This window comes from Bradyrhizobium sp. CCBAU 53421 (genome assembly GCF_015291625.1).
Taxonomy (GTDB): Bacteria; Pseudomonadota; Alphaproteobacteria; order Rhizobiales; family Xanthobacteraceae; genus Bradyrhizobium.
On sequence record NZ_CP030047.1, the window covers coordinates 8529686 to 8586869 of the forward strand.

A 57184-nucleotide genomic window follows, 5' to 3' on the forward strand; every position below is an offset into this window, starting at 1 on the left:
TATGGCCCAGCACGAGAATCGATCCGATGCCATAGCGGCCAACGGTGAAGGCCATCGCGCCGAACGCACCGACCGGCGCAAGACGCATGATCATCCCCACGATCTTGAACAGGATGTCGTTCGCCGATTGAGCTAGCAGAACAAACGGCCTGGCGCGTTCGCCGACCAGCACTGCGGCGCAGCCGAACAGTACGCCAAAGAAGACGATCTGGAGCAGGTCGCCCTTTGCGAACGCCGCGATCGCGTTATCGGGCACGATGCCAGACAGGAAATCGAAGAAGTACGATCCAACCGGCGCTGCCTTGTATTTCGAGATGTCGATAGCCTGGCTGCCGACCGCGGCCCTGTCGAAGCCAGCGCCCGGCTTCAACACATTCATGACGATCAGGCCCACGATCAGGGCGATCGTAGAGGCGACCTCGAAATAGATCAGCGCCTGCCCCCCGACGCGGCCCAAGCGGCGCAGGTCGCGGACCTCGGCGATGCCGATGACGATCGTCAGGAAGGCGATCGGCGGGATGACCATCTTGATGAGCTTGATGAAGATATCACTCAACATCTGCATCGAGGCGCCGATGCCCGGCCAAAGCGCGCCCACCGTTGCGCCCAGCAGGAGCGCCAGCACAACCTGCGCCGTGAGATTATTCGAGAATTTGCGGAGCAACATCGACATCGGAAGAACCTCCCACAACGTTCGCTTTATCCAGAGAAACTGGAATTCCGGCTATGCCGTCAAACTGGAATTCCAGATCGATTGTAGTTTGAACCTATGTTGCGGATTCCCTTGCCTTTCTTGCTTTCTCGGCCGTTGGCTGCGACGCTGTCCGCTCCGCCAGATATTTTTCCGCCTCAAGCGCAGCCATACAGCCCATCCCAGCGGCGACCACAGCCTGCTTGTAGCGGTCGTCGCTCACGTCACCGGCCGACCAAACATTCTTTCGCGAGGTCGCCGTCGACCACGGCGCGATCTTGATGTAACCGGCATCCGTCATGTCGAGCTGGCCTCGGAAGAGCGCGGTGGCCGGGTCGTGGCCGATCGCGACGAATGCGCCTCCGACGGAGACGGACGTCTCCACTCCCGTGGTCCGGTCCAGCAACCGTAGTCCCGTGAGACGACGCGAAGGCTCGCCCTCGCCGAGAAACGCCATGACCTCAGTGTTCCAGAGAACTTCGATTTTCGGATGGGCAAAGAAGCGATCCTGCAGGATCTGCTCTGCGCGGAGCTTGTCCCGCCTATGTATCAGCGTGACCTTGGACGCATGGTTCGTGAGGTAAAGAGCTTCCTCGACCGCGGTGTTGCCGCCGCCGATGACGACGACCTCCTTCCCGCGGTAAAAGAAGCCATCGCAAACCGCGCAAGCCGAGATGCCGTATCCCGAATAATCTGCCTCGCCGGGACTGCCGAGCCATTTCGCCTGTGCACCGGTGGCGATGATCAGCGCGTCTCCCAGGTAGGTGTCGCCGGAGTCGCCTTGGGCAACGATGGGATCCTGCGAGAGATCGACCGACATGATCGTGTCGAAGACGATGCTCGTGCCGACGTGCTCGGCCTGCTGCCGCATCTGCTCCATCAGCTCAGGGCCTTGGACCGCCTGAGCAAACCCAGGGAAGTTTTCGACGTCGGTGGTGGTTGTGAGCTGACCACCAGGCTGGATTCCCGTGACCAGAGTCGGCTTCAAATTGGCCCGCGCTGCGTAGATTGCCGCGCTGTAGCCGGCCGGGCCTGCACCAATGATGAGTACCCGCGTCTTAGTTTCAACCACGCCGTCCACCCTCCAAAACTGGAATTCCAGTTAAGGGCATATCGGCCAATTATGTCAACTGGAATTCCAGTTTGGCGGGAAGCTATTTCTTTCGGATGGTTCTCTTCGGCCGTCGGCCCGCGGTGGCTTCAGTCGGTTCGCTGCCGACTATCTGCAAAGCAAGCCCCTGGACGATCTTCAGATGCGAGACGAGTTCTACGTTTGCCTCTTCGATGCGGCCCGTGACGGTCAGGTCCACGATCCGTCGATGCTGTTCGACTGCCCGACTCATCCTTTCGAGATCGGCCGGAAGCCGGTAGCGGATCGCGTTGAGTTTGTGAGTGATGACCCGATAGGCGTTACTCAAGAGTGGGTTTTCCGCGGCGTGAACCAGCGCCTGATGAAATTCGGAATCCATCCGTTCGGCGGTCTCGACGTCCTGTGCTTCGACTGCGAGCGCGCCGGCGGCGATCTGCTTGGACACGGCGGCCGCCAGCTTTTCGGGGTGGTCCGCCAGAAGACGAAGAGCGCCCAGTTCCAAGACGGTACGCATCTCGCACAACATCCGCACCGACGCTTCGTCCAGGACCATGACGAAGGTGCCGCTCTGAGGACGGATCACGACGAGCCCGTCCCGGGCGAGACTGGCGAGAGCCTCGCGCACGGGCGTTCTGCTGATCCCTATAGAAGCAGCGAGCGCGCGATCCGACAATTTCTCGCCGAATTCGAAATCGCCTCGAATGATGCCATCGCGGATCGTTTTCTCGGCTTGGGCGGCAAGGTCTACGTATTGATCCATGCAACTGGAATACCAGAATCCTTGATCGCGGGCAATAAAATGAGCGAGTGGCGCGGCTCGTTGCGGCAAGCCGCCGGGCTCGAAGTGGGATCTGCTCGACGGTTGCGTTTGCTAACCTGTCTCGGCTGCGAGTAGGCCGCCGCGCTAGCGCTCGACTGTGCGACGGCGACACTATCGCGAGGTGGAGGGCGGCCCCCTCGTCGGTGGCACCCAAAAGCCAAACGGTTCGCTTCTAGCCTCTTAGCGCGGCCCGGAGTGCGCTTCGACAAAGGCGCGAAGGTGTGCGTCGTGTATATCGAGTACATCGAACAGCCCCAAGGCCTGCAAAGCAGGAAGCGCCTCGATCACATCGCGCTCTGCCGTTTGCCGATCCTCAACGCTGGTTTCGGGCGCAGCCAGCATCCGGGCATTGGCGAGAAACGCACCCACAGAACCTTTGCGAACGTCAACTCCATTGATCACAGCCTGGTTGACGTCGTCCGGCATCATTTCTTTTGCACGCATCGTATTTCTCCTTCGATCACAACCCGAGAATAGCATGCGACGCTGGCGTTGCTGCGCGATCTAGGCCATATAATACGCAGTTGAGGCCATGTCGAAGCCACTGATCGAACCTAGCCGCGCCGATACGGACGCGGGCTCTCCGCTGATCGCCGTCTTGGCAAACGGTGGCGAACCGAGGGTTACTCCTGCGCATCGACATGCGCGCGGCCAACTTCTCGGGGCAACGCATGGGCTCGTGACCGTCGGCATGGACTCGGGCCATTGGGTTGTACCGGCGATTCATTGCGTATGGATACCGCCGCATCATTCTCATGCGCTGTGCTCCCATGGACCTTTCGTCGGGTGGAGCGTCTATGTCGCTGAGGACTGCTGCGTGGACTTACCGGCGGTACCCAGAACGATGCAAATGTCGAGCTTGCTGCGCGAATGCGTGGCACGCGCGGCAACCTGGTCAGATAGCGACCAAGGCTTGGCCAGAACTCATCTCACCGAGGTAATCCGTGACGAAATCCGATCGCTGCCGCGCGAGCAATTCGGTTTGCCCATGCCAACCGATCCACGACTGCTTCGGGTTGCGCGCGCGCTTGCAGACGATCCTGCCGATAAGCGACGCCTAGACGACTGGGCCATCCTCGCCGGAAGCCCGGTGCGGACGCTGACGCGACGATTTCCAATCGAAACCGGGTTCAGCTTCACCGAGTGGCGACAGCGCGTACGTCTGATGCGAGCGCTGGAAATGCTCGCCGACGAAATTCCGGTGACCACCATCGCCCTCGATCTCGGCTATGAAACGGTAAGTGCATTCATCGCGTTGTTCCGGCGCACATTCGGGACAACGCCGGCGCGCTATTTTCCCCGCGCCCCAGCCCGGCAGCGGTGACGCCTCCGCACGCCCGTCGTCGCTTGCCAAACCATTTCCAGCGGGCGGAAGCGCCAAGCCATTGTCTTGCGGATAATCGAGTTGGCCTTGCTCTGGGTCGAAGCCATTTGATACGCCTTTTGAAGACCAGTAGGGGCGCTGCGTCTATCCTTTTGAAGGTGATCTGCGGAGTTGTCGGTCACCAGCCATTTGGGTGCATGCTTCGCAGAGGCGACGATCAACATCCACCGCTTGGCCCCAGCGGCTGCTGTGTGCGTCCAGCTCATGGACCGCGCGATCTTCACGTGTGCGCCCTATGCCTCAGTAGCGACCTGATCGTCTGCCAAGGCGTCTTTCAATTGCGCGAACGCCTGTTCGACCTCGGTGAGTTGGCTGGCGAATGTGGCAGCCGGATCGATCTGGCCCGCATTGGCTACGATGAGTTCGTGGGGTAGCATGAGCGCCGGCCGAATGGCGACTGGCTTCATTTTGACGTATTGGCAGACCTGCACGAGTTGTTCGGCGCATTTGCCACCGCCGTGGCCACCGTAGCAGACGATCATCGCCGGCTTTCCGGCCCACTCCTCATAGAGGTGGTCGATCGCATTCTTGAGCGGCGCTGGATAGCCGCCATTATATTGGGGCGTCACGAACACAAAGGCTGGCGCGGCGGCGACCTTGTGGCTCCATGCACGTGTACGCTCGTGCTCATACTGACCCGTGTTCGGCATTGCGGATTCGTCGTCCATCGGCAGCGGCCAGTCCGACAGGTCGACCACTTCGAATGATAAGGACGTCGCGTCCCGCCCGAGCGTGGCGATCCAAGCCGCAACCTGCGGCGCAATGCGTCGAGGCCTTACGCTTCCCGCGATGACGAGAACGGGTGATTGCAAGATACATCTCCTTTTGTTTCTAAGCCCGGTTTATCGAGCCGAACGCGCGCTACGCCTTTACGAGCATCGTCAGCATCCCAGTTTGCCACAGCCGGCTGGACCGCTTCCCGGATACCGGGCGCGAGCTAAGGTCGGTCGGCCGATCGACTTGGCTTCTGGAACGGTGCTTCATGGCATAGCCTAATCCGCCACGACGTAAGTCAGCTGGGGTCGACGTAAACCGGGCTGACAGCTCCGCAGTTTCTCGACCTTTGCGAAGTTGCGCTAGGTCGGACCTTGCCCGCACAATCACCTTGACGCTTGATCTACTATGATTCCGCCACGATTAACGGTGTTACCACACGTCTAAAAGCCCGCGGCCTGATCACGAGTCACAAAGATCCGCTGGATCCGCGACAACGGGAAATCGACCTGACCGAGAAAGGTCGGCGAATAGCCGATGACGCGATCGGGACCGTCGAAGAGGCTTCCAGTGAGACCTATTCCCGTTAGGCCAGCAAGAGTTCCGAATGCTTGCGCGGAGATACTGAAGAAGGTCATCCGCCGGTGAGAGACAAGAGAGGCTTGACGGTACGATAAGCTATCGTATGCGCCATCCGCTTAAGAAAAAGGGCTCGGCGATAGTCCGCCGAGCCAGGGGAGGAGCGGAAGACAACGTCTACGGCCGACAGGCATCGATCGGATCAGAGCTCAGCAACTAGCCCGCCGGACTCGTTTCCCCCAAAATTGGGCCGAACAACTCCCAGCGTTCGCCATTGAATCGCATCATCTGCAACTGTTTGTGGAGGCGGTAGTCGGTCGGCGAAGTGTTAATCTTGATCCCGGGCAGCGCGAGGTCGCCCGTGAAATCCTTGAGCGAGGTCGCTTGCTTCATGACGTTCTCGCGGGTTAGGTCGTCACCGCACTGTTCGAGCACCTGGGTCAGAAGCTGCGCGACGCCGTAGGCATATGTATTGAAGTTCGAGCTCAAGTCTCCGTCCGGATAATACTTCTCCATGAAGACGAAGTAGCGCTTTACACCCGGATCGTCCTTCCATTGCGCATCGAGCGGCTCCTTACCGTAATTGGCGCTGATGATGCCCTTGGCGTTTTCAAGCCCAGCCGGTTTCAGGACGCTGCCGACCGAGGTAGCCTTCGAACTGACGATCTGCAGCGGATGCCAGCCCAGTTCTGCGATCTTCTTGATCGCCTGCGCGGCCTGCTTCGGCGTTGTCGCACTGAAGAACAAATCGGCGCCAGCGTCCTTGATCTTGAGGATCTGCGAGTCGACCGTGGGATCAGAAACCTCATAGGACGCATCGCTCACGATCATCTTCGCAGCGTTGTCGCCAAGGCCAGCCTTGACGCCGTTCAGATAATCCTTGCCGAAGTCGTCGTTCTGATAGAGCACGCCGATCTTGGCACTCGGATACTCCTTCAGGATGTACTGGCCATAGATGCGCCCTTCGACGAAGTTGTTTAGATCGTAGGCCATGGTCCAGGGAAAGCTCTTCGGATCGGAGAACCTCGAGGCGCTGGCAGCCGCGAACAGCTGCGGCACTTTCCTGGAATTGAGGTATTTTTGCACGGCTGCGTTCGAAGGCGTGCCGAGGATCTGGAAGGTCAGTAGCACCTCATCACTCTCGACGAGCTTGCGTATCTGCTCCACAGCTTTTGGCGGAGAGTAGGCGTCGTCATACTGAATCAGATTGATCTTGCGTCCATTGATGCCACCCTGGTCGTTGATCATCTTGAAATAGGCGGCCTCGGTCTTGCCGATCGACGAATAGGCCGACGCTGGTCCGGAAAACGGCATGGTCTGTCCGACCTTGATTTCGGTGTCGCCGGCACCGGGGTCGTATTTTTTCTGTGCATTGGCCGCAGAGATTGATAGCGCCATGGTCAGCGCCGTTGCCATGGTCAGCTGCACTTTATTCCTCATTCGCAGTTTCCTTTCCTCAGCTTGTTTGTTTCAACGGGATGTGAAGCAGAGCTTCCGTGCGGCGGGCGCTTCTCTCAAGCCGCGCGGTCGACGTTTGGGCGAGGCGCTTAAACGCGAATTTACGGTATGACGGCTACGCGAGCCTTCCGAACTCGCTACGGTGGAAGATGAGGGGCTGCCTGCGGCTATGAACGACGACGGCATGAAGTTTCAGCAGCACGATGATGTGGTCGCCCGCCTCAAATTCGTCGCGGACGCTGCAGTCATATTGGGCGATCCCCTCGGCGAGCATCACCGCACCGCTGTCGGTGATCTCGAAGGCGACGCCGGTGAACCGTTCCGGGGCCGGACCGGCGAGCTGGCGGCACAACGCGCCGTGGTCTTCAGCGAGCACGGTGACGCCGAGGTGTTCGGCTCGGCGCAGGTCGGGCCACGTGGTCGAGCCTTTCGCGACAGAGAATGACACCAGCGGGGGGTCGAGAGAGACCGAGGTAAATGAGGAGGCCGCGAGACCCATCAGCTTCCCGTCAACTTGCGCCGCTACGGCGACCACGCCCGTCGGAAACGCGCCGAAGGCGTCGCGCAGCATCCTGCTGTCCATCTGCTCGCTCATGTATGGCATGCGGCTCGCGCTCCGTGTGCGGTGGCGTACTCGACGACGAGATCGGTCACGGCGTCCAACGCCGCGTGACCGATCACTTTCGAACTCCCGGCGGGATCGCCGAGGACACCGTTGGGCGAGACCGCGTCGACGTCCTCGACGAATGCCCGACGCAGGAATTCTTCGTCTACCGTGCCTAGATATCCGGCGGCGGCCCGGTCGCGCCGAACCTTCTCGGGGTGCAGGACGAGCATCACCGAGGTCTCCGCTACGTCTGCGTGACCACCTACGTGACTACCCAGGCCAGCGACTGACTGCGCGGACTTCCGCCATGCGTCGAGGATCGCGGCACTGTCTCTATAGACGATGACCCGAAGCGCCGGAGCGAGCGCTGCGGCCAGCCGCGGTTCGAAGTCGCGCATGATCGGGTAATTGCCGATGTGCCCGGAGAAGAGGACGACGCGGGTGAACCCGTGCGCAGCCAGGCTGCTGCAATAGTCCAGGCAGATCGCTTCCAGCGTAGAAGGACGCACCGAAAGCGAGCCGCAGAAGCCGAGGTGGTGGGGCGAGTATCCAACCCTGACCGTTGGCAGGACCAGTGCAGCACCTAGCCTGCGGGCGATGCGGAGCGCGAGCGCGTCGGCGTGATCGCTGTCCATTGACAGCGGAAGATGAGGTCCGTGCTGCTCTATCGCGCCCAGCGGAAGGATCGCTGTGCGGGCGCCGGCCGCGATCGCCTCGGCGATCTCGGAGCTGGTCAGATGTTCGATCCGCAGCTCACGCGGTTGCTCGGAACGCATCACTTCTCGCTCCTTCAACCCTGGAGCCGCGCTTGGTCAGCGAACTCGTTGTGCTCCGCTGAGTCGTACATCTCGTCTACGAGTGCGCTGAACGAGGTGAGCACCGCAGCCCGACGAATCGTGCCCTTGGCAGTGAGCTCTCCCGCTCCAGGCGAGAGCGCACGTGGCGCGATACGGAAGTCCTTGAGCTGAAGGGGACGCGCAAGCTCGGCGTTGATATCCTCAATCTGTTTTCGCAAGCCCTCGTGCAAGGCGTCCCTGTCGAGCTTGCTGCCGTTCTGAGTCGGCCAGATGAGGACCGTGAGGTATTTGCGGCCGTCGCCGACGACCACGGCCTCCTCAACGAGAGAGCTGGCCTTGAGGCGCACCTCGGTAGGCTGCGGATTGATGGTCTTGCCACCGCTGGTGACGATGATGTCCTTGGCCCGTCCGATAAGCTTCACCTCGCCGGAGGCGTCGATCTCGACGAGGTCGCCGGTGCGGTACCACTCGCCATCCATCACGTCCGCGGTCGCCTCCGCGTTGTTCCAGTAGCCGCGGAACAGCAGAGGCCCCTTCACCAGCAGCTCGCTCTCGCTACTGACCTTGATCCCAAATCGCGGGTCGGGCATGGCCTTGCCGACGGTCCCAGGGGGCGGAAAGGCGCCATCCCACTGCGCGAGGACCCAGCCGCAGGTCTCGGTGGTGCCGTACATCTCGCGCAAGTCCACGCCCCACAGCTGCCACAAGGCATGCACCTCAGGCGTCATCGCTCCCGACGCGGTCCATGCGATGTTGACCCGGTCCACGCCTAACTTTGCGCGTAGGGGCAGGAATACCTGTTCCTGGGCTTGATCGTAGCGTGCTTGTAGCTCGGCAGGCACGCATTCGCCGCGTCGGCGCGCGGCGGCGACCTCGCGGGCCACCGCCATCGCGTCCTCGTAAGATTTCTGGAAAGATGCCGGCGCCCCCTTGATCGCGGCCAGCGCCACGCTGAGCAGCTTCTCATGCAGCCGCGGCGGCCAGACGATCCCGGTAGGACGTACGCCGCGCAGGGCCTCCGAGAGCTGGTCCAGGCGGCAGAAGGTCACCACCGCCCGGGTCATGATCGGCACGTAGACGCCGGACATTGCCGGAGAGACATGGGAGAGGCCCAGGAAGCTGAGCGAGTCTCGGCGGGTTGTGGTCAGCTCCGGGTTGAGTACGGCGGAGCCAAGGACGGAGTACTGCAGGGTGCGGTGGGTATGGATGACGCCTTTGGGAGTTCCGGTGGAGCCGGACGTGTAGAACAAGGCCGCCGGCTGGTCGATGTGCCCTCCAACGAGGCGCTCGTCGAAAAGCGCCGGGTTGGCCGCATCGTGGGCTCGACCGGTCTCGCGCAGTGCGGCCCATGTCTTGCCGACAATCGTTCCTGGAAGTCCCGACGGTGAACCATCGAAGCTGATCACGGCTCGCAGGGCGCGAAGCTCCATAGCAACTGAGGCGACCTTTGCCACGTCATTGTCGTCGCCAACAACCATGGCAACGGCTTCGCTGTGTCCAACGAGTTGCTTCACTTCAGCAGCGGAACTCATGGGGTAGACACCGACCGGAATCGCTCCGGCCGACAGAATGCCAAGCGCTGCCATCACCCACTCGCCCCGGCCCGACGCCATGATGGCGACTCTGTCGCCGGGCGCGACACCGAGGGCTGCCAGTCCGAGCGCAACCTCTCGTACGGTCGATGCGTACTGCGCCCACGTGGTCGGGATCGCGCACGTCCCGTCCCACTGGCAAAACGCGACCTCATCGGGTTCAACCTCGGCTCGTTCCTGCACCATCTGGGCGAAGGTTCGCTCGACGGCCTGGAAGTTGGCGACGCCGATGTCGGTGACGCCGCTCAGGACTGGCACCTGCCGTACGCGGGCATTGGCTGCGGGGACGGGATTTGAGGCCATGGTCATCGCTCCGATTTGTGCAGGCCTACCGGCCTGAGTGTGGGGTGGAGTTTGGGGCTGGCGGCCTCTCGTTCGAAGGCTGCGACGACGCCCGCGCCTGTCTCCATCCTTGACGGAGGCCTCGGGCCACAGGGTCGTTGAACCAGGAGGCGGCCTTGGCGAGCGTCAGTTCGGCTCGGCGTTGATCGGCGGCGTCGTCGTAATCGTTCACGGCCTGCTTGAGCGCCGCATAAAGCACGGGCGCCCGGCGGCCGGCTTCTCGAGCCCGGTCAAGCGCCTCCGCCATCAGTCGACCAGGCTCGACAATCGCGTCGACAAGGCCCCACCGTTCCGCCTGCTCGGCGCCAACGAGCTCGCCGTTCAGCAGCAAGTCACGTGCAGGCCGTGTTCCGATCAGGCGGATGAGGCGCTGGATTCCCTTATCCGCGGGCAGAAGGCCGTGCCTGATTTCGGGGAATCCGAACCGGGCGTGAGGCACCGCGAGCACCACATCCGCGAATAGCGCGTACTCTACGCCGCCGCCGACACAGTCGCCATTGACGGCGGCAATGACCGGAGCCGGATATCGCTCCATCGCGACAAGAAGGTTATGGAAACCCCGCATGCGGGCTTCGACCGGGTCGGCGACGGCTCCGTCAGCTTCCTTGATGTCACCGCCGGCGCAGAAGAACCGCCCCCCGGCACCGGTGATCACGATCGGCATTGGATCGCTCTGGCCACGATCTCGGAACAGCGCCGTCATGGCGAGCAACAGCGCACGGTTCAAGGCGTTCGCCGGCGGCCGGTCGAGCGTCGCGACCACGACGCCGTCATGGTCGGCGGTCCGCAGCCCGGCAGCCGCATCACTCTCGTGCCGCGCGGATAGAGCCGTCATCGGATGTCTCTCGTGTCTGATTGCTGCGGTGGGTGGCGAAGCCGCCCTCGGTCTTCGTCGAGGAGAGCGAGGCGATTGCTTCGCGCGGAACGCCTGTCAAGCCTCGATGTAGCGGGCCATCATCATGCATCGAAGTCTGGCAGCGACGTCGCGCCGGGCTCACGCCGGCTTCTTGGCTTCCGCGAACTTTCAATTACCCACATTTGACGTCGGATTTGGGCGAGGCGCCGCGGGCGAAAGCTTGAATCGGTAGAATCTGTTGTGATTCGTTGTTGAGCACCTGATTCGGAAGCGCGGGGTGCTCGATGGGCTTGGTGAAGGAACGCGCGGGGGCGCGTGCTCAGCGATTGACGACCGGTATCGAGACGTGGGTTGATCGGGAAGTTGCGGGATGCGAGTTTAAGGATGAGCGGCTTGGTCGCCGGTTCTGCAAATTGCTCGCACAAATCGGGAGCGACATGGGTCAAAGCATCCCGCTGGTTTGTCAGGATTGGGCCAACACGAAGGCCGCCTATCGCTTCTTCTCCAACGAACGGGTCGACGAGGCGGATATTCTTTGCGGTCATTTCGAGGCGACGCGCGGGCGCGTAGCGGCGACGGAGGGACCGATCCTCGTCCTCCATGACACGACGGAATTCAGCTTCAAGCGCGAGAAGCCGGATCTGATCGGCTTTACGGGCAAGACGGCAGGACGCACGCAGTGCGGCATCCTGATGCATTCGAGTCTCGCCGTGACGACCGAGGGGCTTCCGCTCGGACTGTCGGCAATCAAGTTCTGGACCCGCAAGAAGTTCAAGGGGACGACGGCGCTGAAGCGAAAGATCAATCCGACACGGGTGCCGATCGAGCAGAAGGAGAGCATCCGCTGGCTCGAGAATTTACGGCAATCGACCGACCTTCTCGCTGCCCCTGGACGATGCGTTCATATTGGTGATCGCGAGAGCGACATCTATGAGCTGTTTTGCCTCGCCGAGGAGGCTGGAACGCATTTTTTGGTGCGAACCTGTGTTGATCGGCTTGCCGGGGACGGCAATCATACAATTGCCGACGAAATGGACGAGGTTACGATCAAGGGTCTACATCGGATCAAGGTCAAGGACGACAAAGGCGATCCCGACGACGCCGTTCTTGAGATCAGGTACCGCAAGATACGAGTCCTGCCGCCGATTGGCAAACAGACGAAATATCCCGCACTCACTCTGACCGTGATCCATGCTCAAGAGCGGGGAAGGCCGAAACGGCGAAAGAAAATCGAGTGGAAGCTCCTCACCGATCTCCCGGTCCAATCGCGCAAGGACGCCATCAATAAGATCGAATGGTACGCCTTGAGGTGGAAGATCGAAGTCTTCCATAAGATCCTCAAATCGGGCTGCAAAGCAGAGGACTCAAAATTGCGAACGGCTGAGCGTCTGGTCAATCTGATCGCGGTCTTCTGCATTGTGAGTTGGCGCGTCTTCTGGATGACGATGCTCAATCGCTCCTCGCCGAATGCCGTACCGCAAATGGCTCTGACAGATCCCGAAATCAGGGTTCTTGATCATTTGGTGAAAGACAGGCGTGGTGATTGCTCTCGACGAAGCACGCTCTCGCACTATGTCGTCAAGATCGCGCGGCTCGGAGGATACTTGGCCCGAGCCAACGATCCGCCTCCAGGAAACACCGTGATCTGGCGCGGACTATCGCGGCTGAACGACATCGAACTTGGAGCCGCAATCGAGGCAACAATTATGGGTAATTGAAAGTTCCGCGAAGCGCTTACGTTTCTCTCGAAAGGCAGCGACGGCTTCCTTGCGATCGGGACTCTTGAAGGTCAGCGCCTCAAGCGCCATCGCGGTATCCAGATTGAGATGCACCTGCTCCTTGATCAGCTTGTTGACGCTATATTTTGTCCAGACGATCGCGTTGCGGGGACCACTCGCGAGCAGCTCGGCGTAGCCGATCGCATGATCAAGAACAGTACCTTCCGGCACGACCTTGTTGATCATCCCTGCAGCCGCCGCGTCTTCCGCCGAAATGAAGTCACCGGTCATCAGGAAGTGTTTGGCCCGCGCCGGACCAAGAAGAAGCGGCCAAATTACAGCGCCCCCATCTCCGGCGACGACGCCGGCCGTAACATGCGTATCGGCGAAACGGGCGCTGGGCTGGGCAAAGATAACGTCGCAAAAAAGGGCAAGCGTGGCACCCAACCCGACCGCCACGCCGTTCACGGCAGCGATGACGGGGGACTCTACTTCGAGGATGTTCCTGATGAGATGTCGCCCCGAGCGCGTGGGCGATATCGGATGCCCGCCGGTATCAAGCGCGTTCTGATCGCCCCCTGAGCAGAAGCCCCGACCAGCGCCGGTGAGCACAATGGCCTTCACCGCGGGGTCGTTATCGAGGTCTACGAACACCTCCTCCAATGCGGTATGCATAGGCCAATTGATGGCATTGAGGATTTCAGGCCGGTTCATGGTTATGACGGCCACACCGCTCGGACGTATCTCTACGAGCAAGCCTTCATATTTTTTGTCTTTCATCTTCAGTCTCCAGTTCTTCAAATAGGCGTCAGGCCGAAGCAGCAGGATTACGGACTGCGCCATCGACGGTCCCGGCGGCCGCCTTGGCGTTCTCGAAGGCCTCGCGCTCGGCATAATGGGCGGGGCGGGCGGCGCGGATGTCTGCAAGGATCGCGTTGGACGTGCGTACGACCGACCGGAGGTTTTTGAACCTCGGGATGACGTACTTGCCGAACAGTTCGATCGACTTCATCAGTTCCTTGTGCGGCATGCCATCGATGCGCAGCGCGAGCGCGTCGATGCCCATGTCGACGAACCGCTGGACTTGCTTGGTGCAGGTCTCGACGTCGCCGACGATGAAGCTGCCCGACTCGTCGAACAAATAGCGCTCGTTCTTGAAGTCGATGTTCTTGATCTTACCGAGCGATCCGTAGTCGGCGGACAGCTTCGACAGCCGCTCATAAGCGTCGATGGACAAGGCGACGCTATGGGCCAGCGTGGCCGCCCACCGCTCTGCCTCCTCATTTGTATCGGCGCAATGCATTCCGCCGGATATCACTGCCACCTTCTGCGCCTGCACGGGGTATACGTGCTCAGCGCTCGCCAACTCCTTGTCATAGAGCTCGGCCGACCTCTGCACCGAGGCGAATCCGCTATAGCCGCCGCCCATCATGGCGCCGATGCCCATGTGCGCCGCGGCGGTGATCGATTGCGGGCTCGAGGTCGCCATCATGATCGGCGGATAGGGCAGCGTCACGTGCTTGGGCGTCAGGCTTCGCGGCGGAATCTTGTAATGCTCGCCGACGAAGGAGAAGATGTCGTTCGATAAGGCCCGGCGGATGACCTCAATGCCCTCCATCTGCTGCGCCTTGGTCTCCTCGGGGTCGACCTCGAAGGCGCGCAGCGCGAGGGTGGTGTTGCCGCGGCCGACGGCAAGCCCGACGCGGCCGTTCGACAGGATATCCTCGGTCGCCAGCCGCTCCGCGACGCGCAGCGCGTGGTTGATCTTCTTGGGAAGCGGCGTGATCAGGTGGATGAACTGGATCCGACTGGTTAGCGCCATCATGTACGGGTAGATCACCTCGGGAGCGGAGGTCGAGGCCGTGCCGATCGCGAAATGCTGTTCGGAGCACCCGAACGCATCGAATCCGACTTTCTCCGCCAGAATCACTTCGTCGATGAGCTCGCGATAGCGGTGCGCGTGGGTGTGTCCCGGCTGGGTCTCCCCTTCGCTGAAGAAGATGAACCGCATGCGTTGTGCCTCCTTCGCACCTCAATGTTAATCTCCACTAACTTTAAGACCGACAGTCGCGTCCTGTCAACAACCTTCCGGCGCCGACCATCTAGAACCGTTCTTTGCGATATTGGCTTTATTACTGATATATCGTCTAATAAGCGCGCGATGGGAAATATTCAGAGCCCCTCGCCGAGCATCTGACGGCGGTCAAAAAAGTGAATCTATATTTACCTGAGGATGAAATGAGACGTTCACACGATCCGTTCATTGAGTTGGAACAGATGATGCCGGCGCGCGGGGAGACACGGTGCTTCGCGCCCGGCACGTGGTACGGTGCGCCTCAATGAATATTCAGCCATTACCGATCAAGCGGGCATACAGCAGCGGGCGGCGCGAGCAGTTGATCGCAGTCGCTGCAGAGCTCTTCCTGCAGCACTCATACGACGCGGTCACAGTTGAAATGATCGCTGCGCGCGCCGGCATCACTGGTCCTGGATTGTATCGCCACTTCCAGAACAAGCAGGCAGTCCTGATCGCGGTTCTGGAGGAACCGACGCAGATCGTGCACGAGGTTGCGAAAAGGATCGCGGAGACGACGAAAGACCCAAAGGCCGCCATGATAGCGATGGTCGAGTCGCACATCCGGTTGATCCTTAAAGGACCACCAAGCACGCTGATCTTCACCAAGAACGAGCACGCTCTTCCTGAGCACGACCACAGACGGATCCGGCGCGAGATGGCGTTGTACGCCGAAGAGTGGATTTCCGTGATGATCCCGCTGCGGCCCGACCTGTCCGAACCCGAGGCACGACTGCTGACCCAGGCCGTGTTCTCCATGCTCAACACGGCTGCGACGCTTAGGAAGGGCCTCGACGAGGAGTCGATCTTCTCCACTATGCGGCAGGCCGCGCTGCACGCGCTGCTCGGCCGTGGCGACCTCTGATCTACACCTGTCCTGCCGGCGCAAACCCTACCGATCAGACGGTCCTCGCGGCCGCAGAATCCCACGCATTAGCCATGGCTGCACATGAGAGATCGGACTGTGAGGCGCGTCCCGCACAGGCCAGGCTTTGCCTAATTTCCTTCGGCGCTAGCTACGGAGGCGTGTGGTGCTTGATGTTAGCAGGCTTTCCCTTAGGTCCGGAGGGCCAGGCATCCTCAAGCGCAGCACCGCGACGACGCTGCGGTGAGTCGCCTACAAGGCTTCTGCGCATACCGGTCTAGGGGAAAGCATATGCATCGGGTCTTCCAACAATTCATTGATGCAATAGTCAGTGCTGAAGATGCCGAAGGCTTCTCCAACGCGCTGGCGGAAACAGCATCGGCTTTGGACCTATCGTGTTTCGCTTATCTCGCTCTCCAGAGCGAACAAGACAGGAAGCCCCGACTCATCTCAACATATCCAACGCGATGGACGACCCATTATCTAGATAAGAAATACCAAGTCATTGATCCCGTCATTCGAGAAGCCCTTCGGAGCCCGGAGCCCTTTCGATGGGGAATCGATTTTCGATCACAAACCAGTTCAAAAGAGCAGCGGCGACTATTCGATGAAGCCGCCCAATGCGGAATCCGGTTCGGCTTCACGGTGCCGATTCACGATGGGCATGGGCCAATCTCCGCATTAACTTTCGCTACTGACGAGAGCCGGCCACAATTCGAGAAATGCATTGCTTCGTACACGCGTGTCCTTCAACTCATGGCGATGTATTTTCATGCTCACGTTCGTCGCAAGCTCGAAAACGAACGTGGTCTCGACGGAATTCGGCTATCGCGCCGCGAAGTACAATGTTTGGAGTGGGCGGCTCGAGGAAAGAGCTCTTGGGAAATCGGCTGCATTCTCGGTATTTCGCGCAACACAGTTGCATATTACTTAGAGAATGCGAAGGAAAAGCTCGGCGTTCGCACAATCGCGCAGGCCGTAACACACTTGGCGGCTGCAAATAGAAAAAAGCAAAATTAGGGTGCCCTCCCCCTACAACTACAGGTGATGATTTGAGGCGATAATCGCGCTTCAACGAAGGCTATCAACACTTCTGGAGGGATTATGATCCAGTTGATCACACCACCTTCGTACGGAGAGCTTTCCGACACTCTCGTTGAGATGCATCGGTTGCGGCATCGTGTCTTCAAACTGCGCATGGCATGGGAAGTCGAGACCAGCGGCGACATGGAGATCGACGAATTCGACGCGCTGCATCCTGACTATCTAATCCAGGTAGGTGAAAACGGCCAAGTGCAAGGTTCCGTACGTCTGCTCCCCACGCTTGGCCCGACCATGCTTCGCGACACCTTTCCCGCGCTTCTCGAAGATCAACCCGCGCCGTCAACTCCGCTAGTATGGGAAAGCAGCAGGTTCGCTATCGACATTGCAGCCGACGCCCCCAAAGGAAATCACGGCATAACTCGCGCGGCATACGAGCTGTTTGCCGGAATGGTCGAGTTCGGGCTCTCACGACAACTCACTGATATCGTTACTGTCACAGATCTCCGAATGGAGCGAATCCTTCGACGGGTCGGTTGGCCGCTGCGACGCATTGGCAATCCGACCACAATCGGCAAAACCGTGGCCTTGGCGGGTTACCTTGCGATTTCGAGCGAAGTTCTCCGGAATCTTCGCAAGGCTGGGGGTCTTTCGACACCGACTCTCTGGACGCCAGTAATCTTTGCTGCCGCCTAGAACGATCCCTGCCAATGAACGAGATTAGAGGTCCTCGCCTGGATCGGGGGCTTCCTGTCTTGTGGTTTGTTACCGAGCTTCGAAAATGACAGAACCCGGGATCCGACACAATCGGCGGAACGCAGCGAACTCGATTGACCTGCAACAGCTTCGATTCGCCGTTGCAGCCAGCGACTACGGGAGCTTTCGACGAGCCGCTGATGTCCTTTCGATCAAGCACACTGTCCTGAGCCGATCCATCGGTCAGCTTGAATATCTGGTTGGGACTTCACTATTCGAGCGCTCCAGCGGAGGAATCAAGCCCACTATCGCTGGGCAAGCGGTTTTGCGAATTGCGCGGCTGATCCTGGAACAGGTCGACATACTCGTTGAAACCGGGAGGTCTGGTGGCCGCGGCGATACTGGCCATCTCGTTATTGGCTTTTACACGTCCGTGTCTACCGGCAATTTGCGGGCGACGATAGGTGAATTTAAGAAGCGGCTCCCGCAGATCGAATTGGCAACGATGGAACGCTCTCGCTTTCATCTGATGACCGCGCTGCGTAACGGGACCGTCGACGTCGTCGTTAGCCCTGGACGTCTGGCTTCAATGGACGTCAAATCACTACTGCTGTGGAGCGAGCGCATCTTGATCTCGTTGCCTCAGGATCACTGCCTAGCGGCGCGCGAGACCATCTATTGGGTAGATTTGCGTAACGAAAAGATACTTCTAAGCAAGATTGATCCGGGACGAGAGCTCGAGGATCTCCTGATTTCGAAGCTCGGCTCACCTGACGACCGGCCCGCAGTAGAGCGCCACGACGTAAGCCGCGGCATTATCAAAAATCTGACGAGTATGGGCATGGGGCTCAGTCTGGTGATGGAATCGGATATCGGCGCAAGTTTCGCTGGTCTTGTGTACCGGGAATTGCACGACGGGACAGGACCTAGCCGGGTAGACTTCTTTGCGCATTGGCGCGACGACAATGAAAATCCGGCTCTAAACCGTTTCCTCAATCTGTTGGCAGAGCGCTATCCCTCGCTTCCGCCGGCTCTCGAGGGGTGACCGGCTCGTCTCGCCTTTGCAAATCCGCGGTCCGTGGCCATAAAGCGCGCTAGCATCGGTGCGATCAATTTCGCCGGATCGATGCGCTGCCCACTTTCGCTTGCCAAGGCCTCTGCATAGGCGACGAGATCCCGATGCACTGATGCCGGAAGTTCGGCGGCGATCTTGACCGGCCTGTCGTCCGGCAGTGCTGCTATTTTGAGCTTGGGCATGCCGTTACCCTCCGTATGGCACAAGTATGAGGTCGCGATTGACGAGAACGCGAACTGGAAAGCCAGGTCGCACGGTTAGAGTGGGTTGGATGTTGAGACTGCGCCGAACCACCTGTTGTCCGGTTTGATTCAGCGAGTCGGAGGCGCCATGCCGCAATGCCTGGATGATGGCGCTGTCGTTGCTATTGGTGTCCGAGCCAGCCCCCAGTTCGGTCCCGATCGCCAGAAACGTCGATAGTGCCGCAGCCTTGAAGAGTTCGCCCCAGTGGTTGTCGACCTGGTCTTCGAGACCTGCATATCCCGCGGTGTCAGCGCCAGGCTGCCGCTCGAGAACGATTGAACGTCCATTCGGCATGATCAGCCGGGTCCAAACGAGCAGGACACGGGACTGGCCGAAAGTGACCTGGCTATCGTAGATACCGATCAGGCGCGTACCCTGAGGCACAAGCAGAAAGCGGCCGGTCGGTGTGTCGAAAACATTCTCGGTGACCTGCGCGGTAATTTGGCCTGGCAGGTCCGATCGGATCCCGGTGATCAGTGCTCCCGGAATCACCGTCCCGGCCTGAACGATGTATGGTGAAGCGGGTCTGGTGACACGGTCAGGGCTTACCGTGCGACGGTCCACGGAGGCGTTGACGAAGGCAAGCTTGCGGTCCTGGCCATTCTGCGCAGAGCCATCGTCGCCAGAGTTCGTTGCGTTCGGTAGCACAACGCGGTCGCTTCCAACCGCGGCAGCAGTGGGCGGACGCGCTCCTCCATTGGTCGGAGCGAACAAATGGCTGATGCGGGCTGCCTCGGTCTCTTGGTCTCGGCGCTGCTGTTCCGGATCACCGCCGATCGTCGGCGACTGGCCTTGGGCGGCAAGGATCGGTCGACCGAGGTCCCCAGGGAGTGGCGGACCGAGTTGTGGGATTGGCTGCCGCGAAACGCCAGCGTAATCCTTCGGCAGCGTCGTAATGCCGTCAGCAATATTGTGATGATCGGTACTGTAAAGCTCGTCGGCCGCCGAGTTTCGGGGACGATTGCTCTGCAGCGACCACAACACAGCTCCGCCGATGACGAGCAATGCAACGGCGCTCCCGCCGGCCAGGACTCTCCGGGACAATCGTGTCACACGCGGACTCTCTGCTCTCAAGCGGAAGCTTTCGGACTGCTCCCCTTGTGTCTCCGGCGGAATTATTTCTTCGTGATCGCTTCCATTCGGAGTGTTCATGACGACGGCCTCCCGTCGGTCCTGACAATCCTGACCTTCTGCTGGTGCTCGCCGCCGAGCCGGAGTTCGGCGGCTGCAAAGAGCCGATCCACGATCAGCACGTTGCCGTAGGCGCGGTAGTTGACGAGTTCCGTCTTGCCGTCCGGTCCAATGACAAAGAGCGGAGGCATCTCGCCCTGCACAATGCCGAGCGGGAATTCGACATAGACCTTACGGCCATCGTCATATGCGGCGAGCGGCCGCCACGCAGGACTGTCCCCTTCGATGGCGTAGCGGGAGATACGCTGCGCCGGATCCGGAAGAACGGGTTTCAGAGCGACTGAACGGGATCGTTCGCGCGCTGCTTCCGGATAGTACCAGGAAACGGACGGCATGTATGGCCGCTCGCGGGATCGGAGTTCGATAAGATAGGTGCGGCGGTCGGTATTGACGACGAGGTTAGTCTCAATCGATGCACGGGTCGGCTTGACAAGGATATGGACGCGGCGCGTGTCGCCGTTCCCGCTCTCGGTGTCGCCCACGACCCAACGCACTGTATCCCCGGCCGCGATGGGTCCTGATCCCGCCAACTGCTCACCTTCCTCGAGGGCGATATCCGTGATCTGCCCCGGTGCGGCATAAACCTGATAGAGAGCTCCAGGACTGTACGCGTAAATCTGCGCCGCGTTGAAATACCCGCGTTTGCGCGGTTCGACCCGGGCCGCGCTGTTTGCCGTCTCAACCCGGCTCACTGGCTCGGCGTCTTCCTTCCTTCCCGATTTGCCGCCGAGAACCGGCTTCCAGAGCGGCGGAACGTGAAGCGGTTGCGACCTGTCGTCCAACGCCGCTGGAGCCGCCGGTAGCGGCGGGACTTCAGCGTCATAGCTGATCTCCGGAGGAATATACGTTGAGCACCCACCGAGCGCCGACGAGCAAAGCAAGAGCGCTGACAGAAGTGCTCGCCTTGAGGTCACGAACCGGGACCAAGCCGAGTTGAGCCTGATCTGCGGGAAAGGACGATACGAATAAGCGTCATGCGTCGTGTTGGTCACTGGCTCAACTCCTTTGACCAGTTGATGGCGCGGACATAGACGCCAAGAGGATTCTTGCGCAGGCGTTCAGCATCGCGAGGTGTCTCGATCACGATCGAAAGAATTGCAGTCCAGCGCTCCGTCGAGTTCAGCGAGCCGTTGTCGTAGACGCGCTGGGTCCACGCGACGCGAAAGCTCTCAGACGACGCGCGAATGACGCTCGAGACGTCCACGGAGATTTGGGCCTTGCCCAACTTGGCAAAGGGGTCATTGTTGCGCGCATAGTCGTTGAGCGCAGCAGCACCACGATCGGTCGTAAAATCATAGGCCCGGAGCCAGTTTTGTCGTAGAACGATGCCGTCGGCCGGTAGGCCTCTGACATCCTCGATAAAGCGCGCTAGATGGTAGGCGATCTGCGCATCAGTGGGTTGATAGTCGATGTTGGCCGGCGCGACCCTTTGGGCCTGGCCGAGATGGTCCACTTCAACCACCCAGGGCGTGATCGAGCTTCGGCTCGATTGCCAAACGAGGCTACCTGCGAGACCGCCTGATAACATCAAGCAACCGAACGCCATCAAGCGCCAGTTCTTGGCCTGTACGCGGGCAGATCCAATGCGTTCGTCCCAAACCTGCGCTGCCTTTTGGTAAGGCGTGATCGGCTCGGGCATGCGCCCGTAGTGCACGGAAGGTCGTGTGAACATCGATAGTTGCCCCTGAGATCAAGTAATCGTTTTCGAGTTGTTCGGTGTCCGCGTTTCAGTCGGCCGCGCAGCGGCTGGCGAAGGCGCAGCGGCTAAGTATCAGCGCTCTCCTTCAGACAAATCGACGGAAGAGCCACCGCCACCGTGATCACCTGAGCGAACCGCGTGGCTGACTGCCGACGCACCGTGCCGAACAGTCTCGGCACGCTTCATGCGACGCGCCCAATCGGGCTGTCCTTCGGCCGAAGTGCTCGCGCCCTGCGCGCCGGCTTCCCTACCTCCGCCGAGCGCAGCCGCTGCACGACGCAACGGGTTCATCGCAGCGGAAGCGCCGGCCTCCGCGACACCGGCAAGGCCGCCGCTCCGGTAGGCCGCTGATGCTCCGCTCATCGCAGCGCCGCCACTACGCGCGGCGCCAGCGATTGCGCCGCCAGCGAGACCAGCACCGCCGGCAGCAAGACCCGCGCCCGCCGCAACAACGCCGCCGGCAGCAAGGCCTGTTCCAATTGCGGCGCCGCCGCCGAGTTGCGGTCCGCCTGACACAAGGCCGTTTGCGATACCCGGACCAAAGATGCCGAGCCCTAGTAAGGAGAGCGCCGCCAGCACCAGCGTCATCGCGTCTTCAATGGTCGGCTGATTGCCACCAAAGCCAGCGGTGAATTGCGAGAACATGGTCGAGCCAATGCCGACGATGACGGCCAGGACCAAGACCTTGATGCCGGATGATATGACGTTGCCCAGCACCCGCTCGGCCGCGAAAGCAGTCTTGCCGAACAAGCCGAAGGGAATGAGCACGAAGCCGGCAAGCGTTGTGAGCTTGAATTCGATCAGGGTGACAAAGAGTTGGATCGCCAGAATAAAGAAGGCAAGCAACACCACGACCCAGGCGAACAGGAGAACGACGAACTGGACGAAATTCTCGAAGAAGCTGATGTAGCCCATCAGGTTGGAGATCGAGTCGAGTAACGGTCGGCCGGCGTCAAGCCCGACTTGAGCGATCTTTCCAGGTCTCAGGAAATCGGATGCGGACAGGCTTGCGCCCGATGCCTTCAGTCCAAGACCGGCGAAGCTCTCGAAGATGATACGCGCCAGGCTGTTCCAGTTGCCGATGAGGTAGGCGAAGACCCCCACGAAGAGCGTCTTCTTGACGAGGCGCGCGATGATGTCCTCGTCAGTTCCCCAACTCCAGAACAACGCGGCGAGCGTGATGTCGATCGCCGCAAGGGTCGTTGCGAGATATCCGACATCGCTGCCAAGTAGCCCAAAACCGTTGTCGATATAACGCGTGAACGTTTCCAGAAACTGGTCAATGATCCCCGTACCAGTCATGGCTTGTTCGCCTCAGGTGTCTCCGGTAGCGGATATCCCTGCGGGATCCGGCTTTGATCCTTTTGGGCAGGTATCGAGTTGGTTGAGTCATCGCGGCTGGGAGTTACGACGCCGTCTTTCCCGCCAAGGAAGCGGCGCCGGTTTTCAGCCCAAATCTGCTGGCAACGGCGATAGCCTGCCGTCTCCTCCGGAGTGACGCCGCGGCAACGTACGAGGTCGGCGTTGGCTGCATCGGTCCTCTGCTCCGCCTTCGGCGCCGACCCAGATTCGACGCGGCCACGCAGCTGAATCGTGCAGGCCGCGACGGCCACTAGGCCGATTGTCGTAAGCAGCGACAGTGCCTTGAATGCCCTTACATCGGTCATCAGTGGAACATCTGCACATTGGAGGATTGATAGCCCTGTCCTGGCGTCAGGAAACGCCTGAGCTGCTCTCGCCCCTGATCCTGAGCCGAAGCGCGCTGAGCCGCTTCGAGGCTCTGCGCCCTGCCCTGCGCCGCCGCGGCCGCTGTGAGATCGGCAAGTTGTTGCGCTTGAAGCGCGAGGATCTGGTTGCCGGCCTGAGTTGCCTGCAAGGCGCCACTGGCACTCTGGCTCGAGGTTACGAGGGCAGACGTCTGGATGCGATTGTTGTCGAGGTTACCAACGATGCCGGCCTGGACACGAAGCGCGTCTTGCGTCGCTGCATAGGAATTCTGCCATCGCGATTGAGCGTTGGAGATCAGCAACTGGCTCGACTGGCTGCTGGTCGCTGGCGCATAGCTTGTCGAGAAGGCATGATCGATCTGCTGCACATCGTAGGCAATGCGCTGGGCCTGGGCCAGCAATTGCTGGGTGCGCTGGATCGATGATTCCAGTTGCTGCAGCGACGAATACGGCAGGCTTGCCAGATTCCTTGCCTGATTGATCAGCATCTGTGCCTCGTTCTGCAACGAGGTGATCTGATTATTAATCTGCTGGAGCTCCCGCGCGGCCGTCAGGACATTCTGGAAGTAGTTGGTGGGATCGAAGACGATCAGCGCCCGTGCGGGCACCGTGACGCCAAGCAACAGCGCGAAGGCGGCCGTGGTCGCCAATAGGCCAAGAGGTCTCACAGCGATTTCTCCAGATTGACGAGATTGGGGATCAGATCTATCGCCCAGGCGACGCCACGATGCTGGAGCCAGGCAGGCACGAAGCCGTCGGGTCCATGTTCGGCGATGAGTTGCGTGATGGCGGCCTGGTCTGTCTTGGAAGAGGCCGCGGTAAATGCGAGCGCAACCTCACCAAGGCCAAGTTCGAACATCCGATTGCCCCGGCGCGACTGGCAATAGTAGTCGCGCTTTGGCGTTGCCCGGCTCAGAAGCTCGATTTGACGGTCATTGAGGCCGAAGCGGCGGTAGATGGCAGTGATCTGCGGTTCGATCGCCCGTTCGTTCGGAAGCAACAAGCGAGTTGGGCAGCTTTCGATGATAGCCGGCGCAATCGCTGAGCCATCAATGTCCGAAAGCGACTGTGTGGCGAAGGTGACGGACGCGTTCTTCTTACGAAGCGTCTTCAGCCATTCCCGGAGCTGTCCGGCAAACTCATCGTCGTCGAGGGCAAGCCATCCCTCATCAACAATAAGGAGTGTCGGCCGGCCATCGAGACGATCACCAATACGATGGAAGAGGTACGCCAGCACGGCCGGCGCCGCACTCGTTCCGATCAAGCCTTCGGTCTCAAACGCCTGGACCGACGCCTCGCCGAGACGTTCGAATTCGGCATCAAGCAAGCGCCCGGACGGACCGCCGAGGCAATATGGTTGCAAGGCGCGTTTCAGAGAGTTCGATTGGAGCAGGACTGACAGGCCCGTGAGGGTGCGCTCCTCCCTCGGCGCCGAAGCGAGAGATGTCAGCGCCGACCACAGATGATCCTTGACCTCCGGGGTGATCTCGACCTTTTCCCGTGCCAGGATCGCGCCGATCCATTCCGTCGCCCATCCGCGCTCGGAAGGATCATCAATCCGGGCCAGCGGCTGCAGGGCGACGGGTTGTTCACCTCCGTCAGACAATGCGCCGCCGAGATCATGCCAATCACCGCCCATGGCGAGGGCGGCCGCCCGAATCGAACCACCGAAATCGAACGCAAAGACCTGAGAGTTCGGGTAACGCCTGAACTGTAGCGCCATCAGCGCGAGCAGCACTGACTTGCCAGCGCCTGTCGGCCCCACCACAAGGGTATGACCGACGTCGCCGACGTGGAGCGAGAATCGGAACGGCGTTGATCCCTCGGTCTTGCCGAACAAAAGCGGCGGACACTTGAAATGCAGATCCCTCGCTTCGCCCGCCCACACGGCCGACATCGGAATCATATGAGCGAGGTTGAGCGTTGAAACCGGCGGCTGCCGGACATTGGCGTAGACGTGTCCGGGCAGACTGCCGAGCCAGGCTTCGACGGCGTTCACCGTCTCGATCATGCAGGTGAAATCGCGACCCTGAATGACCTTCTCGACGAGACGGAGCTTTTCATCGGCCGCACTGCGATCGCGGTCCCACACCGTGATGGTCGCCGTGACAAAGGCTTGTCCGATCTGATCGGATCCCAGCTCCTGCAACGCCGCGTCGGCATCAAGCGCTTTGTTGTGTGCGTCGGTATCGAGTAGCGTCGACGCCTCGTTCGTCATGACCTCTTTGAGGATGGCGCCGATGGATTTTCGCTTGGCAAACCACTGCCGACGAATCTTGGTCAGCAGCTTGGTGGCGTCGGTCTTGTCGAGCATAATCGCTCGGGTCGACCAACGATAAGAGAATGGCAGGCGATTCAGATCATCCAAGATTCCCGGGGTCGTCCCGCCCGGAAATCCGACAATCGTCAGAACCCGCAGGTTGGCTGCCCCCAGCATCGGCTCAAGCCCGCCGGTCAGCGGCTGGTCCGCCAACAGCGCATCGATGTACATAGGAATTTCAGGCACCCGAACGCGATGACGCTTGGTCGAGATCGTCGAGTGCAGGTAGGTCAGCGTGTCCTGATCATCGAGCCAGGCACATTCGGGCATGAACCCTTCAACGAGTTGCAGCACGCGGGTGGTCTGATCGACAAACCCGCGCAGCACCTCGCGCGCGTCCGCTCCAACGGTCCGATCGCGTCCCTCGTAGAGCAGTCGCTCTGCCTGGGCAGCCCCCTCTTCCGGGGGCAAATAGAGGAAGGTCAGGAAATAGCTGGACTCATAATGGGCACCCGCCTCTTCGAATTGAGCTCTGCGCTCGGCGTCGACCAGTGCGGACGCGACATCCGGAAAGGTGTTCGGCGGGTAAGCTCCCGCAAAACGGCGTTGCGCTTCAACGAAGACCGCCCAACCAGATCCTAGACGCCGCAGGGCGTTGTTCAGGCGACCGGCGACACCGACAAGCTCGGCCGATACCGCGCTGTCGAGGTCAGGCCCCCGGAACTTTGCCGTCCGCTGGAACGAGCCGTCCTTGTTCAGGATGATTCCCTCGTCGACGAGGGCTGCCCAGGGCAGGAAGTCGGCAAGGCGCGCGCTGGAATGGCGATATTCGGCGAGATTCATCATGACCGAGGGCTCAGGTGTTGAGATGACTGGGAATGCGCAGATGTCGGCGCACCACATCGACGAAGGCAGGATCGCGCTTGGCGGCCCAGACGGCGGCCATGTGGCCGATGAACCAGAGGACGAGACCCGCGATCCAGAGCCGCAATCCCAGCCCAAGGGCTGCCGCAAGCGTGCCGTTGACAATCGCAACCGACCGGGGCGCGCCGCCCATGAGGATTGGTTCGGTGAGTGCGCGGTGAACGGGCACGACAAAACCTGTGACCGGTTCATCCATCAGATCACTACGCCGCCGCCGAACGAGAAGAACGACAGGAAGAAGCTCGAGGCGGCGAATGCGATCGACAGCCCGAACACGATCTGGATCAGCCTGCGGAAACCACCTGACGAGTCCCCGAACGCGAGCGTGAGCCCGGTCACGACGATGATGATGACGGCGATGATCTTGGCGACCGGCCCCTCGACCGACTGCAGAATCTGATTGAGTGGCTGCTCCCACGGCATGTTCGAGCCAGCTGCCCATGCCGGTGCTGACGTCAAAAGAACCAGCCCGGACGTAGCCAGTGAAGCGACATCTCGATCAAAACGAAATTGCTGCCTCATGTCAGTCTCCTGTTGATGAAAGGTCGTAGTCGCCGGCGACGCCAAGCCCCGTGACAAGGGCGAGTTCAGCGAGGCGGCGGTCAGCGCCGCGCCCCGCAAGCACAGCAACGAGGTTGATGGTCTCGGCGATCAGGGCACGCGGAACCGTGATGACGGCTTCCTGGATCAGTTGCTCGAGGCGCCGCAGCGCGCCGAGCGCAGTCCCAGCATGGATGGTACCGATGCCGCCGGGATGGCCGGTGCCCCAGGCCTTGAGGAGGTCGAGCGCTTCGGCACCTCGGACTTCGCCGATCGGGATGCGGTCAGGACGCAGTCGGAGGGACGAGCGGACGAGATCCGACAGCGTCGCCACACCGTCCTTGGTCCGCAACGCAACGAGATTGGGCGCCCTGCACTGTAGCTCGCGGGTGTCTTCGATCAGCACGACCCGATCGGAGGTCTTCGCCACCTCGGCCAGAAGCGCATTCGTCAACGTGGTCTTGCCCGTCGATGTCCCGCCAGCGACTAGGATGTTCTTCCGTGCAGCGACCGCGTTCTGCAGGGTCTCGGCCTGCTCCGAGGTCATGATGCGCCTGGCGACGTAGTCGTCGAGCGTAAACACGGCGACGGCGGGCTTGCGGATAGCAAAGGCCGGTGCTGCAACGACCGGAGGTAAGAGGCCTTCGAAGCGCTCGCCTGTCCCGGGCAGTTCGGCCGAAACCCGTGGCGCGCCGGCGTGCACCTCGGCTCCCACATGATGCGCAACCAGGCGAACGATGCGTTCGCCATCCGCGGCCGACAGAGTTTCGCCTGTGTCGATCAGGCCGTTCGACAACCGGTCGATCCACAGCCGCCCATCGGGATTGAGCATCACCTCGATGATCGCTTCATCTTCGAGGTAGCCGGCAATCGCGGAGCCGAGCGCGCTACGCAGCATTCGCGCACCGCGCGAACTCGCCTCCGATTGAATGGAATGGATTGCCACCGTTCGCCCCCACCGAGTGAGAGCGTCCAAAGACGGCCCTCAGATGGGGATGATTAAGAAAGGCACCCACGGACTTGGTGCAACAATGGCTTTCAGTGATCGTAGATTAGCGTAGAAAAAGAAAGACTAAGAACTGATCTTTGAGGCCTACTCAATCGTAATGCGAATTACTTGCTCACCACTCAGCATCATCATCCACGGGTATGAGGACCACCGAATTCTCATACGAGCTTACTGGCTCGACAACATTGAAAACATTAGCCGGCACAAAAAACGCAATTGGCCTCATCCGTGGAGCTAGGTATCGGCCCCAGGGCAACGAGATCCAGACCAACGCCGCGATCTGCAGCGCTACGTTGACGCCGAACGCGACCTGATAGGCTTGGAGGGTCCTATGGCCATCATACGCAGACCAACGCTCCAGGATGAGGCCTGTCGCGTATTGTGCTAGAAACGCCCAACCAAAGTGCAAGACGTTCAAGGCGCCGTTGGCACGACCGGCAAGCTCCGGCGGAAAGTAATCCGCTATCACCGCGAAGCTGACCACGGTTGCTGTGCCGACAATTGCGACAACAGACCAGGGCAAGATGGACGGCAGAGGTGTTCGTAGGATCAAGGCTAACTCGGCTGTAATAAACAGCACTGCAACCATCGCCAATATCGTCTCCGCCCCGATTCCTCTCCGTTTGACGAAGTGGACCGTCATGCCGAACAACCAGGCACCGCCGGTCAATACGATGGACATTATGAAAAGCTGTCGGACGAGACTTACGCGATCAAGCCTCTCCACGTCGGTCAGCCACGGTGATGCCCACAATCCCTGCAGGGACCAGGCTGATCCAACGCAAGTAGCCGACAACGGGGCAATTCGCCAGAAGCGTCGATCGCCAAAAACGGAGCTAAGAGTGGCGCGCGCTGCTGATGGGACAATGCCTCGCTCAGGCACGACGGCATAGATGAGAATGGCCGTTGCACCAGTAGCGGCCGCCAGGACCTCAAAGAGTTGCCGCCAGCCCATCCAGGCGAGCAGGTGTTCGACGGGGACCGTAGCAGTCACCGCTCCTAGCGATCCCAGCATGACCATGTAGCCGTTAAGCAAGGCGACACGGTCCCTGGGGAACCAAAGGACGATCGACTTCAGTCCTGCGGTGAACGCCGCCGCCACGCCAAGCCCGATCATTGCACGCGCGATCAAAAGCGACAGGAAGTCAGTCGATATCGCGAAGAGGCCGGCGCCCGCTGCGGCAAGCAAGAGCAGAACACTCTGGACGCGACGCGGACCAAATCGATCCAACAATATACCGACGGGGATCTGAGCGGCCGCGAAAGCAAGAAAATAAGCTGATGTAAGCAACCCGAGGTCGGCAGTCCCAAGCCCTGTGTCCGAGCTGAGATGGCTGGCGATCAGTGCGTTGATCGTTCGAAACAGATACGAAAGATAGTACCCAGCTGCAAATGGGAGAAAAACGCGCGCTATTCGATGCCATGCTGTTAAGACTTGCATGCTGGCCCCTCTGCTCTCCGCTCGTTCGAGCCGATAGCGCGTTCAGCTTTTGTCAGTTCGGCTAAATCGCTGCAGTCGTAGGCTGGCGTAGAAAAAGAAGGTCAGGCGCGATAGCGCTTCCAGGACGCTCGGTCAGGATTCGTCGGCCGACTCCTGACGTCGAATATCTTCGGGAATCTCGCGGAGAAAGCTTTGCCCCTTTTGCAGGCGGCGCCCGAGCGCCTCGACAAATCCTTCAAATCGTTCCCGACCCTTTGCCTGCGCGGCCGCCTGCGCGTCATTGGGTAGCGGCGGCGTTATCGTCAGCCAGAACCGAATGAACAGAGCCAAGGTTTCAGCAATCACACCGACGTCGCGCTCCAGCCGCTGCATCTGACGCGACAGCCGATCGAGGCGCCGAGCGAAGGCCGCCTCCCGCCTGTCCGCTCCATCCGGTGAGAGAAACGAAGTGACAGCCGCTTCCACGATCGCAGACCGGGAAAGCTTCCTGTGATCGGCGAGCTCCGAGATCTGTTTCAGTAGCTCTGGTGGGAAGTAGACGTTCATCCGGTCGCGCATATTGCCTCAGAGCTCCATACCGTCATTCGGGTCCAGAGCGACCTGACGCGCAACGCCGCGCATCTGCTGACGAAGAAGTCGAGATTGGCGAACCGCGTCCTCGTCATCCTCAAGAACGATGGCGAATTCTTCGGCCGGTGTCGGTTCGGTCGTCTCCTTGGCGATCGCGACGTGATCGGGGAGTTCGGGCTCACGACGGAGCCCGCTGTTCGCCGTGTCCTCCTCGGCCTCCGCGGCTTTGTCAGTTGGTCCTGCCGTCGGCTTCAACGGTCCGAGCGCTGACCATCCATCCGTTCGCTGTGATCGGCTGGCGCTCGCCGGATCAGGCGGCGGCAGAACCCGCTCGATGAACCGCCGATCCTCGTAGTAGCGGACCTTCTTCGCCCGGATCGGCGGCATGCCCGCCACCATGACGATCTCGTCCATCGGCGGAAGCTGCATGACTTCGCCCGGGGTCAGCAAGGGCCTTGCCGTCTCCTGGCGCGAGACCATGAGGTGCCCTAACCAGGGGTTCAACCTGTGCCCGGCATAGTTCTTCATGGCCCGCATCTCGGTCGCCGTGCCCAACGCATCGGACACCCGCTTAGCGGTCCGCTCGTCGTTGGTCGCGAAGCTGACTCGGACATGGCAATTGTCGAGAATTGCGTTGTTGGGCCCGTAGGCCTTCTCGATCTGATTGAGCGACTGCGCGATCAAAAAGCTCTTGATGCCGTAGCCTGCCATGAAGGCGAGCGCGGACTCGAAGAAATCAAGCCGCCCAAGTGCGGGGAACTCGTCAAGCATCATCAGAACGCGATGCCGGCGGTCGCGGGCGTGCAGATCCTCGGTCAGGCGACGACCAATCTGGTTCAGCACCAGACGGATCAACGGCTTGGTCCGGGAAATATCCGAGGGCGGCACCACGAGGTAAAGCGTCGTCGGGCGGCCATCTGCGATCAGATCGGCGATCCGCCAGTCGCAGCGGCAGGTCACCTGGGCCACGACGGAATCGCGGTAGAGACCGAGGAACGACATCGCAGTGGACAGGACGCCGGAACGTTCATTCTCCGACTTGTTCAGGAGTTCGCGCGCGGTCGAGGCGACCACGGGATGGGCGCCATGCTCGCCAAGATGCGGCGTCGTCATCATTGCCTTCAGCGTCGCCTCAATCGGCCGCTTCGGATCGGACAGGAAGGCGGCGACACCGGCCAGGGTCTTGTCCACCTCGGCATAGAGGACGTGGAGAATGGCGCCGACCAGGAGCGAATGACTGGTCTTCTCCCAATGGTTCCGCTTGTCGAGTGAGCCTTCGGGGTCGACCAGGACGTCGGCGACGTTCTGCACATCGCGAACCTCCCATTCCCCGCGCCTGACCTCGAGAAGCGGATTGTAAGCCGAGGATTTCGGGTTGGTCGGGTCGAACAACAGGACGCGGCCATGCCGCGAGCGAAAACCCGCGGTCAGCTGCCAGTTCTCACCCTTGATGTCGTGCACGATGGCCGAGCCCGGCCATGCCAACAACGAGGGAACGACGAGTCCGACACCCTTGCCGGACCGGGTGGGAGCAAAACACAAGACGTGCTCCGGCCCATCATGGCGGAGGTAGTCGCGATCGAGCTTGCCCAGCACCACACCATCCGGGCCGAGTAGTCCGGCCGCTCGAACCTCTTCCGCGTCAGCCCAGCGCGCCGAACCATAGGTCTCAACGTTCTTGGCTTCGCGCGCCCGCCGGACCGACATGCCGATCGCCGCCGCGATCGAAACGAAGGTCCCCGACGCGGCGATGAAAGCCCCCTCCACAAAGACCTGAGGCGCATAGGCGTCATAGACGAACCACCACCAGAAGAAGATAGGCGGATAGTAGATCTTGAAGCCCAACAGTTCGAACCAAGGCCGCCCTAGTTCTGGCTGCCAGGCGAGCCGCCAAGCCGTCCACTCGGTTGCTCCCCATATGGCCAGCAAGACGATCAGGCCGACAACAATCACCTGTCCCCAGAGGATTTTGGTTCCGGACATCGCGATCGCCCTTCCGTAAGTGAATTGGTGAGATAGCTAGAGGCCGAGGTCACGCTTCCGGCCAAAGCCCCATTCGATGCCACCGCCGTCCTTCACGACGCCGGCGACGTGTTGGCCGAGCCTCTTTTCGAGTTCGCGCGACCAGGGCACGAGTTGGAAGCCGAGCCCATTGTCGATCATGGCGAAGCGTCCCGAGGTGAGCGCCAGCCGCTGGCGATACGTACCCGCCACATGCTCTCCGGAGCCAGGGTTCACATAAGGCAAGCCGGTCTCCGTCGAGACCTTTGTGGCCACCTCGTCCAGTTCGCGCCGACGCAGCGTGTTCAGGAGGTCGCGCTGCAAGACGATCCGTTGGCCCTGCCGCCGCGCCAGGCCTTCCTGGATTAAATGCTCGGTACGGGCTTCCATGGCGTCGCGGGTCTCGCGGCCAAATCCACCCATGGCGAGCGGCATGGGTTCGCGTTCGACCAGCCTGTGGTCGAGCCAGGTCGCGCCCTTCGCGGTGACCTGCTCGGCAAGATCGAAATCGGAGCGGATCGCCAGCACCACAATCGGCTGCGAATCGCTGGCTCGACCGAACCGTCGGACTTCGACGATTCCGCCGATCGGTGGTGCGTGATCGAAGGCCTCGAGCCCTCGGAAGCGCACGTGGTGCGCGCGTCCGTCTGTTCCGTCGATTACGGCGTAAGCCTCGCCAGTCAGTTCGGCATGCAATCCCCGGTCAACCAATCGCCCGCTGATCTGGGACGTTGGCTGATCGCCTTCGATGACGAAGTCAGCAACGCCGCGCGCCTCCCCACGCTCGGTGAAGGCGCGGTGCATGGTCTTGATGATGTCGCCGCGCATGCCGAGGTCACGCAAGCTACGCTCGGCCTCAAGTCCGACCATCCATTCTCCTGGCGCGGCGGATGCGGCGAGGCCCATCTTCTCCAGGTGCTGAAGGCGACCGACCATGAGGCGCCTGATCTCGGGATCGGGCTGGCTAGGGATCTCGGGGCGAAGATCGATGTAGCCCGTCTCATCTGCCGTCAGCCGGATCTCCCGATCGAGCCGCGTCCATCGTTCCGCCGTGACTTCCCTCTCCAGCGCATTGCGAATCTCGTGCTCCGGTTTTGGACCCAGCTCGATGCCAACCAATTCCTCGGCGCGTGAGCGCAGGCCCTGGCTGATATAGTCGCGGGAGATCACGAGATCCGCCCCTTCCTCATCTACTCCACGGACGAGAAGATGGACGTGAGGGTTATCGGTGTTCCAATGATCGACAGCCACCCAATCGAGCCGCGTACCGAGATCGGTCTCCATCTGCCTGGCGAGGTCGCGGGTGAAGGCCTTCAGGTCAGTCATGTCCCCGGCATCCTCGGGCGAGACAATGAACCGGAAATGATGCCGGTCGTCCTTGCAGCGTTCGGCAAACGCCGCGCTATCTGCGCGGTCGCTCCCGGCATCGAACATCTCGGCACGCTCGCCGCTCCGGGTCACACCGTCGCGCTTCAGATATGAGAGGTGGGCGGTCAGTGGCGCGGAACGAAAGGCTCGCCCTTTGTGACGAACCACGCGCGCCTTCACCACCACGCGCCGCGTCGGGCTGAACAATCTGGCGCGGCTGAAGGCGAGACGCCCGCGGCCAAACGTCGAGCGCCCATAGGCCGCAGAACGCCTGCCGGCCGCGGTCTGACCCGAGGTGTGTCCTGCCTTCTTCGCTGCCCGCAGAACCTGGTTGATGAAGCTCTTGGGCTTCGGCGCGCGGGTACTGCGGATGCGCCCAGGCCGAATACGCAGATCGCTGTCGCCCACGGTCACGGCAAGGCCTCCCAACGATCAAACGCCCACACGGTGCCGAAAACCCCTTAGATTGCATTCGTCAAAATGCAAGGCGCGGCACGCGCCCCGACCGACCGGCACGCCAGAACCCAAGCCATGTCAATGGCTTGCGGTTCGACCGGCGAGCCCCTTTTATCTCGCCGTCCTGCTGTCGAGCCTCCCCACTGCGCTCGCCTTTCCGCCCATTCTCCTCCAGGCCGCGCTAATGCATGCGAGCTTGCGCATTGGCTCATCGCGAGCCTCCCGCATTAGATCTCAGGACGAACAACCCTGTTGTTTGTGGCGCAATGGCCGAAATGTCGTGTACGGAGACGGCAGTCGGAGCTCGGTTCGTTGGGTGCCCAGGTTGCGCGGTCGTTGAACTTTCAGCCCGCACAACGAAGAGCGCTCCCCCCGATGGCCGCAGACTTGCGGCTCGACTGGAACCTGCAATATCACCACCGATGATCGGCAGAAGCTTCCGCAGATAGATCTGGGTTTCAGCGGGCAATGGACGGCCGGTGAGATGCTCTTCGTAGCTAGTAGGTCCTGCATTGTAGGCCGCTAGGAAGCCCGGTGAACCGTACCGTTCGTGCAGCTCGCGAAGGTACGCTGTTCCCGCAAGAATATTGTCATGGGGATCGTAGGGATCGTCGCCAAGGTCGTACCGCAGACGTAGCTCTGCCCACGTCTCTGGCATGATCTGCATCAGCCCCATGGCGCCTTTCGGTGACCTAGCACGCACATTGCCGGCGCTTTCGACGTCTATGACTGCGCGTATCCAGGGCACCGGGACGCCGAAATGGCGCGCGGCCAGCTCGACGAACTCCGCAGATGGATCGATTGCTCGATAGTTCGCTGAAGGCTCCGCGGATCGCGTCGCGGCGAAAGCGGGAACGTTGCTAGCGCTCAGCGCAACAAACAACGGTACGACAGCGCGCAGGCTCCTCTCGAACAAACGCAAGCGTGCCGCCGTGCTCGCGCCCGTCCAGGGTAAAGTCGCTTCGCGCCGGCCTTGCGGCCGCCCTGGACCACCGCTGCGCGCGACGGCGGCGCAATCGTTGGTCGGGACGGAGGAATGGTGCAGCACTCGGCCGAACAGAGGAATAGCTGATCGGGATCTCAAGACGCGCATGATCACTTCTCCCAGGTCCACACCGGAAGCGCACGACCAATGACAGCCGATGTCGGCAAGAACCCGAAATAACGTCCATCCAGCGAACTGGTGGACTGCCAATTCATGGCAAAGAGTTCACCGTCACCGACGACGCGGCAGCCCTGCCATTTCGGGAGGGGGCGGCCACGGCCGTCGCGATCTCGGGCTTTGCCCATTTCGATGGCATCAACCGAAATGGTGAGCCCGCTTCGGCAAACGGTCTGCCCGGGAAGCGCCAGCACGCGCTTTAGCATCGGCAATCCGGCCGGCAGATAGCCGTTCAGGTCGAGGAAGGTCGCGAGCGGCTCCGGTGGCTGTACGGCGAGGAGTTCTGTAACGAAAAGTTTGTCCGGCGGCTGCACACGGTAGAGCCCGATCGGTACGCTCTCGGATGCATTCCAGATGTAGGCCGGTGTAATCTCCAGAACGATTGGTGCGATAAGTGCGACGGCACCGCAGAGCATCGCGGTCAACGTCTTGGGCCGCGGTGTCATCGCATGACCCTCCGCCGGTGAAGCCATGCCTGGTGGCGGGCTCTCGTGTAGGGGCGCGGGTTTTCGTTGACGGACAGACGATTATGAATGTGATGCCAATGATCAGGAGCGACGTCGGCGGGATCAATGCCAAGCGCTTCGATTGCGTCAACCATCTGCAGCACCCGTTCGACTTTCGGCCAACCGGAGAGCCGCAGCAAAATCTCCCCGCCGGGCTTCACATACGGCACGGTCGAGCAGCGCTGCCCCGGTGCGACCGCGCGCAAGATGTCAATCCGCGAGATGATCGTGCCAAAGTCGTTGGAGGTCCAACGGACGAACGCAAAGATGCTGCCGGGCGCAAATGACAAGACGCGCCGGTGACGATCGACCTTCTTCTCCTCGGCGATGCGCCCGAACCGAATGCGGTTTTCAATCCGCTTCTCGAGCCACAACACTTCCACTTCGGTGAGGTCGCTCATGCTACCGATCCCTGAAGCTGGCACTGGCAGCCGTGAGCCCGAGGTTCGGTGGAAGGCGCGTGCGTCTTGCAAAGGCAAGTAGAATTGGCGGCCCGTCGTTTCCGGTCGCCTCCAACGCGTCTCTCGGTCTGGTCCGTTAGAAGAAATCCGAAGGATTTCTGGTTAGTAAAGTTAGAGGGGCTGGAAGGCGCAGAGAAACAAGCTCTTAAGCTCGATTTCGGTCCCCAATAGCACGAGGATTGGGTCCTCGATAGCACGAGGGTTGCGGTCCCCGATAGCACGAGCTGAATCACAGGTTGTCCTCCGCATTTGGAATGAGACCGCGCCGGCGCAGGCGTGCCGCTAAGGGATCAACTGGCGCAGGTGCGAAGTTCAGTCGTTCGGTACCGTGCGGATCGCACGAGAGCACGAGCTGATAGCCGGGCAATGTCTGGCGCTGGACGATCTGACGCACGTCGTAAGCAAAGTGCTTGAGCGGCGAGAGGATGCCGGACTTGGCATGAAGGTGCACAAGATCAAAACTCCAGCCGCCGTCCTGCCGACCGCCGTGTTTGCGCACGAGCCGATAAAGCCAGCGCTCAAGCCCGCCCGTCAGCTCGAAATAGGCGCGGTCAATCGTCAGCACGAGCGCGTCATCGATGACGCCCGCGTAGAACCAATCAGGCAGGATCAGCTCGAGCCCGAATGGACGACCATGTGCATCGGCCGTCTCCTTCCACTCGTTGATCCAGGAGAAGCGATGCCGCCGCCGTTCTGTCGGCTGGCGGATCGACGTCATCACGGTCGTTGACTGAAGTCTGTCGAGACCAGCCTTCAGCCGGTCATAATCGCGCGCGCTGGTGCCACGGCCGACAAACGTCAAAATCTCGTAAGGCGTTGCAGCCATCAGGCGCGACGTCTTCAAGCCGGCGTCACGAGCTTCGACGATCTGGGAAGCAGCCCAGATCAGAACGTCTGCATCCCAGATGGTCGCCATGCCGTGTTCCGGCACGGCTTCGACACGAATTGCAGTCGCGCCCGCACGGAAATCGATCGGCACCACACGTTTCGTCTTGGCGAGGGAAAAGAACGGGTAAGCCATAAGATCCTGTGCGTCGCGAGGCGCAAGATCGCCGGGCAAAGCCCGAAAGAGTTCCAGCTGGTCGCGTTCGGAATGGTGTTTGCGCCGCACGGTCACTGCTCCCACGCGGCGATCAGCGACGTTCCTGGCCCGCATACGGGCGCAACACCGGGTGCTTCTTGGCCGGCAGCACAGTCCCCCTGCCGGGATCAGACGTCGACGTTTTGGCGCCGAGATCGGCCCAAGCTTTCAGGTCATCCAATGCGTAGACGACGCGACCGCCAATCTTCCGATACATTGGCCCGGTGCCGTATGTGCGGTGCTTTTCCAGCGTGCGACCGGAGAGGCCAAGATAGCGCGCGGCCTCCGGCGTACGCAGGAAACGCGGCGGCAGACCGGCCATCGGATCGGGCATTTGAGAGCTCCAGGATGACAGCGCACTGTGAAGGGTGGCGCCGGCGTGTGTGCGGCCATCATGGAGAAGCACGATATCGGAGGGGGATGCCGAAGATTGAGGGGGCGATTTTCGATACCCCAAACCGAGGGTGCTATTCGTCTCGGCGCCCGGGTCGGAGAAGTCGGCGATAACCGCCGCGCACCAGTGCGAGGCCAGTCTGCACTAGACGGACGGTTCGATTGCGCAGATCGTGAGTTTTCCAGGCTCGGTCTGGGATGCGTTTCTTGCCGAACAGTGCCTCTGCGATGGCGCGGTATGTGCTGCCGTCGCTCTGTGCATCGAGCGCGCGCATAGCTTTGCTCAACCGCTCGCGCCTTTGCGTTGACAGATCGCGAAACGCAGGGCCCGCCGTGCGCCCGTTCATTGCGCGCCACAACCGTCGCGCCGCGTACGCGCGTTCGTCGAAGTCGCCGTCGAACGGTAACTTGGCGACATAGTGGGCCGCTATTTCCAGCGGCGCTTTGGACCAGACGCGGTGTTCCACCGCGTTGATGAGCAGCACGGCGTGCCAGCCGTCAGCGGCGCGGCGGACCTGGCCGGCGGCGAGATCAAGCAACGGCCGAGACGCTGCGCCGCTGCTGACGGGTGACACGGTCACCGCGACGGGGACAACGGTCGGCAGAACCTCGTGTGCCCAAAAGATTGTCTGTTCGTCGTAGGACCTCTGCGGGTCATGGGCGAAAGCAGATGCCCCATTTCCTCCTAAACTCGGGGGTTACTTCGCCATCCGGACTGTTCTTGATCGTCTCTTCGTAGTCGCGCCGGTAATCCGGGTTTCGACGGAGAAACTCCCAGGCGACGTCGGTAACATTAGCATCTTGGAGACTCTTGTAGGACTCTGGCGACCGCCAGTCGAATTCAGGCATTGCTTCCGCCCCCATTGCGCGCAGCTAACAAGGATTGCGGTGCAATAGTTCTAATCGATTGGGTTGCAGGAAGTCCCTAGTTTGGCACCACGTGGTGCTTCCGGATGACCACTTGCCTGCAGAAGGAAGCGATTTTCGATAGACGTTCCGATCGACAAAGGTTTTTCTACTTTGAGTTAGTACCGCGCAAGAGACGTCCTTGCTCGCTGGCCCACTTAGCGCGCGCGAGGTGACTCTGGTATGCATTCCGCGCACGATCCGGCTCACGCACCGGGTTAATCTTGAGCACGAGTTGAGTAACCTCTCTCCAGTCAGCGCCCTCACCCTCTGCCTGCAGAAGTCGCATGTACGTCACAACATGCTGCTCGTCATACGGCGTCAGCTTCGAATCCGAGGGGGCAACGTCCGCGACATCGGGATCGAGCGGTGGCTTCTTCATGGCTTCCAATCCACTTACAACGATTCTAGATGCTTGGCCGCCAGAGTGGTGTACGCGTCCAAATTTAGCCGTATTCCGCCGACGAGGCCAGCACGTGATGGTTGAATACATATTATAGGAGATAAACCTCATAGTATGTAAAGCCGCAACTTGCGCCGATGGACATGCGCAAGTTGGTCGGTCGGAATTTCGCAAGACTGCGGAAGCAGAAGCGCTTCACGCAGGAGAAATTCGCCGAAGCGTCCGGCTTTACCCAACAATACGTTAGTGACCTGGAGCGTGGCCGCCGTAATCCAACTGTCGTAACCCTGTTTGAACTGGCGAACACATTGGGCGTCAGTCACATCGATCTCGTCCTGCCAGACGAAGAGGCACGAAGCGAGCGATCAAAACCCGCTAAGCGGAAGTGATCTAGCCGCCAGAAATTCATTTGCAACAATCGTAGAGCCTGACTTTCGCGAGCCGGGCCGGAGGCCCGGCGAGCGCGGGACGCGGATACGCGTCACCGCCACCGATCCGGCTTGCCGGATCGGCGGCGGTTCATCAGGCCGGGATAGAAGAGCCGCGCAACTGACGAAAGGTCACGCGGCCCACATCTTTTAGACCGCGCGTTCCATCAAGCGCTTTGCTTTGCCTTCCAGTTCAAGACGTGCGTCCTGATGGGCCTTGCCGCGAGCAAGGGCGGTGATGCCCTGCACGAAATCAAAGATGCTTTCTGGTTTGCGATTTTCCTCACCCAGAACGGTCTCGATGATCTTCGTGGCCTCCGACTTGGAAAACCCGCCTTTGCGGAGGAAGCTTTCGCGGTCGTCGTCGGTGCGGGCCACGATCCGCTCCCGCGCCGCCTTGATACCGGCCACGAATGGCGCAGGCGAAGAATTGGCAAAACTGGTCAACGCCGGGGCGGCTTCATGCGCGAAACGGTGCGCCGCGAACTTCGAATGCCGGATCGTGATCTCTTCGAAATTCTCCACGCCCCAAAGATTTCGGTTCATGCAGACCGCACGAAGATAGAAACTCGCAATCCCAAGCGTCTTGCTGCCGACCTCACTATTCCAGCAGTAAAAGCCCCGGAAATACAAATCCGGCGATCCATCCGGCAATCGCCCCGCTTCGATGGGGTTGGTATCGTCGACCAGAAACAGGAACACATCGCGGTCACTGGCATAGAGCGTGGTCGTGTGCTTGGTCACGTCCACAAAGGGATTGTGGGTCATGGTCGACCAATCCAACACACCCGGCACCTTCCACCGCGTGTCACCCGTGCCGTTACCCGCGATCTTCATGACCGCAGCGACCAACTCATGGTCCCAGATGCGACCATAGTCCGGCCCGGTCACAGCGCGGAGCTCAACGCGTCCGTTTTCGGTTTCCAAGGTTTTCACGAGCTCGGCGCGATGTGACAGCAAGCCGTGTTGCAGGTTGATCGCCGACAGAGCCGCGGGAAGCTGCCGCAGATAGGAGGTCGGCGCACCGACGAGCGTACACAACTGGCCAAAGCTCCAATGGGTTGGCGCCACCGGCTCGTCACGTCCCGGCACGGTCAGGGCCAGCCGCTCGGCATTGTCCCGGCTGGCCTCCACCCGGATGGCCCCGCTTTCCACCGTCCGCGCCTGCGCGCGTTCGGCCCGTCCTCGCACTGCTTCATAGAGGTCCGGTAAATTCAAGTAACGCTCATCGTCCGGTCGCGCAAACCACTCGGACGACACGCGGCCGATCCGCTGGCCTCGCGATACATCCACGCGGAAACCGCCGGATGCTGGCTGTTCATTCTGAGACAGGGTCATCATGTTCATGGTCGTTCTCCTATGGGCTGAGGTTGAAGCGCAGCGCTGCGCTGCAACCCTGCCCGTCGGCGAGACCTGGGGTAGCAAGGGCAAGGGCGGCAGGACGCGGAGGGGGATCACCCGCCTGCCAAGGGCGCGCTTGAAAAGCGCGCGTCTGCACGCGCCGACGACATCGTCGTCATTGAAGATCTTTGCGCGGAAGACCGGGGAGACCGCTCCGGCCGGCACGGCGAGCCGTGCTTCACCCTTGCCCGCGCGAGGGCGGAGCCCTTAGCAATCCCTTCAAAGGAAAAATGGTCTTCCTGCCTTTCTGCAAAGCGGCAATGGAAAGGCAAAAAAGCCCCGCCTCCGAGGAGGCGGGGCCGATGATCGCAAGGGGATCAGTCGCCGTTGCGGCGGGACCAGATCAGGGTGAAGCCCTCGTCGCCTTCGACCTTCACCAGCGAGGCGTAGATCGGGGCCGGGAAGCTCGGATCGTCGAGCTTGACCGAGAGGTATTCGCGGTCGCTGTCCCGGGCGGTTTTCTTCCAGGCAGCGCCGAACTCGGTCACACCGTTGAAGATGCGGTAGTCGGGCGCCTTGTCGTTGTCCTTCTCGGATGCGGCGAACCTCGCCTTGATGTTCAGCGTCAGTGTCTTGATCGAGCCGACGTAGCCGTTGTCCGAAGCGGTGAAGGTGCCGATGGTAGCCATGGTGGTCTCCGTTTGTTGCTCGGGCCGCGCCTATCGCAGCCTCGATGGCGATCCTTGGCCCGGGGAGCGATCGGCCCGCAGCCTTCAGGCCCGCAGCGTCAGCGGAGGACGGCGATAGCCTGCTTTTTTGTCTTCCGCGAGGAATGGCGCCACTTCGCGGCAGGGGAAAAAAGCAGGCGCAGCCGTTGCGGGAAGGCGATCGAGGCTCTTGCCGTCCCTCGGGCCTGATCAGCCCATTCGAGGTTGCGTTGGACGCGCCATGAACGAACTGACGGAGACCACCATGGCGGCCGACACCGACGCAGCACAAGGACATGCCTGCGTCGATCGAACACCTGCTGACATCAGCGCATCAACGGCAAGAACGACGCATCTTGGCAAACGCTAGCGCCCGTCGTCGTATTCCCGCGTGCCAAGTGAGAGAATGCGACTGGAGCGATCCGCCAGACGGCAATCTCAAATGCTCCAGGTACCTCACGATCAAAGCGTCCGGCCTCACCGCTTGCTGCTGATTGACGAGCACGACACGGCCATCCCCCTCGGCTGCCGCAGACGGCGTAGATCAGAGTGATCGAGGTCTTGACCATGGCGGGGCTTCCATGCAGCGGAGGCCGCTGTGCGCAAAAAAGTCGGCCGCGCGCCGGTCAGGCGCGCGGCCGAAACTCTGAAGCTGGCCGGGGCCGCTCACGCGGCCCCGGCTCTGGTGTCACTCCGCAGCCTGCGAATATGCATCACCGCCTTGCGCCTCGTTTGGCGCAGCCACCCGATCCTCCGGCTTGGCCGTTCTCAATAATGAGGGCAGCCAATCGGTCGCCGCCAGCAACTGTTCGGCAGCTTCCGCCATCTCGACCTTTTTCATATCGACCATTCGCTCGGCAGTCTCGCCGCTCACGCCTTCGCAAACTGCCTCCAGAATGCGTGCCTTGGTGACGCGGCCAAGATAGCTGCGCACGGTCGGGCGCCAATAGCCGGTCATGTCGAGGGAAACGGCTTCCGCGAGCCGTTCGGCAGTTGCCAGCGCTCGCGGCCGCCGCTCCCACGGCAGTTTCACCGCATTGACGGTCAATGCGGTGCAATGCGCAAACAACGCCATCCGGCTGTCCTGATCGAGTTCGGCCACGAAAGACCACAGGCGCGTCACATCCCGGGGTATCTGCCTTGCCCAATTGGCGTGACGATCCGCCCAGGCCTTGCCGGCCGGTGTATCCTCGATGCCGTCCGCGTGCCCAGCCAAATCCGTCTTAACCGGCTGGATGCCGACGATATGCGCATCCGCACCGAGATAGAAGATTTGCGCCGCGAGCGCATGCGTGACGGCCACGATTGCGGTTTCAGGCTGTTCGCTCAGATTGAGGCGCAGTCCCAAGGTGCGATGTGCGGTGAGGTCTCGAACGAGAACGTCAGATAGCGGTCGATCGTCGTCCTCTTCCTCGGCAACGACTTCTTCTCCATCATCATTCTGCGCCGTTGGACCATCTGTCTCGCCGCCCTCGTTCGGCGCTTGCGCGTCACTTCCCTCCTCGGTATCGGCTTGGGGCTTCTCGTCTGCCGGGCGGATGAACCCGCGCTCGATCCGAATGGTGCCGTCGTGATTGAGGATCACGAAAGCGCCACCGCGCGCGATGTCGTCAGGATCATAGGCCTGCCGCTTCGCTTCCAGCCGCTCGATTTCGGCCTCAAGCTCGCCGAACTGCGCATCCACGTCGTCGGCAAGTTCCTCGGCCGTCTGATGCTCTTCCGTCAACCGATCGAAGGCAGTCTGTGCGGTTGTAAGAGCGGCCTGATCTTCGGCCGAAAGCGCGACCGGATGCGGGTAGGTTCGCCGCATGCCGTGCGCATGCGGGAAATCAAGATGGGCTTCCGTCCATTTCCAGCCCTCGGCTGCCCGCACTGCATCGGCCTCACGGCCAAGCTTTGCGGTCACCAACAGATCGAGCAGCGCCACGTCCTCCAGATAGCCACCGCGATCCTCCGTAAAGAGATCGCGAAGGATCGAGCCGCCCGCTTCCGTGTAGGCCTCGATCCCAACAAGGCGCGCACGGCGGTCAGTCGCGGCGATATGGGTCTCGGTGAGCAGGCGGCGGATGGTGCTGGCATCGCGATTATAGGATAGCCGCTCATACACGCTTTCCTGCCGGGCATGATCATCGGCGATGGCAAAGGCCATCAACTGTTCAAGGGTCAGATCGCCATCGCGATAAACCTGCATCAGTTTCGGGGAGACTGCACCCAACCGCAGGCGCTGCCGCACCACATGCGGCGTCACGCCGAAGCGGGCGGCGATTTCCTCCGCGCCGAACCCACGTTCTTCCGCCAGCTTCTTGAAGGCCTCGAACTGGTCGGCGGGATGCATGTTTTCCCGGGTGACGTTCTCGTCGAGGCTGATTTCGTGCGGATCGTTCGCGGTGTCGATGACGCAGCGGATCGGCTCGGTCTTCTTGATCTCCTTCCGCTTCACTCGCAAAAGCTGGGCAAGCCGCCTGCCCTCGCCGATGGTCACGAAATAGAACCCCGTGGCCGCCCCTTCGCCGTCCAGCTCTGGTTCGACAACCATATTTTGCAAGATACCCTTGGCGGCGATGCTCGCCGCGTAGGCCTCGATCGCCGCCTCACTGTGCGGCGTCTTCCGCGCATTCTTCGGTGACTTCTTGAGCTTGTTGAGCGGAATGAAAACCTCCGTCCCGCTCTCTGGGATCGTTTCAACGTGCTTGGCCGACATGATCAATCTCCCTTTGCTTTCATGGGTGCAGGGCGCACTCCGCGCCTGCGCCCCTGCCCGTCGGCGAGACCGGGGCTAGCAAGTGCCAGGGCGCCCCGAGCGGAGGGGGATCGCCCGCCCGAAAGGGCCGCTCGCAAGAGCGGGTCTGCACGGGCGCATGCCAGTTGTTCGGAAGAGTGAGGGATCAGAGAAAGCGCGGAAGACCGGGGAGACCGCTCGGGGCGGCGCCGGCGTCAGCCGGCGCTTTACCCTGGTGCGCGCGAGGGGCGGAGCCCCTTAGATCTCACCGTGAGAACGCCGGGCAAGTCGGCAGAGGTGAAAACGAGAGACAAGAGTGAGAGAATCAAAAAGAGGCACCCGCAGGAGGGGCAGCATAGTGCCGACGCGTAGCGGCAGGACCCGGAACCGAGTGCAGTCGCGAGACCGGTTTAAGAAGGCACCCGGGCGTGGGACAGTGATAGCGACGCCGGCATGCAATGACGGCGGGGCCTGCGAGCGAGTGCCTCCGGCGAGCGACTCGTTATGTTGCGCGAGGGATCAAAACCGGATGGCCGAGACGCCGCGCGGCTCGGTTTACGAGAGCCCGCTGCGGTGACAGCCGCACGCGCACAAATGAAACCCAAGTTCGGTTGGCGGAAATGGAATCTCTTCGCAGGTTTTTTATCTGAACCTCGTCTTGGATGTAGGTTGCTTGTGGAGAATTTCCTTCAGGGATGCGCATTTGCATCGTCAGAGCAAGCGGACGGCTTTCCGTTCGCGCGGATGCAGCCGCGGTAGAGCCACGGTTCGACATAGCTGCCCTTCCAGATACCTCGACCGGCGTGCTCAGCATCGCGCTGAGCTCCGTTGTATCTGCCTTTCGAGTATTGAGGCCAATCCAGAGCAAGGCCGTTACGCACGAGCCATTCGCCGAGATCGACGCCGTTGACAGAGCAAGTCGCGACAGTGCGGCCATAAGGATCGAGGCTAAATGGGACACAGTTGACCGGACGCCGGGCGATGAAGGTGTCGAGGTCGTTTGCTGCCTGGGCGCCACAGCGATATTGAGAGCTGTCCTCGCCACGACATAACTGGCTGCTCTCCGGCGCGTCGATGCCCCACAGTCGGATTCGCGTTCCATGAATTTCCAGTGTGTCGCCGTCAATGACGCTGGCCTGACCGACAAAGTTGTCGGCCAGCGCCGCGCTCGATAACAGCAGCAGCATGAAGACCGCAGCTCGACGACTTCTCATGGCTTTGGCTACCAGCGATTAGCGCAAATTGCGTGGATTGAATTTCGGCCAGTTCTCAAGCGGCTTCAGCACCGGCAGGTTCTCTGGCCGCTCGGGATAGTGAAACTCCGTGCCTCGCAGCCAGCGATCCTGGAAGCGGTCCCAGAACAGGATCGCATCCATCTGCCAGGTAAACTCATAGACTCGCCAAACGCCGTCGCTCTCGATGATTTCACCAGTCGCGTTGAAGGGCAGGCTGTTGAGCTTGCAGAGTGCGTAGATCTCATTCCAGTGCTCGCGGATATAACGGTCTTCCAAGGCCACATGATACGGCCGGTCGGCGCGCCAGCTGCGCAATCCGCGAGTGTGAGTACCACGGCTGGATGCAGGACCGCACGGATCCGCACGCTCGCGAGCGGGCCTTCGAGTTCGCCCGCCAGAATCCGCCGCCGGGCCTTTCGCCCGAGGCAGCCGGCGCCGCGATCACCGAGGTCCTGGACGCGATAGGCGACACCTGCCCCGAATGCTCTCCCGAGGTCTAGGCGACGGCTCTTGGGAGCCGGCGCCAGCGAGAACAGCCTGGCGTCCGAGACGCTTTCGGCGCTCCTTGCGCGTGTTGCCGACCTTCTTGACCGCCTTGCTTTCCGCAGAGGCCGATTGCTCTCTCTTCTTGGATTCGTATCGCACTTCATGGTCCCATCCGCCGGCCTTTTGTCGCCGTTGGAAGAGGGCTGGGTGACCCATTGGTCGCTTCCGGGCAGGCGGCTTTTTTTGCCAACACCGACCTTGGCCAGACGTACTGACGAGGAGATTCTAGTATTATAAGTGCATGAACTCGCCGGATCATGATCAGAACACCGCTGAAGCGCGAGACCGCAAGATCATCCATATCGACATGGATGCGTTCTACGCATCGGTTGAGCAGCGGGACAATCCGGACTTGCGCGGCAAGCCGGTCGCCGTGGGCGGGTCTCGAGAGCGCGGCGTCGTCGCCGCTGCTAGCTACGAGGCGCGCAAGTTCGGAGTCCGGTCGGCGATGCCGTCGGTAACCGCCAAACGGCAATGCCCGGAGTTGATTTTCGTGAAGCCGCGTTTCGAGGTCTACAAGGAGATCTCGCGACACATCCGGACGATCTTCGCCGAACACACAGAAATCATTGAGCCGCTATCGCTCGACGAGGCCTATCTGGACGTCACCGAGAACATCCAAGGCATCGCGAGCGCGACGGAGATCGCGACCATGATCAGGGCGAAAATCCTGAGCGAGACGGGTCTCACCGCCTCCGCCGGCATCTCCTACAACAAGTTCCTGGCGAAGCTTGCCTCTGACTACCGCAAGCCGAACGGACAGTTCGTCATCACGCCGAAGATGGGGCTGAACTTCGTTCAGGATCTTCCCGTCGGCAAATTCCACGGGATCGGTCCGGCGACGAGCGCGAAGATGAACGGCCTCGGTATCTTCACAGGGCTCGATATGCGTAACCAGACGCTCGAGTTCATGACCGCCAATTTCGGCAAGGCCGGCAACTACTATTACTGGATTTCGCGCGGGATCGATGAACGCCCGGTGCGCGCCAACCGTATCCGCAAGTCGGTCGGCGCCGAGAACACCTTCTCGCAAGATCTAGCGGACTACGAAGCTCTGGCGGCGGAATTGCGGCCCCTGATCGAGAAGGTATGGCGTCACTGCGAGACCACGGGCGCGCGGGGCCGGACGGCGACGCTCAAAGTGAAGTTTTCCGATTTCGAGTTGATCACCAGGAGCAGATCAGTCGCCGTCATCGACTCTGCAAGCGATCTCTCCAGCCTTGCTCTCGAACTATTGAAGCAGCTGATGCCGCCAAAGAAGGCGATACGGCTGCTCGGAATCTCTGTTTCCGGATTTACTGATGTCGAACCTGAAGACGAAGATCAATTGCCGCTTATGTTGGATGGATTCAACATCCAGGCATGACTGCTCCTTTCAGATTGTAATCTGGAATTTCGTCAACCGTACGCTCGCGCTCGTCTCAATGCGGCCTCCAGCCGGGCTTTCTCCTTCTCCCAACGGACTTCTTCAGCGTGCGATCTGTCCTCAAGCGCCTCGAGCTGAGCTTGTATGTCCGAGGCGTTCATTTCGTGCTTTCGACGGGCTGCGTCCAATGCGCTTTGCGCCTTGTCGACGACTTTCTGCCTCCGCTCGCGCTCCTTACGCTGAGCGGCCTCTTCCTTCGCGCGTTCGCGCGCGCGGTGTTTCTGCTCCTTCTCGAAAGCGAGCGCGGCCTCCCTGTCGGCCGCCTGGTCCTTGGCCCGCTCAGGATGCTTTTGCGGCTTGCGCCTCACCGACCTGCTGCCTGCCTTCTTCGAAATGTTATCGCCGGGGAGATTGGTGGGCAGCTCGGCGTGTTCTTTGAAGGGCCCACTGGAGCCGACGGGACGCTTCAGAACGACGCCTGGCGCAGCCATGGTCGCCGCGATGACGTCGGAATCATCGCTTTCCTTCGCTGCGCCCTGGTGAAAGAGATTGCTGTCTGCACCCCACGCTTCCAGAGCCGCCTTCATCGACGGCGCCGCTACCGCCAGATCGAAGAAGCCGAGCGAAGTTTGATACGTCTTCAGCTTCCTCGCCATTCGCGCGCTCTCCTGCGCCGCTGGTTAGACCACGATGCGATCGAAATCCATTGCAAGCCGGCTGTTCGGAAACGTCCTCCTCGCCTCCACCAGTATTTCCTCGTCGGCATAGCGGCCGGAAATGTGAGTTAGGACGAGCTGCTTGACATTGCTCACGGCCGCCAAGGCGGCCGCTTCAGCCGCGGTGAGGTGTCCATAGTCACGAGCGATGGTTGCATCGCGGTCGAGAAACGTGGCCTCGATCACCAAGACGTCGGCGTCGTGAGCGTGTTCGGCCAAGCCATTGGTGGTTTCGGCATCGCCCACGATGACCAGCCTCTTGCGCCCCTCTGGCGGGCCGAGGACCTCTTTGGGATCGATCATCCTGCCGTCCGCGAGCGTCACCGGCCTTCCTTCTGCCAACTCCTTGCGCACTGGGCCGTCCGGCACTCTGAGGGCCGCGAGGCGGTCCGGCCGAAGATGACGGCGGATCTGGCTTTCGAAGGAGAATCCGAAGCTGTCGGTGTCGCGGTGGATGACCGGAAAGCAGGAGATCGTGAACCCGCCAGCATCGAGGACATGACCTCCCGTCAAGGGCACGAGCTCCAGCGGAATAGGCGCTCGTCCTTCGCCCCACAGGCCCGCGAGCATCCGAACGACGACGTCGAGGGTACCCGGACTTCCATGAATCGTCATCACGTCGGCACTCTGCCGCAGTCGCAGGGTCGAAAATAGACCGGGAATGCCAAGCACGTGGTCGAAATGTCCATGGGTCAACAAGAGACGATCGATGCGTCGAAAACCAGCGCCGTTGCGCAACAACTGACGTTGGGTACCCTCCCCGCAATCCACCAGGATGCGGTGAGTTCCTGCCTCGACGAGAAGGGCCGGATGGTTGCGTTCAGCCGACGGAACGCTCGCCGACGTCCCCAAAAAGGTGAGCGCGAACATCGTCGCCCGGTCTTTCTCGTTTTCGTGTGATTGTCGAAAGCGCAAACACGCTCGTTTTTCAATGAGAATGGACTCAGATTGCGACGAGCGCCCCGCGCAAACTGCGATCAGGCCGACTTCCGCTGATGCCTGCCAGCTGGCTTCTTCGCAGCGGTTTCCTTCGCAGGCTTCTTGCCGGCGATCGGCATCAGCATCTCCCTCTGTCCCGCTGCCACCTTCCGCGGCTTCTTAGCCGACTTCTTCGGCGCCTTGGCCTCGGCCGCCGCAGCGCCGCCGACGCTCTGCCGCAGCGCCTCCATCAGGTCGACTACGTTCTCACCGCGGGGGCGCTCCCTCGGGATGATCGGCCTGCCGCTGCGTTTCTGGTTGATGAGTTCGATCAATGCGGTTTCATAGTGGTCCTCGAATTTCTTGGGCTCGAAGTTGCCCGACTTCTGGTTCACGATGTGCTTGGCGAGATCGAGCATGTCCTTGGTAACTTTGACGTCCTGGATCTCGTCGAAATACTCGGCCTCCGAGCGCACTTCGTACGGGTAGCGTAGCAGCGTGCCGACGAGGCCTTTCTCCATCGGCTCAAGTGCGATGATGTGCTCGCGGTTGGTCAGCACCACGCGGCCGATAGCCACTTTGTCCATCTCGCGGATGGTCTCGCGGATCACGGCGAAGGCGTCGTGCCCAACTTTGCCATCGGGGCGCAGATAGTACGGTCGGATCAGGTAGCGCGGATCGATCTCGGATTTCTGGACGAACTCGTCGATCTCGATAGTGCGCGTGCTCTCGAGCGCGATTTCCCCGAGTTCTTCCTTGGAGACTTCGATGAAAGTCTCGTTATCGAGCATGTAGCCCTTGACGATGTCCTCGCTGGGCACCTCCTCGCCGGTGTCGGCGTCGACCTTCAGGTACTTGATACGGTGTCCGGTCTGGCGATTGAGCTGGTTGAACGAGATCTTCTCGCTCTCCGACGTAGCCGGATAGAGCGCTACCGGGCAGGTGACGAGGGACAGACGCAGGAAGCCTTTCCAGTTGGCGCGGGGTGCCATTTACGCAGAACTCCGTTTTCGGGGGCGAGCTCGGATTCAAGACGATTATGCAGGGCTGGTTCCGACAGCTCACCCACCGCGCCGTGGATTCATCCTTAAACCGGCAGCGCGCGCCAGCGGATTTCAATTGATTTATAGAACATAGAGAGAACACGAATAGTCTTGGTGTACAATTCCCTGGACCGTCGATCTTCTGGTCGTCCCCTCGTCTGGGGCTCTTCCAAACCCCGTGGTACGTTGTTTTAGTGGCGCCCACCACATTCGGGCGCGGCGGTCAGCGCGACTCCGCAGAACGTGCTCTGGAGAAGCTGGAGATCTTCAACCGAGCGAAATGTGTGTTGCCGTCTCAAGATAGCGGCAGAAGGCGTTCGCCAACTGAATCTGCCGCGGCGTCCGGCACTCGGCTTCGAAGATTTGCGGCGAGCCGACCAGGACCGATACGCACATGGCGCGCGAGGTGGCGACGTTAAGCCGGTTGAGGCTGTAGAGGAACTCCATTCCGCGCGGGGCATCAGCGAAACTTGATGTAGCCGTCGAATAGATGGAGATCGGGGCTTCCTGGCCCTGGAACTTGTCCACCGTTCCGACGCGCGCGCCGGGGAGGCATTGCTGAATTTCAAAGACCTGCGCGTTGTAGGGCGTGATGATGACAATATCGTCGAGGTTGATTGGCTTCTCTTTCCCTTCGCGATCGACCCAAGTCGCGTTGCTGGCCAGGATCTCCCGCACGAACGTGCCGACAGCTTTTGCTTCTTCGGGCGAGCAGTTCTGATTTCCGCTGTGGACGACGGGAAGAAAGTAGAGACCAGATTCGCTGATCGGCCCCGATCCTTTAATAACCTGGTTCTCGAGTCCGGCTCTCGAGCGGAGCTTGCCATCATAGAAGAGCTCAGAGGTGTAGGTGCAGATCGCCGGATGTAACCGCCAAGTCTCCCCAAGAAATAGGCCTTTATCCGCGGGGATCGTTCGCTTACCCCCGAGAATGTGATCAAGGGCAGAGGAATCGGTGCCTTCAGGATGGCTCCCCTGTGTCGGCTGATCGAGCTGCTGCGGATCGCCGACTAGCACCACCGTGCTTGCCGCCTGCGACACCGCGAGCACGTTGGCGAGCGACATCTGCGCAGCCTCATCCACAAACAGGACATCCACCGTTCCGAAGGCGTCCGGGCGTGACCACAGCCACGCCGTGCCGCCCCCGACGGCGGCCGTGCCGCCGCTCAACGCCGAGAACACGTCCTCACTTCTCTTGGCAAAGAAGAGCCGGTGCTGCGGGGCTTCAACTTCATCGGCCTTCTGGCAGCATTGCAACGCTATGCCCAGTTCATCAGCCACCTTGATAGTCGCGTTGATCACGTTGCGGATGACCTTGTGGCTGTTGGCGGTGATGCCGACTCGCTTGCCACGGCGCACCAGCTCGCAAATCATCTTGGCACTGGTGAAGGTCTTGCCCGCCCCGGGCGGTCCTTGGATCGGAAGAATGCCGCCCGTCAGATGCTCGCAGAGCCGAACGGCGGCTTCAACTGTCGTCTCTCCTGCGCGTTGCAGCGGCTCGTCGCGGACACGCGGGGTTTCTCTGAGCAGTAGATCGCGAGCCGCCTGATATGGGCCAATACCACGCACGCCGTGATCGGCGACATAATTGCCGATCCGCACCAGTGCCTCGGCCATCACCTTGCCGCCGACATAGCTGTGCGCGAACGCCGCCTGAGGATGAATGTCGGCAGTGTCCTGACGCTTCTTGATATCGACGGTATTGTCCGCAAAAGAGATCGCCTCGACCCAGCCTAGCTTGGCGCCACCAATGTTGAAGAGCTCCTCGCCGCTGCGAATCTCTGTCTCCTGCGACGGAAAGAGGTAACGATGAATCGGCGCCTTGGCTGTGCCACCGGCAGCGCTTGCAAAAGCGAGACCAGAGAGCCCGGCGCGCTCCTCCAGCAAATCCTCGGCCGAGAGGGCGGCCAGCCGGAAAAACTCCCACCAAACCGCCTTTTCCTCCCGGCGATGCCAATCGACGATGTTTGCCATGATCCAACGGGCCTGCTGCTCGTCATCTCGTTCAGCCGGGTCTGTCGGAACATCAGCCGTCAGTCTTCCGATCAGCGCGTTGATCTTGATCAGCCAGCCGGTGATCTTCTCGTTCGGCGCGCCATCGCCAGATTGCGGGCGAGGAACATCTGTACCTTCAGCGACCAACCTGGCGCGGTGCGCTTCGAGCCAGTCACGCAGGACCACGGTGGAACGGCAATCATCTTCATTGTATGTGCGCACAACGGCCTTTGTCTCTTCAGCAATCGACGGCGCATTCCTAAGTTCGAGATTGGCCTGGAGATTGGCAAGCGCAACATTCGCATCAGTCAGAGGCGCTTGGCGCTCAAACCCATAAAAGGGTTCTAGGCGCTTGATCGAGTAGCTTTCCACACTCGCTCGCAGACTGTGGCGCACAATTTGGTAGAGATCAACGAAGAGGCCCGCCCGGAGCATCCGGTCGATCTCCTCCTCGCGCGTGGCATAGCGGCCCATCAGACGCTTGAGGGCCGCGGGCTCGTAAGGTGCGTAGTGATAGATGTGCAGATTAGGAAACTGAGCCCAGCGCATCATCACTAAATCGACGAATCTCTCAAAAGCGTTTCTCTCGTCGACACGGGTGAAAGCCCAATCGCTCTCATAGACGAACGCGCCGTGTGCGTCCTTGAACACATAGCCGAACAGGTATTCGAGGCCGTGCTCGCCAACAAAGGGATCACCTTCGAAGTCGAGGAACACGTCGCCGTCCGAGGGGGCGGGTAGACGCGTGAGCCCGAAGCCAGACTCTACGGGCAGCAATTCGAATTTGCTTGCCCCTGCAGTGCGGGCCTCAACTACGATCCGGGCTTGTTCGCGAACCCGGATATAAGAATCCTTCGAACCACGATCCGGTTTCCAATCGAGCGGCAAGGGCATGTTGGCCAAGCTTTGTACCGTCCCGATACTACGGGCGTTCAGCTCATTGATCTGTATCTTCGAGATGCCGGCAACGAGGCTGAGGTGATCATCATCGCGGCGACGTTTGTCGCATGCCTCTCGCCAGCGGCAGATGTCGCAATGCTCTATCGGATCGGGATAGGTGTCGCCCGTCGCCGGCGCGGCCAAGGCGCTCAACAGCGCGCGCTTCACCTTGCGAAAATAGGCCGCATAATCGGCAAATCGATACTGCTGTGGCTGAAACTCCGACCAAGGCGCGACAACATACATGTATTCTGGCGGCAGGCCCTGCATGGCGGCCAGCAGATCGGCATAGAGACAAAGTTGAAGGACCGTCCCCGCTTTCGTCTCGCGGGCGAGCTTGGTGTCAATCGGCTCATACGACCAATCACCAAGCCCGCTCTGCACCTCGACGCGGCGCAGGATGTCGGCCCGCCCGTTCCATGTGCCGGATTGGAGGGCGCCTTGCGCAATGATCGGATCGCCACGTTTCATGGCCTGCAGGGTCGCGACGACGGCTGCGCTGTCGATCCCGATCCCTTCTACGATCGTGACCGGGATCCCTCCGTCCTCAAGGTGCTTAATGAAACTCTTTTCGTGGAGATCGCCGCGCTCGGCCAGGATTTGCAGCCCCGGATCCCAGATCTTGGGTTTCGCCAATTCGCCGCGGGCCACCTTGAGGTCAAGCTCCGTGAGATACCGGCAGGCCACATGACCCACCAGATCTCCCGCGCTTAGGTTCAGCGCCTCCCCGATCTTCTGCATGTCTCCCCTCTGCCCTTGCGGGACATAGGAGCATACTAACAGCTTGAAATATATGCAAAATGTTGACGTTCAGCGCCTGTGTAGGCGCTGTGTAGAATTTTTTTGCGGGATTTCGCCCCCTTCCTCGCGAATCTTAGGGCGTTACCGACGCGCTTGTTCAACAAGAAAGCGCAGGGCGCCTTCTCTTCAAGAAGGCGCCCCTTCATCAGAATCAGAGTCTATTTTATGCTCGCCTGCGTTCGGGACACGTTCGGGGACATTCGGCCTCAAGGCCGCACATGATTGTTGCACACCCCTCAAGGCGAGAACAATCATGGACACCATGGAACGGGACCTGGCCTATGTCGCACAGCAAGTGAGGTTCCTGCGGAAGATGCTTAATCTGACGCAGGAGAGCCTGGCTGATATGGCAGGGCTTACAAGCCGGACTATCGAGAAGATTGAAAGCGGCAGGCACAGACCGGAAGAGCAAACGTTGCGGAGCCTCGCGCGCGCTCTCAAGATCGAGCTGTCCTACTTTCAGAAGCCCAGCCCCGAGCAAGAGGCCCGTCAGAAGGAGGAAATCAGGCGGGTTCTCCGCAAGACGGTCCTGGTCCCGACCGATCCAATCCGATCGGCCTCCGATTTTCTTAATGCCTACGGGCAGCGCGATGGGCTCCGCATCGACACGTCCGCAGTCAAAAGCGACGAAGCGTTGGAGATCGCGGCGGTCCTCGTCGATTGGATCAAGGACCTTGACGGGGTGTGGGAGGATTGCGGCATGTCTGAGCAACTGCGGTTTGCGCGCAGCTTCGTTGAGGAGTGCATGAAGCTCGAGACGCTCGGCTTCATCTGCCACTTGGGCAGCCACCGGCAGGTTCTGCGCGAAAAGGGCCGGCCGGACCTGACGTTCAATGTCGGCCTTTTGAGCATTCAGCCCAAGGAAGGCGCGCAAGGCCGCCGCTATGCATTGGTGCAACTGGAAGGGCGATGGGAAGCAACTGACGAGGACCGGGTTTCGCTGCCTGAGGGATACACCCTGTGAGCCTGACGGAATCGGGGCCGACGGGTTATAACATTACCGTCGATCCGGCTTCGCCGGCGGTGCCCGTCGATAGTCCTGAGATCGCCGAAATCATCGACCTCGTTACAGGAGAAGTGAGGGACGCAAAGGACCTGATTGGCTCGTTCAGGTACGACCAGCTCATTGCGGAGCGCGTCCGGATGCGCGAGAATCTTAAGCAGGAAAAGCCGACGCATATTTGCGCGTTATGCGGAACGCCAGTCTATATCGTAGCAAGTCTGCATAAGCGTTTCTTTTTCCGGCACATCCATGAAGACGGCTCATGCCGGGCGCAAACGCGCGACGGCCTGACCGAAGAGCAGATCCGCGCGCGCAAATATCATGGCCTGCGGGAAAGCGAAGCGCACAAGCGGATAAAGAGGCTGATTGAACGAAGCCTTCGCGCGGATACCGCGTTCTTTCCGGAAACCATTCAGAGCGAAGCGCGCTGGACTGATCAGCACGATTCAGGAGCGTGGCGACAGCCTGACGTTCAGGCTCGTTCTGCTGGGCGTACTTATGCCTTCGAAGCGCAGCTCTCCACGACATTTCTTGATGTCGTGGTAAGCCGCCGGCTGTTCTATCGCGAGCAGGGCGCAATGCTGGTTTGGGTTCTTGGCAGCTTCTCGCCGGACTACAGGCGAATGACGACCGACGATCTGCTGTTTTCCAACAATTCAAACGTGTTCGTTGTCGATGAGGAAACCGCGGCGATTTCCGAAGAACGCCATTGCTTTCACCTGCGCTGTCATTTCCGGCGGCCGTTTCGCCTGGACGATTCTATCGGCGAATGCTGGGACGAAGCTATAGTCTCGATTCACGATCTGTTGGAAGACCTTAAGAACCAGAGGCTCTTTCACTTCGACTACGACGGAGAGATACGGCGCCTCAATGAGCAATCGCACCAGGCGCTGCGAGAAGAACTGATCTCATTCTGGCTTGCTGCGATGAATCCGCACTTTGATGGCACGCCGGAAAACGTGGAACGATGGCGGCAAATTCGCGCGCAGTACAGCGTAATTGGAATCGGGCTTCCGGAAAATCCGAGCGGCGATTCCAGCTTCCGGGCGATGATGCATGCTGTCTTGAGCGCGACATATGGGCGCCCGGTCGGATGGCAATTCAATCAGCTCATCCAGGTCGCGCACCAGCTTGCCCAGCTCCATACTGAACATTTGCTGGCGTTCGGGTATGCTCTCGAAAAATCCGGACACAAGTCCTTGCTTGAAAGCCAGGACGCGAGGGGAAAATGGGGGCGCAAGCGGCGGGAATTCAGGCCGCTCATTCAGGCGCGGGACGCGCGGTACATGCCGGATATGAAATGGTTGCCGGCGCTTTCATTTGTGTTCCCGGAGGTTGGCGCGTCGGTCAAGGGCTTCCTAGAACGGCTTCCGGCCACGGCTGAATAAGAATCCCGTAAGGCCGCCGCAAGGTTCACAAGAATGAAGGTTAGGCTGGTTAGCGACCATTTTTGTGGACGTTACCGCCATGCCAAAAGGCGCGAAAGGGAAGCCTGGCCTTACGCTGCCGGCGGTAAGGCCGGGCAACTGGCGAGGGGAACTCCTCGGGGGCTGCACGGTGAATTTCGGGCAGGTCGTTCAGCCTGGACCGCCGCGACAATCCGTCGAATTCAGCTACATGATCATGCCGGCCGCCCTCACGATGCCGGAGGCGCGTTTTACGTGGCCTGGCGTCATCATGATCATGGCTCCGACGCCGATGAAGACGGAATTTCCGGAAGCGGGCCGTCTTTTCAAGAGCGAAGGCGTGCCCTCGCTTACGCTCTCGCTTGATGTCACGCGGGGTCAGTTCTCCGACATGCTGAGGCTGCTGGAAGCGAACCGGCTGAAGGACTTTCACTTCACTCTTGCGGACCGGGCGGATGGCTCATGGCCGGTCCATAGCTGGGGCATCGTCTGCCGGACGGGGGACTGAAAGGCAGACGCGCGTCAACTCCATTGCCTTAAGATGCGAAGGAGTTGCCCGCTCGCTGCGCGTCAGTCGTAAACATCCTTGCTGTCGACATAGTCCACCCAGTCTCGCGGCCTCCATGCCTTTGGCGGCTCGGCTTCCTTGAACCGGCTCGGGAGGCGGATTTCAGGCCCTTCGCCGAACGGGATGGACAAGCCGTAGCTGATCGCAAAACGCGTAAAGTCGTCGCCGTCCCTGAGCGCTAAATCCTTGGGACGCTGCACATTCAGTATCTTGTAAGGAGGAATTCCCGAGCGGTCGTGCTGAAACTCGGTGTAGGTGGAGCCGATTGTCGAACTATACCATTCCGATTTCGAGCCGCCGCCCCCCAGGAAAACCACTAATGGCTTCATCCGATGCAGGGGAAGCCGCCCGATAAACTTGCGCTCGTAGTCAGAATTCTGGATCGCATCGACCTGCCAGTCTCGCCCATCCTTTTTCTTGGCCGTTATGATAATGGTGCCAACGAGGCAGCGGATCCGGTTCTCATAGTCATCCCGGACTTCTCCCGCGCATTCCTTGAAAAGCATTTCCAGCACCGCGGCATCGAAGTCGCTCCGCTTGTCCGGGTTGATCGCGGCCCCGATCGCAGAGATGCCGAGCGCCTCCACTTTTCCGGAGTAGAAGTTGATCCGCCTTTCGCCGTCGTAGTTCACATAGTTGAAAGCGACGCCGTCGATCGTGCCGCCGCCAATATCGAAATAAACGTAGATGCCGGGAACGGCTTCGCGGGACAT

The 57184-nt window shown here is 60.7% G+C and carries 57 protein-coding genes and 1 pseudogene (2 of these 58 cut by a window edge); 13 read left to right on the top strand and 45 right to left on the bottom strand.

Features of this window, described 5'->3' with window-relative positions:
* From dctA to XH92_RS39530, 4 genes are all read right to left on the bottom strand, one after another.
* Nucleotides 1-673: the 5' end (the start) of a C4-dicarboxylate transporter DctA gene (gene dctA, locus XH92_RS39515; RefSeq protein ID WP_210345520.1), read on the bottom strand. Its footprint begins 692 nt before the window's first position; the window shows 673 of its 1365 coding nt (coding positions 1-673); it begins with the start codon at nt 671-673; its stop codon lies off the left edge, out of view.
* A gap of 94 nt (nt 674-767) precedes the next feature.
* Nucleotides 768-1763: a thioredoxin-disulfide reductase gene (gene trxB, locus XH92_RS39520; protein ID WP_194456856.1), complete on the bottom strand. Its 996-nt coding sequence runs from the start codon at nt 1761-1763 to the stop codon at nt 768-770.
* 82 nt (nt 1764-1845) lie between these two features.
* The gene (locus XH92_RS39525) at nt 1846-2610 is read right to left on the bottom strand and encodes a GntR family transcriptional regulator (protein WP_210345521.1); all 765 of its coding nucleotides are present in this window, start codon (nt 2608-2610) and stop codon (nt 1846-1848) included.
* 171 nt (nt 2611-2781) lie between these two features.
* Complete coding sequence (locus XH92_RS39530; RefSeq protein WP_194456858.1) at nt 2782-3045, bottom strand: hypothetical protein; 264 nt, start codon at nt 3043-3045, stop codon at nt 2782-2784.
* A gap of 406 nt (nt 3046-3451) precedes the next feature.
* Here XH92_RS39530 and XH92_RS43510 point away from each other — a divergent pair, with 406 nt between their 5' ends.
* Entirely contained in the window at nt 3452-3925 is a 474-nt protein-coding gene (locus XH92_RS43510) for a helix-turn-helix domain-containing protein (RefSeq protein WP_246788046.1), read from the top strand.
* 293 nt (nt 3926-4218) lie between these two features.
* Here the strand turns inward: XH92_RS43510 and XH92_RS39540 are convergent, their stop codons facing one another.
* The 6 genes from XH92_RS39540 to XH92_RS39565 form a co-directional block, all read right to left on the bottom strand.
* Nucleotides 4219-4797 (bottom strand): NADPH-dependent FMN reductase, encoded by a 579-nt coding sequence (locus tag XH92_RS39540; protein WP_210345522.1) that lies wholly within the window; start codon nt 4795-4797, stop codon nt 4219-4221.
* Between the two features lie 697 nt (nt 4798-5494).
* Nucleotides 5495-6718 carry an ABC transporter substrate-binding protein gene (locus XH92_RS39545; RefSeq protein WP_194456860.1) on the bottom strand — a complete coding sequence of 408 codons (1224 nt, stop codon included), beginning with the start codon at nt 6716-6718 and terminating at the stop codon, nt 5495-5497.
* Nucleotides 6719-6851: 133 nt separating this feature from the next.
* Complete coding sequence (locus XH92_RS39550; RefSeq protein WP_163150292.1) at nt 6852-7331, bottom strand: flavin reductase family protein; 480 nt, start codon at nt 7329-7331, stop codon at nt 6852-6854.
* Nucleotides 7328-8119, bottom strand: a complete 792-nt coding sequence (locus tag XH92_RS39555) for a creatininase family protein (protein WP_246788048.1) — start codon at nt 8117-8119, stop codon at nt 7328-7330. The genes XH92_RS39550 and XH92_RS39555 overlap by 4 nt, the downstream gene beginning before the upstream one ends.
* A 14-nt stretch (nt 8120-8133) precedes the next feature.
* Nucleotides 8134-10035, bottom strand: coding sequence for a long-chain fatty acid--CoA ligase (locus XH92_RS39560; RefSeq protein ID WP_246788050.1), 1902 nt, complete (start codon nt 10033-10035; stop codon nt 8134-8136).
* A gap of 25 nt (nt 10036-10060) precedes the next feature.
* The gene (locus tag XH92_RS39565; RefSeq protein ID WP_194456863.1) at nt 10061-10909 is read right to left on the bottom strand and encodes an enoyl-CoA hydratase/isomerase family protein; all 849 of its coding nucleotides are present in this window, start codon (nt 10907-10909) and stop codon (nt 10061-10063) included.
* 305 nt (nt 10910-11214) lie between these two features.
* Here XH92_RS39565 and XH92_RS39570 point away from each other — a divergent pair, with 305 nt between their 5' ends.
* Nucleotides 11215-12648, top strand: coding sequence for an IS4 family transposase (locus XH92_RS39570; RefSeq protein WP_194456864.1), 1434 nt, complete (start codon nt 11215-11217; stop codon nt 12646-12648).
* Here the strand turns inward: XH92_RS39570 and XH92_RS39575 are convergent.
* On the bottom strand, nt 12586-13428 hold the full coding sequence (locus XH92_RS39575) for an enoyl-CoA hydratase/isomerase family protein (RefSeq protein ID WP_246788052.1): 843 nt from the start codon (nt 13426-13428) through the stop codon (nt 12586-12588). The genes XH92_RS39570 and XH92_RS39575 overlap by 63 nt on opposite strands.
* A 28-nt stretch (nt 13429-13456) precedes the next feature.
* Entirely contained in the window at nt 13457-14659 is a 1203-nt protein-coding gene (locus XH92_RS39580; protein ID WP_194456865.1) for an LLM class flavin-dependent oxidoreductase, read from the bottom strand.
* A 328-nt stretch (nt 14660-14987) separates the two neighbouring features.
* Between XH92_RS39580 and XH92_RS39585 the strand changes: the two genes are divergently transcribed.
* From XH92_RS39585 to XH92_RS39600, 4 genes are all read left to right on the top strand, one after another.
* Complete coding sequence (locus XH92_RS39585; protein WP_194456866.1) at nt 14988-15587, top strand: TetR/AcrR family transcriptional regulator; 600 nt, start codon at nt 14988-14990, stop codon at nt 15585-15587.
* Between the two features lie 291 nt (nt 15588-15878).
* Nucleotides 15879-16607 carry a LuxR family transcriptional regulator gene (locus XH92_RS39590; protein ID WP_194456867.1) on the top strand — a complete coding sequence of 243 codons (729 nt, stop codon included), beginning with the start codon at nt 15879-15881 and terminating at the stop codon, nt 16605-16607.
* 84 nt (nt 16608-16691) lie between these two features.
* On the top strand, nt 16692-17324 hold the full coding sequence (locus XH92_RS39595; RefSeq protein WP_194456868.1) for an acyl-homoserine-lactone synthase: 633 nt from the start codon (nt 16692-16694) through the stop codon (nt 17322-17324).
* Nucleotides 17325-17409: 85 nt separating this feature from the next.
* Nucleotides 17410-18369 (top strand): LysR family transcriptional regulator, encoded by a 960-nt coding sequence (locus XH92_RS39600; protein WP_194456869.1) that lies wholly within the window; start codon nt 17410-17412, stop codon nt 18367-18369.
* On the opposite strand, the gene XH92_RS39605 is transcribed toward XH92_RS39600, so the two are convergent.
* The 23 genes from XH92_RS39605 to XH92_RS39710 all read right to left on the bottom strand — a co-directional run bounded on the left by XH92_RS39605 (nt 18336) and on the right by XH92_RS39710 (nt 38719).
* Entirely contained in the window at nt 18336-18581 is a 246-nt protein-coding gene (locus tag XH92_RS39605; protein WP_194456870.1) for a DUF2274 domain-containing protein, read from the bottom strand. The genes XH92_RS39600 and XH92_RS39605 overlap by 34 nt on opposite strands.
* 4 nt (nt 18582-18585) lie before the next feature.
* Nucleotides 18586-19794 (bottom strand): TrbI/VirB10 family protein, encoded by a 1209-nt coding sequence (locus tag XH92_RS39610; protein WP_194456871.1) that lies wholly within the window; start codon nt 19792-19794, stop codon nt 18586-18588.
* On the bottom strand, nt 19791-20825 hold the full coding sequence (gene trbG / locus XH92_RS39615; RefSeq protein WP_194456872.1) for a P-type conjugative transfer protein TrbG: 1035 nt from the start codon (nt 20823-20825) through the stop codon (nt 19791-19793). The genes XH92_RS39610 and trbG overlap by 4 nt, the downstream gene beginning before the upstream one ends.
* The gene (gene trbF / locus XH92_RS39620; protein ID WP_194456873.1) at nt 20822-21505 is read right to left on the bottom strand and encodes a conjugal transfer protein TrbF; all 684 of its coding nucleotides are present in this window, start codon (nt 21503-21505) and stop codon (nt 20822-20824) included. The genes trbG and trbF overlap by 4 nt, the downstream gene beginning before the upstream one ends.
* A gap of 99 nt (nt 21506-21604) precedes the next feature.
* Nucleotides 21605-22834 (bottom strand): P-type conjugative transfer protein TrbL, encoded by a 1230-nt coding sequence (trbL, locus tag XH92_RS39625; RefSeq protein ID WP_194456874.1) that lies wholly within the window; start codon nt 22832-22834, stop codon nt 21605-21607.
* Nucleotides 22831-23199 (bottom strand): putative entry exclusion protein TrbK-alt, encoded by a 369-nt coding sequence (trbK-alt, locus tag XH92_RS39630; RefSeq protein ID WP_194456875.1) that lies wholly within the window; start codon nt 23197-23199, stop codon nt 22831-22833. Before trbK-alt ends, trbL begins: the two co-directional genes overlap by 4 nt.
* The gene (trbJ, locus tag XH92_RS39635) at nt 23199-23927 is read right to left on the bottom strand and encodes a P-type conjugative transfer protein TrbJ (protein ID WP_194456876.1); all 729 of its coding nucleotides are present in this window, start codon (nt 23925-23927) and stop codon (nt 23199-23201) included. Before trbJ ends, trbK-alt begins: the two co-directional genes overlap by 1 nt.
* A complete protein-coding gene (gene trbE, locus XH92_RS39640) occupies nt 23924-26365 on the bottom strand; it encodes a conjugal transfer protein TrbE (protein WP_194456877.1) in 2442 nt (813 codons plus the stop codon). Before trbE ends, trbJ begins: the two co-directional genes overlap by 4 nt.
* Nucleotides 26366-26375: 10 nt before the next feature.
* On the bottom strand, nt 26376-26639 hold the full coding sequence (locus tag XH92_RS39645; RefSeq protein ID WP_194456878.1) for a VirB3 family type IV secretion system protein: 264 nt from the start codon (nt 26637-26639) through the stop codon (nt 26376-26378).
* Nucleotides 26639-26965 (bottom strand): TrbC/VirB2 family protein, encoded by a 327-nt coding sequence (locus XH92_RS39650; RefSeq protein ID WP_194456879.1) that lies wholly within the window; start codon nt 26963-26965, stop codon nt 26639-26641. The genes XH92_RS39645 and XH92_RS39650 overlap by 1 nt, the downstream gene beginning before the upstream one ends.
* Before the next feature lies 1 nt (nt 26966).
* On the bottom strand, nt 26967-27881 hold the full coding sequence (trbB, locus tag XH92_RS39655; RefSeq protein WP_194456880.1) for a P-type conjugative transfer ATPase TrbB: 915 nt from the start codon (nt 27879-27881) through the stop codon (nt 26967-26969).
* 223 nt (nt 27882-28104) lie between these two features.
* Nucleotides 28105-29433: a nitrate/nitrite transporter gene (locus XH92_RS39660; protein ID WP_194456881.1), complete on the bottom strand. Its 1329-nt coding sequence runs from the start codon at nt 29431-29433 to the stop codon at nt 28105-28107.
* Between the two features lie 132 nt (nt 29434-29565).
* Nucleotides 29566-29991, bottom strand: coding sequence for a CopG family transcriptional regulator (locus XH92_RS39665; RefSeq protein WP_194456882.1), 426 nt, complete (start codon nt 29989-29991; stop codon nt 29566-29568).
* A gap of 6 nt (nt 29992-29997) precedes the next feature.
* Nucleotides 29998-31986 (bottom strand): conjugal transfer protein TraG, encoded by a 1989-nt coding sequence (locus XH92_RS39670; RefSeq protein WP_194456883.1) that lies wholly within the window; start codon nt 31984-31986, stop codon nt 29998-30000.
* Between the two features lie 36 nt (nt 31987-32022).
* The gene (locus XH92_RS39675; RefSeq protein ID WP_194456884.1) at nt 32023-33786 is read right to left on the bottom strand and encodes a DUF3363 domain-containing protein; all 1764 of its coding nucleotides are present in this window, start codon (nt 33784-33786) and stop codon (nt 32023-32025) included.
* Nucleotides 33787-34036: 250 nt separating this feature from the next.
* Nucleotides 34037-34921 carry a lytic transglycosylase domain-containing protein gene (locus tag XH92_RS39680; RefSeq protein WP_246788057.1) on the bottom strand — a complete coding sequence of 295 codons (885 nt, stop codon included), beginning with the start codon at nt 34919-34921 and terminating at the stop codon, nt 34037-34039.
* Nucleotides 34922-34923: 2 nt separating this feature from the next.
* Nucleotides 34924-35436: a S26 family signal peptidase gene (locus XH92_RS39685; protein ID WP_194456885.1), complete on the bottom strand. Its 513-nt coding sequence runs from the start codon at nt 35434-35436 to the stop codon at nt 34924-34926.
* Nucleotides 35433-35897: a DUF2840 domain-containing protein gene (locus XH92_RS39690; RefSeq protein WP_194456886.1), complete on the bottom strand. Its 465-nt coding sequence runs from the start codon at nt 35895-35897 to the stop codon at nt 35433-35435. The genes XH92_RS39685 and XH92_RS39690 overlap by 4 nt, the downstream gene beginning before the upstream one ends.
* A 289-nt stretch (nt 35898-36186) precedes the next feature.
* Entirely contained in the window at nt 36187-37068 is an 882-nt protein-coding gene (locus XH92_RS39695) for a replication initiator protein A (RefSeq protein ID WP_194456887.1), read from the bottom strand.
* Between the two features lie 22 nt (nt 37069-37090).
* Nucleotides 37091-37372, bottom strand: a complete 282-nt coding sequence (locus tag XH92_RS39700; protein ID WP_194456888.1) for an AlpA family transcriptional regulator — start codon at nt 37370-37372, stop codon at nt 37091-37093.
* 133 nt (nt 37373-37505) lie between these two features.
* The gene (locus XH92_RS39705; protein ID WP_246788059.1) at nt 37506-37970 is read right to left on the bottom strand and encodes a DUF2285 domain-containing protein; all 465 of its coding nucleotides are present in this window, start codon (nt 37968-37970) and stop codon (nt 37506-37508) included.
* Nucleotides 37971-38085: 115 nt separating this feature from the next.
* Nucleotides 38086-38295 carry a transcriptional regulator domain-containing protein gene (locus XH92_RS43515; RefSeq protein WP_371817896.1) on the bottom strand — a complete coding sequence of 70 codons (210 nt, stop codon included), beginning with the start codon at nt 38293-38295 and terminating at the stop codon, nt 38086-38088.
* 151 nt (nt 38296-38446) lie between these two features.
* Nucleotides 38447-38719: a DUF2285 domain-containing protein gene (locus tag XH92_RS39710; protein ID WP_194456890.1), complete on the bottom strand. Its 273-nt coding sequence runs from the start codon at nt 38717-38719 to the stop codon at nt 38447-38449.
* A gap of 158 nt (nt 38720-38877) precedes the next feature.
* On the opposite strand from XH92_RS39710, the gene XH92_RS39715 reads away from it, so the two are divergent.
* Nucleotides 38878-39129, top strand: coding sequence for a helix-turn-helix domain-containing protein (locus tag XH92_RS39715; protein ID WP_194456891.1), 252 nt, complete (start codon nt 38878-38880; stop codon nt 39127-39129).
* Nucleotides 39130-39318: 189 nt separating this feature from the next.
* Here the strand turns inward: XH92_RS39715 and XH92_RS39720 are convergent, their stop codons facing one another.
* Both XH92_RS39720 and XH92_RS39725 read right to left on the bottom strand, forming a co-directional pair.
* Nucleotides 39319-40515, bottom strand: a complete 1197-nt coding sequence (locus XH92_RS39720) for a DUF932 domain-containing protein (RefSeq protein ID WP_194456892.1) — start codon at nt 40513-40515, stop codon at nt 39319-39321.
* A 371-nt stretch (nt 40516-40886) separates the two neighbouring features.
* Nucleotides 40887-41198, bottom strand: a complete 312-nt coding sequence (locus XH92_RS39725) for a DUF736 domain-containing protein (protein ID WP_194456893.1) — start codon at nt 41196-41198, stop codon at nt 40887-40889.
* Nucleotides 41199-41457: 259 nt separating this feature from the next.
* Here XH92_RS39725 and XH92_RS43735 point away from each other — a divergent pair, with 259 nt between their 5' ends.
* A complete protein-coding gene (locus tag XH92_RS43735; RefSeq protein WP_256437515.1) occupies nt 41458-41586 on the top strand; it encodes a hypothetical protein in 129 nt (42 codons plus the stop codon).
* Between the two features lie 318 nt (nt 41587-41904).
* Here the strand turns inward: XH92_RS43735 and XH92_RS39730 are convergent, their stop codons facing one another.
* From XH92_RS39730 to XH92_RS39740, 3 genes are all read right to left on the bottom strand, one after another.
* Nucleotides 41905-43917, bottom strand: coding sequence for a ParB/RepB/Spo0J family partition protein (locus tag XH92_RS39730; RefSeq protein ID WP_194456894.1), 2013 nt, complete (start codon nt 43915-43917; stop codon nt 41905-41907).
* 707 nt (nt 43918-44624) lie between these two features.
* Nucleotides 44625-45122 carry a thermonuclease family protein gene (locus XH92_RS39735; protein WP_246788063.1) on the bottom strand — a complete coding sequence of 166 codons (498 nt, stop codon included), beginning with the start codon at nt 45120-45122 and terminating at the stop codon, nt 44625-44627.
* Nucleotides 45123-45167: 45 nt separating this feature from the next.
* The gene (locus XH92_RS39740; RefSeq protein ID WP_194461715.1) at nt 45168-45485 is read right to left on the bottom strand and encodes a hypothetical protein; all 318 of its coding nucleotides are present in this window, start codon (nt 45483-45485) and stop codon (nt 45168-45170) included.
* Here XH92_RS39740 and XH92_RS39745 point away from each other — a divergent pair.
* Together XH92_RS39745 and dinB are read left to right on the top strand one after the other, a co-directional pair.
* A pseudogene (locus tag XH92_RS39745) lies at nt 45482-45670 on the top strand (hypothetical protein); the annotation flags it as partial. The gene XH92_RS39740 and the pseudogene XH92_RS39745 sit on opposite strands and share 4 nt — an antisense overlap.
* Before the next feature lie 287 nt (nt 45671-45957).
* Nucleotides 45958-47082, top strand: coding sequence for a DNA polymerase IV (dinB, locus tag XH92_RS39750; protein WP_194456896.1), 1125 nt, complete (start codon nt 45958-45960; stop codon nt 47080-47082).
* A gap of 32 nt (nt 47083-47114) precedes the next feature.
* Here dinB and XH92_RS39755 read toward each other — a convergent pair whose 3' ends face one another.
* From XH92_RS39755 to XH92_RS39770, 4 genes are all read right to left on the bottom strand, one after another.
* On the bottom strand, nt 47115-47738 hold the full coding sequence (locus XH92_RS39755) for a cell envelope biogenesis protein TolA (protein WP_194456897.1): 624 nt from the start codon (nt 47736-47738) through the stop codon (nt 47115-47117).
* Between the two features lie 24 nt (nt 47739-47762).
* Nucleotides 47763-48668, bottom strand: a complete 906-nt coding sequence (locus tag XH92_RS39760) for a ribonuclease Z (protein WP_194456898.1) — start codon at nt 48666-48668, stop codon at nt 47763-47765.
* Between the two features lie 107 nt (nt 48669-48775).
* The gene (locus XH92_RS39765) at nt 48776-49708 is read right to left on the bottom strand and encodes a Ku protein (protein ID WP_194456899.1); all 933 of its coding nucleotides are present in this window, start codon (nt 49706-49708) and stop codon (nt 48776-48778) included.
* A 318-nt stretch (nt 49709-50026) separates the two neighbouring features.
* A complete protein-coding gene (locus XH92_RS39770; protein WP_194456900.1) occupies nt 50027-53434 on the bottom strand; it encodes a TM0106 family RecB-like putative nuclease in 3408 nt (1135 codons plus the stop codon).
* Between the two features lie 313 nt (nt 53435-53747).
* Here XH92_RS39770 and XH92_RS39775 point away from each other — a divergent pair, with 313 nt between their 5' ends.
* From XH92_RS39775 to XH92_RS39785, 3 genes are all read left to right on the top strand, one after another.
* On the top strand, nt 53748-54458 hold the full coding sequence (locus XH92_RS39775) for a helix-turn-helix domain-containing protein (protein WP_194456901.1): 711 nt from the start codon (nt 53748-53750) through the stop codon (nt 54456-54458).
* Nucleotides 54455-55885, top strand: a complete 1431-nt coding sequence (locus tag XH92_RS39780; RefSeq protein ID WP_194456902.1) for a DUF6035 family protein — start codon at nt 54455-54457, stop codon at nt 55883-55885. The genes XH92_RS39775 and XH92_RS39780 overlap by 4 nt, the downstream gene beginning before the upstream one ends.
* A gap of 169 nt (nt 55886-56054) precedes the next feature.
* Complete coding sequence (locus XH92_RS39785) at nt 56055-56411, top strand: hypothetical protein (RefSeq protein ID WP_246788065.1); 357 nt, start codon at nt 56055-56057, stop codon at nt 56409-56411.
* 62 nt (nt 56412-56473) lie between these two features.
* Here XH92_RS39785 and XH92_RS42875 read toward each other — a convergent pair whose 3' ends face one another.
* Nucleotides 56474-57184: the end of a hypothetical protein gene (locus tag XH92_RS42875; RefSeq protein ID WP_210345523.1), read on the bottom strand. Its footprint extends 762 nt past the window's final position; only the last 711 of its 1473 coding nucleotides appear in the window; its start codon lies off the right edge, out of view; the stop codon is at nt 56474-56476.

Bases quoted from the DNA above. Each gene is read 5' to 3' on its own strand.
- XH92_RS39530 (WP_194456858.1), bottom strand. From the start codon at position 3,045: ATGCGTGCAAAAGAAATGATGCCGGACGACGTCAACCAGGCTGTGATC.
- XH92_RS43510 (WP_246788046.1), top strand. From the start codon at position 3,452: ATGTCGAGCTTGCTGCGCGAATGCGTGGCACGCGCGGCAACCTGGTCA.
- XH92_RS39545 (WP_194456860.1), bottom strand. From the start codon at position 6,718: ATGAGGAATAAAGTGCAGCTGACCATGGCAACGGCGCTGACCATGGCG.
- XH92_RS39550 (WP_163150292.1), bottom strand. From the start codon at position 7,331: ATGAGCGAGCAGATGGACAGCAGGATGCTGCGCGACGCCTTCGGCGCG.
- XH92_RS39555 (WP_246788048.1), bottom strand. From the start codon at position 8,119: ATGCGTTCCGAGCAACCGCGTGAGCTGCGGATCGAACATCTGACCAGC.
- XH92_RS39560 (WP_246788050.1), bottom strand. From the start codon at position 10,035: ATGGCCTCAAATCCCGTCCCCGCAGCCAATGCCCGCGTACGGCAGGTG.
- XH92_RS39565 (WP_194456863.1), bottom strand. From the start codon at position 10,909: ATGACGGCTCTATCCGCGCGGCACGAGAGTGATGCGGCTGCCGGGCTG.
- XH92_RS39570 (WP_194456864.1), top strand. From the start codon at position 11,215: ATGGGCTTGGTGAAGGAACGCGCGGGGGCGCGTGCTCAGCGATTGACG.
- XH92_RS39575 (WP_246788052.1), bottom strand. From the start codon at position 13,428: ATGAAAGACAAAAAATATGAAGGCTTGCTCGTAGAGATACGTCCGAGC.
- XH92_RS39580 (WP_194456865.1), bottom strand. From the start codon at position 14,659: ATGCGGTTCATCTTCTTCAGCGAAGGGGAGACCCAGCCGGGACACACC.
- XH92_RS39585 (WP_194456866.1), top strand. From the start codon at position 14,988: ATGAATATTCAGCCATTACCGATCAAGCGGGCATACAGCAGCGGGCGG.
- XH92_RS39590 (WP_194456867.1), top strand. From the start codon at position 15,879: ATGCATCGGGTCTTCCAACAATTCATTGATGCAATAGTCAGTGCTGAA.
- XH92_RS39595 (WP_194456868.1), top strand. From the start codon at position 16,692: ATGATCCAGTTGATCACACCACCTTCGTACGGAGAGCTTTCCGACACT.
- XH92_RS39600 (WP_194456869.1), top strand. From the start codon at position 17,410: ATGACAGAACCCGGGATCCGACACAATCGGCGGAACGCAGCGAACTCG.
- XH92_RS39605 (WP_194456870.1), bottom strand. From the start codon at position 18,581: ATGCCCAAGCTCAAAATAGCAGCACTGCCGGACGACAGGCCGGTCAAG.
- XH92_RS39610 (WP_194456871.1), bottom strand. From the start codon at position 19,794: ATGAACACTCCGAATGGAAGCGATCACGAAGAAATAATTCCGCCGGAG.
- trbF (WP_194456873.1), bottom strand. From the start codon at position 21,505: ATGTTCACACGACCTTCCGTGCACTACGGGCGCATGCCCGAGCCGATC.
- trbL (WP_194456874.1), bottom strand. From the start codon at position 22,834: ATGACTGGTACGGGGATCATTGACCAGTTTCTGGAAACGTTCACGCGT.
- trbK-alt (WP_194456875.1), bottom strand. From the start codon at position 23,199: ATGACCGATGTAAGGGCATTCAAGGCACTGTCGCTGCTTACGACAATC.
- trbE (WP_194456877.1), bottom strand. From the start codon at position 26,365: ATGATGAATCTCGCCGAATATCGCCATTCCAGCGCGCGCCTTGCCGAC.
- XH92_RS39645 (WP_194456878.1), bottom strand. From the start codon at position 26,639: ATGGATGAACCGGTCACAGGTTTTGTCGTGCCCGTTCACCGCGCACTC.
- XH92_RS39650 (WP_194456879.1), bottom strand. From the start codon at position 26,965: ATGAGGCAGCAATTTCGTTTTGATCGAGATGTCGCTTCACTGGCTACG.
- trbB (WP_194456880.1), bottom strand. From the start codon at position 27,881: ATGCTGCGTAGCGCGCTCGGCTCCGCGATTGCCGGCTACCTCGAAGAT.
- XH92_RS39660 (WP_194456881.1), bottom strand. From the start codon at position 29,433: ATGCAAGTCTTAACAGCATGGCATCGAATAGCGCGCGTTTTTCTCCCA.
- XH92_RS39665 (WP_194456882.1), bottom strand. From the start codon at position 29,991: ATGCGCGACCGGATGAACGTCTACTTCCCACCAGAGCTACTGAAACAG.
- XH92_RS39670 (WP_194456883.1), bottom strand. From the start codon at position 31,986: ATGTCCGGAACCAAAATCCTCTGGGGACAGGTGATTGTTGTCGGCCTG.
- XH92_RS39680 (WP_246788057.1), bottom strand. From the start codon at position 34,921: ATGCGCGTCTTGAGATCCCGATCAGCTATTCCTCTGTTCGGCCGAGTG.
- XH92_RS39685 (WP_194456885.1), bottom strand. From the start codon at position 35,436: ATGACACCGCGGCCCAAGACGTTGACCGCGATGCTCTGCGGTGCCGTC.
- XH92_RS39690 (WP_194456886.1), bottom strand. From the start codon at position 35,897: ATGAGCGACCTCACCGAAGTGGAAGTGTTGTGGCTCGAGAAGCGGATT.
- XH92_RS39700 (WP_194456888.1), bottom strand. From the start codon at position 37,372: ATGCCCGATCCGATGGCCGGTCTGCCGCCGCGTTTCCTGCGTACGCCG.
- XH92_RS43515 (WP_371817896.1), bottom strand. From the start codon at position 38,295: ATGGGGGCGGAAGCAATGCCTGAATTCGACTGGCGGTCGCCAGAGTCC.
- XH92_RS39710 (WP_194456890.1), bottom strand. From the start codon at position 38,719: ATGAAGAAGCCACCGCTCGATCCCGATGTCGCGGACGTTGCCCCCTCG.
- XH92_RS39715 (WP_194456891.1), top strand. From the start codon at position 38,878: ATGGACATGCGCAAGTTGGTCGGTCGGAATTTCGCAAGACTGCGGAAG.
- XH92_RS39720 (WP_194456892.1), bottom strand. From the start codon at position 40,515: ATGAACATGATGACCCTGTCTCAGAATGAACAGCCAGCATCCGGCGGT.
- XH92_RS39725 (WP_194456893.1), bottom strand. From the start codon at position 41,198: ATGGCTACCATCGGCACCTTCACCGCTTCGGACAACGGCTACGTCGGC.
- XH92_RS43735 (WP_256437515.1), top strand. From the start codon at position 41,458: ATGAACGAACTGACGGAGACCACCATGGCGGCCGACACCGACGCAGCA.
- XH92_RS39730 (WP_194456894.1), bottom strand. From the start codon at position 43,917: ATGTCGGCCAAGCACGTTGAAACGATCCCAGAGAGCGGGACGGAGGTT.
- XH92_RS39735 (WP_246788063.1), bottom strand. From the start codon at position 45,122: ATGCTGCTGCTGTTATCGAGCGCGGCGCTGGCCGACAACTTTGTCGGT.
- dinB (WP_194456896.1), top strand. From the start codon at position 45,958: ATGAACTCGCCGGATCATGATCAGAACACCGCTGAAGCGCGAGACCGC.
- XH92_RS39755 (WP_194456897.1), bottom strand. From the start codon at position 47,738: ATGGCGAGGAAGCTGAAGACGTATCAAACTTCGCTCGGCTTCTTCGAT.
- XH92_RS39760 (WP_194456898.1), bottom strand. From the start codon at position 48,668: ATGTTCGCGCTCACCTTTTTGGGGACGTCGGCGAGCGTTCCGTCGGCT.
- XH92_RS39765 (WP_194456899.1), bottom strand. From the start codon at position 49,708: ATGGCACCCCGCGCCAACTGGAAAGGCTTCCTGCGTCTGTCCCTCGTC.
- XH92_RS39770 (WP_194456900.1), bottom strand. From the start codon at position 53,434: ATGCAGAAGATCGGGGAGGCGCTGAACCTAAGCGCGGGAGATCTGGTG.
- XH92_RS39775 (WP_194456901.1), top strand. From the start codon at position 53,748: ATGGACACCATGGAACGGGACCTGGCCTATGTCGCACAGCAAGTGAGG.